At 72.9% G+C, this 56,294-nt stretch carries 51 protein-coding genes (2 of these 51 cut by a window edge); 15 read left to right on the top strand and 36 right to left on the bottom strand.

The genetic code is table 11. From position 1 onward, the window contains the following. Positions 1-64: the beginning of a 23S rRNA (guanosine(2251)-2'-O)-methyltransferase RlmB gene (gene rlmB / locus ACLQ2W_RS23945; protein WP_425788784.1), read on the bottom strand. 1,061 nt of this gene lie to the left of the window's left edge; only the first 64 of its 1,125 coding nucleotides appear in the window; the start codon lies at positions 62-64; its stop codon lies beyond the left edge, outside the window. Next, positions 64-1,479 carry a cysteine--tRNA ligase gene (gene cysS, locus ACLQ2W_RS23940; protein ID WP_425788782.1) on the bottom strand — a complete coding sequence of 472 codons (1,416 nt, stop codon included), beginning with the start codon at positions 1,477-1,479 and terminating at the stop codon, positions 64-66. The genes rlmB and cysS overlap by 1 nt, the downstream gene beginning before the upstream one ends. Positions 1,480-1,542: 63 nt before the next feature. Here cysS and ACLQ2W_RS23935 point away from each other — a divergent pair, with 63 nt between their 5' ends. Next, a complete protein-coding gene (locus ACLQ2W_RS23935; protein WP_425788780.1) occupies positions 1,543-2,190 on the top strand; it encodes an IclR family transcriptional regulator in 648 nt (215 codons plus the stop codon). Between the two features lie 192 nt (positions 2,191-2,382). On the opposite strand, the gene ACLQ2W_RS23930 is transcribed toward ACLQ2W_RS23935, so the two are convergent. Together ACLQ2W_RS23930 and ACLQ2W_RS23925 are read right to left on the bottom strand one after the other, a co-directional pair. Further along, positions 2,383-3,219: a transposase family protein gene (locus ACLQ2W_RS23930; RefSeq protein WP_425788778.1), complete on the bottom strand. Its 837-nt coding sequence runs from the start codon at positions 3,217-3,219 to the stop codon at positions 2,383-2,385. Beyond that, complete coding sequence (locus ACLQ2W_RS23925; protein ID WP_425788776.1) at positions 3,216-3,341, bottom strand: hypothetical protein; 126 nt, start codon at positions 3,339-3,341, stop codon at positions 3,216-3,218. Before ACLQ2W_RS23925 ends, ACLQ2W_RS23930 begins: the two co-directional genes overlap by 4 nt. A 300-nt stretch (positions 3,342-3,641) precedes the next feature. On the opposite strand from ACLQ2W_RS23925, the gene ACLQ2W_RS23920 reads away from it, so the two are divergent. Next, positions 3,642-4,910 carry a hypothetical protein gene (locus tag ACLQ2W_RS23920; protein WP_425788774.1) on the top strand — a complete coding sequence of 423 codons (1,269 nt, stop codon included), beginning with the start codon at positions 3,642-3,644 and terminating at the stop codon, positions 4,908-4,910. A 124-nt stretch (positions 4,911-5,034) separates the two neighbouring features. On the opposite strand, the gene ACLQ2W_RS23915 is transcribed toward ACLQ2W_RS23920, so the two are convergent. From ACLQ2W_RS23915 to ACLQ2W_RS23900, 4 genes are all read right to left on the bottom strand, one after another. Beyond that, positions 5,035-8,583 carry a hypothetical protein gene (locus ACLQ2W_RS23915; protein ID WP_425788772.1) on the bottom strand — a complete coding sequence of 1,183 codons (3,549 nt, stop codon included), beginning with the start codon at positions 8,581-8,583 and terminating at the stop codon, positions 5,035-5,037. 252 nt (positions 8,584-8,835) lie between these two features. Further along, a complete protein-coding gene (locus tag ACLQ2W_RS23910) occupies positions 8,836-10,527 on the bottom strand; it encodes a S8 family serine peptidase (protein WP_425788770.1) in 1,692 nt (563 codons plus the stop codon). A gap of 90 nt (positions 10,528-10,617) precedes the next feature. Further along, a complete protein-coding gene (locus ACLQ2W_RS23905; RefSeq protein WP_425788768.1) occupies positions 10,618-11,316 on the bottom strand; it encodes an HAD family hydrolase in 699 nt (232 codons plus the stop codon). Further along, on the bottom strand, positions 11,313-12,275 hold the full coding sequence (locus ACLQ2W_RS23900) for an EamA family transporter (protein ID WP_425788766.1): 963 nt from the start codon (positions 12,273-12,275) through the stop codon (positions 11,313-11,315). Before ACLQ2W_RS23900 ends, ACLQ2W_RS23905 begins: the two co-directional genes overlap by 4 nt. A 73-nt stretch (positions 12,276-12,348) precedes the next feature. Here ACLQ2W_RS23900 and ACLQ2W_RS23895 point away from each other — a divergent pair, with 73 nt between their 5' ends. Then, positions 12,349-12,894: a CGNR zinc finger domain-containing protein gene (locus ACLQ2W_RS23895; protein WP_425788764.1), complete on the top strand. Its 546-nt coding sequence runs from the start codon at positions 12,349-12,351 to the stop codon at positions 12,892-12,894. On the opposite strand, the gene ACLQ2W_RS23890 is transcribed toward ACLQ2W_RS23895, so the two are convergent. The 7 genes from ACLQ2W_RS23890 to ACLQ2W_RS23860 form a co-directional block, all read right to left on the bottom strand. Next, complete coding sequence (locus ACLQ2W_RS23890; protein WP_425788762.1) at positions 12,861-13,457, bottom strand: GNAT family N-acetyltransferase; 597 nt, start codon at positions 13,455-13,457, stop codon at positions 12,861-12,863. The genes ACLQ2W_RS23895 and ACLQ2W_RS23890 overlap by 34 nt on opposite strands. 169 nt (positions 13,458-13,626) lie before the next feature. Beyond that, positions 13,627-15,036 carry a class II fumarate hydratase gene (locus tag ACLQ2W_RS23885; RefSeq protein WP_425788760.1) on the bottom strand — a complete coding sequence of 470 codons (1,410 nt, stop codon included), beginning with the start codon at positions 15,034-15,036 and terminating at the stop codon, positions 13,627-13,629. Positions 15,037-15,080: 44 nt separating this feature from the next. Further along, on the bottom strand, positions 15,081-18,062 hold the full coding sequence (locus ACLQ2W_RS23880) for a BTAD domain-containing putative transcriptional regulator (RefSeq protein ID WP_425788758.1): 2,982 nt from the start codon (positions 18,060-18,062) through the stop codon (positions 15,081-15,083). A gap of 156 nt (positions 18,063-18,218) precedes the next feature. Continuing rightward, on the bottom strand, positions 18,219-19,016 hold the full coding sequence (locus ACLQ2W_RS23875) for a hypothetical protein (protein WP_425788756.1): 798 nt from the start codon (positions 19,014-19,016) through the stop codon (positions 18,219-18,221). 402 nt (positions 19,017-19,418) lie between these two features. Continuing rightward, complete coding sequence (locus ACLQ2W_RS23870) at positions 19,419-21,086, bottom strand: fumarate hydratase (RefSeq protein ID WP_425788754.1); 1,668 nt, start codon at positions 21,084-21,086, stop codon at positions 19,419-19,421. A 77-nt stretch (positions 21,087-21,163) separates the two neighbouring features. Then, the gene (locus ACLQ2W_RS23865) at positions 21,164-22,597 is read right to left on the bottom strand and encodes a PQQ-binding-like beta-propeller repeat protein (protein ID WP_425788752.1); all 1,434 of its coding nucleotides are present in this window, start codon (positions 22,595-22,597) and stop codon (positions 21,164-21,166) included. Positions 22,598-22,699: 102 nt separating this feature from the next. Further along, positions 22,700-23,206, bottom strand: coding sequence for an Lrp/AsnC family transcriptional regulator (locus ACLQ2W_RS23860; RefSeq protein ID WP_405091487.1), 507 nt, complete (start codon positions 23,204-23,206; stop codon positions 22,700-22,702). Between the two features lie 138 nt (positions 23,207-23,344). Here ACLQ2W_RS23860 and hppD point away from each other — a divergent pair, with 138 nt between their 5' ends. From hppD to hisC, 4 genes are read left to right on the top strand one after another with little or no spacing between them, the layout of a single operon-like run. Next, complete coding sequence (hppD, locus tag ACLQ2W_RS23855; protein ID WP_107161699.1) at positions 23,345-24,550, top strand: 4-hydroxyphenylpyruvate dioxygenase; 1,206 nt, start codon at positions 23,345-23,347, stop codon at positions 24,548-24,550. Positions 24,551-24,560: 10 nt separating this feature from the next. Beyond that, positions 24,561-25,274, top strand: coding sequence for an RDD family protein (locus tag ACLQ2W_RS23850; protein ID WP_425788749.1), 714 nt, complete (start codon positions 24,561-24,563; stop codon positions 25,272-25,274). Further along, a complete protein-coding gene (locus ACLQ2W_RS23845) occupies positions 25,271-26,326 on the top strand; it encodes an RDD family protein (RefSeq protein ID WP_425788747.1) in 1,056 nt (351 codons plus the stop codon). The genes ACLQ2W_RS23850 and ACLQ2W_RS23845 overlap by 4 nt, the downstream gene beginning before the upstream one ends. Further along, on the top strand, positions 26,323-27,426 hold the full coding sequence (gene hisC, locus ACLQ2W_RS23840) for a histidinol-phosphate transaminase (RefSeq protein WP_425788745.1): 1,104 nt from the start codon (positions 26,323-26,325) through the stop codon (positions 27,424-27,426). The genes ACLQ2W_RS23845 and hisC overlap by 4 nt, the downstream gene beginning before the upstream one ends. A gap of 64 nt (positions 27,427-27,490) precedes the next feature. On the opposite strand, the gene ACLQ2W_RS23835 is transcribed toward hisC, so the two are convergent. The 5 genes from ACLQ2W_RS23835 to ACLQ2W_RS23815 all read right to left on the bottom strand — a co-directional run bounded on the left by ACLQ2W_RS23835 (position 27,491) and on the right by ACLQ2W_RS23815 (position 32,021). Continuing rightward, a complete protein-coding gene (locus ACLQ2W_RS23835; protein WP_425788743.1) occupies positions 27,491-28,744 on the bottom strand; it encodes a PQQ-binding-like beta-propeller repeat protein in 1,254 nt (417 codons plus the stop codon). 134 nt (positions 28,745-28,878) lie between these two features. Next, the gene (locus ACLQ2W_RS23830; protein ID WP_281934465.1) at positions 28,879-29,361 is read right to left on the bottom strand and encodes an SRPBCC family protein; all 483 of its coding nucleotides are present in this window, start codon (positions 29,359-29,361) and stop codon (positions 28,879-28,881) included. 112 nt (positions 29,362-29,473) lie between these two features. Then, on the bottom strand, positions 29,474-29,683 hold the full coding sequence (locus tag ACLQ2W_RS23825) for a DUF397 domain-containing protein (protein ID WP_281934463.1): 210 nt from the start codon (positions 29,681-29,683) through the stop codon (positions 29,474-29,476). A gap of 161 nt (positions 29,684-29,844) precedes the next feature. Continuing rightward, the gene (fahA, locus tag ACLQ2W_RS23820) at positions 29,845-31,044 is read right to left on the bottom strand and encodes a fumarylacetoacetase (RefSeq protein WP_425789027.1); all 1,200 of its coding nucleotides are present in this window, start codon (positions 31,042-31,044) and stop codon (positions 29,845-29,847) included. 110 nt (positions 31,045-31,154) lie between these two features. Continuing rightward, positions 31,155-32,021 (bottom strand): hypothetical protein, encoded by an 867-nt coding sequence (locus ACLQ2W_RS23815; protein WP_425788740.1) that lies wholly within the window; start codon positions 32,019-32,021, stop codon positions 31,155-31,157. Positions 32,022-32,114: 93 nt separating this feature from the next. Between ACLQ2W_RS23815 and ACLQ2W_RS23810 the strand changes: the two genes are divergently transcribed. Then, on the top strand, positions 32,115-33,281 hold the full coding sequence (locus ACLQ2W_RS23810; protein ID WP_425788738.1) for a homogentisate 1,2-dioxygenase: 1,167 nt from the start codon (positions 32,115-32,117) through the stop codon (positions 33,279-33,281). Positions 33,282-33,333: 52 nt separating this feature from the next. Here ACLQ2W_RS23810 and ACLQ2W_RS23805 read toward each other — a convergent pair whose 3' ends face one another. Genes ACLQ2W_RS23805 through ACLQ2W_RS23795 form a run of 3 tightly spaced genes read right to left on the bottom strand, consistent with a single transcriptional unit; the run spans position 33,334 to position 36,805 of the window. Next, positions 33,334-34,374 carry an NAD(P)-dependent alcohol dehydrogenase gene (locus ACLQ2W_RS23805; RefSeq protein WP_281934457.1) on the bottom strand — a complete coding sequence of 347 codons (1,041 nt, stop codon included), beginning with the start codon at positions 34,372-34,374 and terminating at the stop codon, positions 33,334-33,336. 9 nt (positions 34,375-34,383) lie between these two features. Continuing rightward, entirely contained in the window at positions 34,384-35,403 is a 1,020-nt protein-coding gene (locus tag ACLQ2W_RS23800) for a tetratricopeptide repeat protein (RefSeq protein ID WP_425788736.1), read from the bottom strand. A 49-nt stretch (positions 35,404-35,452) separates the two neighbouring features. Continuing rightward, positions 35,453-36,805, bottom strand: a complete 1,353-nt coding sequence (locus tag ACLQ2W_RS23795; protein WP_425788734.1) for a BTAD domain-containing putative transcriptional regulator — start codon at positions 36,803-36,805, stop codon at positions 35,453-35,455. A gap of 186 nt (positions 36,806-36,991) precedes the next feature. Between ACLQ2W_RS23795 and ACLQ2W_RS23790 the strand changes: the two genes are divergently transcribed. After that, entirely contained in the window at positions 36,992-37,513 is a 522-nt protein-coding gene (locus ACLQ2W_RS23790) for a hypothetical protein (RefSeq protein WP_425788732.1), read from the top strand. Between the two features lie 36 nt (positions 37,514-37,549). Here the strand turns inward: ACLQ2W_RS23790 and ispF are convergent, their stop codons facing one another. The 3 genes from ispF to ACLQ2W_RS23775 all read right to left on the bottom strand — a co-directional run bounded on the left by ispF (position 37,550) and on the right by ACLQ2W_RS23775 (position 39,364). Next, positions 37,550-38,032, bottom strand: coding sequence for a 2-C-methyl-D-erythritol 2,4-cyclodiphosphate synthase (ispF, locus tag ACLQ2W_RS23785; RefSeq protein ID WP_425788730.1), 483 nt, complete (start codon positions 38,030-38,032; stop codon positions 37,550-37,552). A 97-nt stretch (positions 38,033-38,129) separates the two neighbouring features. After that, complete coding sequence (gene ispD / locus ACLQ2W_RS23780; RefSeq protein ID WP_425789025.1) at positions 38,130-38,825, bottom strand: 2-C-methyl-D-erythritol 4-phosphate cytidylyltransferase; 696 nt, start codon at positions 38,823-38,825, stop codon at positions 38,130-38,132. 53 nt (positions 38,826-38,878) lie between these two features. Next, positions 38,879-39,364 carry a CarD family transcriptional regulator gene (locus ACLQ2W_RS23775; protein ID WP_091610855.1) on the bottom strand — a complete coding sequence of 162 codons (486 nt, stop codon included), beginning with the start codon at positions 39,362-39,364 and terminating at the stop codon, positions 38,879-38,881. Positions 39,365-39,694: 330 nt separating this feature from the next. Between ACLQ2W_RS23775 and ACLQ2W_RS23770 the strand changes: the two genes are divergently transcribed. Next, complete coding sequence (locus tag ACLQ2W_RS23770; RefSeq protein WP_425788728.1) at positions 39,695-40,375, top strand: hypothetical protein; 681 nt, start codon at positions 39,695-39,697, stop codon at positions 40,373-40,375. A gap of 14 nt (positions 40,376-40,389) precedes the next feature. Here the strand turns inward: ACLQ2W_RS23770 and ACLQ2W_RS23765 are convergent, their stop codons facing one another. Genes ACLQ2W_RS23765 through ACLQ2W_RS23750 form a run of 4 tightly spaced genes read right to left on the bottom strand, consistent with a single transcriptional unit; the run spans position 40,390 to position 44,074 of the window. Next, entirely contained in the window at positions 40,390-40,983 is a 594-nt protein-coding gene (locus ACLQ2W_RS23765; RefSeq protein WP_425788726.1) for a hypothetical protein, read from the bottom strand. Between the two features lie 31 nt (positions 40,984-41,014). Then, positions 41,015-42,064 (bottom strand): type III polyketide synthase, encoded by a 1,050-nt coding sequence (locus ACLQ2W_RS23760; protein ID WP_425788724.1) that lies wholly within the window; start codon positions 42,062-42,064, stop codon positions 41,015-41,017. Positions 42,065-42,110: 46 nt separating this feature from the next. Next, positions 42,111-43,277: an acyl-CoA dehydrogenase family protein gene (locus ACLQ2W_RS23755; protein ID WP_425788722.1), complete on the bottom strand. Its 1,167-nt coding sequence runs from the start codon at positions 43,275-43,277 to the stop codon at positions 42,111-42,113. Positions 43,278-43,318: 41 nt separating this feature from the next. After that, entirely contained in the window at positions 43,319-44,074 is a 756-nt protein-coding gene (locus ACLQ2W_RS23750; protein WP_425788720.1) for a methyltransferase domain-containing protein, read from the bottom strand. A 45-nt stretch (positions 44,075-44,119) separates the two neighbouring features. Between ACLQ2W_RS23750 and ACLQ2W_RS23745 the strand changes: the two genes are divergently transcribed. From ACLQ2W_RS23745 to disA, 4 genes are all read left to right on the top strand, one after another. Continuing rightward, positions 44,120-44,959, top strand: coding sequence for a UbiA family prenyltransferase (locus ACLQ2W_RS23745; protein WP_425788718.1), 840 nt, complete (start codon positions 44,120-44,122; stop codon positions 44,957-44,959). 142 nt (positions 44,960-45,101) lie between these two features. Continuing rightward, on the top strand, positions 45,102-45,878 hold the full coding sequence (locus ACLQ2W_RS23740; RefSeq protein WP_425788716.1) for a hypothetical protein: 777 nt from the start codon (positions 45,102-45,104) through the stop codon (positions 45,876-45,878). A 107-nt stretch (positions 45,879-45,985) separates the two neighbouring features. Then, positions 45,986-47,434 (top strand): DNA repair protein RadA, encoded by a 1,449-nt coding sequence (gene radA / locus ACLQ2W_RS23735; protein ID WP_425788714.1) that lies wholly within the window; start codon positions 45,986-45,988, stop codon positions 47,432-47,434. Positions 47,435-47,576: 142 nt separating this feature from the next. Further along, on the top strand, positions 47,577-48,764 hold the full coding sequence (disA, locus tag ACLQ2W_RS23730; RefSeq protein ID WP_396773986.1) for a DNA integrity scanning diadenylate cyclase DisA: 1,188 nt from the start codon (positions 47,577-47,579) through the stop codon (positions 48,762-48,764). 6 nt (positions 48,765-48,770) lie between these two features. On the opposite strand, the gene ACLQ2W_RS23725 is transcribed toward disA, so the two are convergent. The 3 genes from ACLQ2W_RS23725 to ACLQ2W_RS23715 all read right to left on the bottom strand — a co-directional run bounded on the left by ACLQ2W_RS23725 (position 48,771) and on the right by ACLQ2W_RS23715 (position 50,719). Then, complete coding sequence (locus ACLQ2W_RS23725) at positions 48,771-49,541, bottom strand: hypothetical protein (protein WP_425788712.1); 771 nt, start codon at positions 49,539-49,541, stop codon at positions 48,771-48,773. Between the two features lie 105 nt (positions 49,542-49,646). Further along, positions 49,647-50,210, bottom strand: coding sequence for a peptide deformylase (locus ACLQ2W_RS23720; protein WP_425788710.1), 564 nt, complete (start codon positions 50,208-50,210; stop codon positions 49,647-49,649). Continuing rightward, positions 50,207-50,719, bottom strand: coding sequence for a glycine cleavage system protein R (locus tag ACLQ2W_RS23715; RefSeq protein WP_107161743.1), 513 nt, complete (start codon positions 50,717-50,719; stop codon positions 50,207-50,209). Before ACLQ2W_RS23715 ends, ACLQ2W_RS23720 begins: the two co-directional genes overlap by 4 nt. Positions 50,720-50,815: 96 nt before the next feature. Here ACLQ2W_RS23715 and ACLQ2W_RS23710 point away from each other — a divergent pair, with 96 nt between their 5' ends. After that, positions 50,816-51,715: an A/G-specific adenine glycosylase gene (locus ACLQ2W_RS23710; RefSeq protein WP_107161745.1), complete on the top strand. Its 900-nt coding sequence runs from the start codon at positions 50,816-50,818 to the stop codon at positions 51,713-51,715. A 93-nt stretch (positions 51,716-51,808) separates the two neighbouring features. Here the strand turns inward: ACLQ2W_RS23710 and ACLQ2W_RS23705 are convergent, their stop codons facing one another. The 3 genes from ACLQ2W_RS23705 to lysS all read right to left on the bottom strand — a co-directional run. Continuing rightward, positions 51,809-54,346, bottom strand: coding sequence for an ATP-dependent Clp protease ATP-binding subunit (locus ACLQ2W_RS23705; RefSeq protein WP_343444673.1), 2,538 nt, complete (start codon positions 54,344-54,346; stop codon positions 51,809-51,811). Between the two features lie 488 nt (positions 54,347-54,834). Beyond that, the gene (locus ACLQ2W_RS23700; protein WP_199199943.1) at positions 54,835-55,185 is read right to left on the bottom strand and encodes a histone-like nucleoid-structuring protein Lsr2; all 351 of its coding nucleotides are present in this window, start codon (positions 55,183-55,185) and stop codon (positions 54,835-54,837) included. Positions 55,186-55,300: 115 nt separating this feature from the next. Next, positions 55,301-56,294, bottom strand: partial view of a lysine--tRNA ligase gene (gene lysS, locus ACLQ2W_RS23695; protein ID WP_425788706.1) — the 3' portion only. Its footprint extends 515 nt past the window's final position; the window shows 994 of its 1,509 coding nt (coding positions 516-1,509); its start codon lies beyond the right edge, outside the window; it ends in the stop codon at positions 55,301-55,303.

The raw sequence follows: 56,294 nt of genomic DNA, 5'->3' as shown, positions 1-56,294 counted from the left end.
TGCCCTTGGGGGCGCCCGCCTTCGGCGTCAGTCGCCGGCCACGGCGCTGCGAGTTGCCGGCCATCAGTCCTGCTCTCCAATAGTCCAACGCGGGCCCTGGGGGGTGTCCTCGACGACCACCCCGGCCTGCTTGAGCTGGTCACGGACCGCGTCGGCGGCGGCCCAGTCCTTGCGGCCACGGGCCTGCGCGCGCTGCTCCAGGGCCAACGCGATGAGTGAGTCCACCACGCCGCGCAGGTCGTCCGTGCGGTCGCCACCGGTCCAGGCCGGATCCAGGGGGTCGACGCCGAGGATATCCAGCATCGCCCGCGTGGCGGCCAGCGTCGTGCGGACGGTCACATCGTCGCCGCCGCTCAGCGCGGTGTTGCCGTCCCGGACGACCTCGTGCAGCACGGCGAGCGCCGCCGAGGTGTTGAGGTCGTCGTCCATCGCCGCCACGAACCCGGCGGGCAGCTCACCGGGTCGGCCCACGCCGACCCGCTCGACCGCCCGCTGCACGAAGCCCTCGATCCTCCGGTACGCGACCGCGGCCTCGCGCAGCGCGTCCTCGGAGTAGTCGATGCGGGACCGGTAGTGCGCGGCGGCGTAGTAGTAGCGCAGCTCCACCGGGCGCACCCCGAGCGAGGCCACGTAGTCGAGGTCGAGCGTGTTGCCGAGCGACTTGCCCATCTTGGTGCCGCCGATGCCGAGCAGGCCGTGGTGCACCCAGTAGCGGGCGAACGGCAGGTCGGCGGCCTGCGACTGGGCGATCTCGTTCTCGTGGTGCGGGAACGTCAGGTCGAGCCCGCCGCCGTGGATGTCGAACTCGGCGCCCAGGTAACGCCAGCACATCGCCGAGCACTCGATGTGCCAGCCGGGCCGGCCGCGGCCCCACGGCGACGGCCAGGCGGCCTCGGTCGGCTCGCCCGGCTTGACGCCCTTCCAGAGCGCGAAGTCACGCGGGTCGCGCTTGCCCCGGTCGGGGGCGTCGCCGGCCGGCTGCATGTCGGCCGGGGCCTGCCCGGACAGTGCGCCGTACGCCGGCCAGGACGCCACGTCGAAGTAGACGTCGCCGGAGCCGTCGGTGGCCGGGTAGGCGTGCCCGGTCTCGATCAGTCGGGCGATCAGCTCGTGCATCTCCGGAATGTGACCGGTGGCCCGCGGCTCGTAGGTCGGCGGCAGCACGTTCAACGCCCGGTAGGAGGCGGTGAGGATCTGCTCGTTGGCGTACGCGATCGACCAGAACGGCCGACCCTGCTCGATGGCCTTGGCCAGCACCTTGTCGTCGATGTCGGTCAGGTTGCGGATGAACGTGACCTCGAACCCGTTGCCCAGCAGCCAGCGACGCAGCACGTCGTAGTTGACGCCGGAGCGAAGGTGGCCGATGTGCGGGGGCGCCTGGAGCGTGAGACCACACAGGTAGACCCCCACCTTGCCGGCTTCCCGCGGGACGAAGTCCCGCACCGATCGGGTGGCGGTGTCATACAGGCGTAGCGTCACCTCCCAAGGGTAGCCCTCCACACATTTCCGGGTTGGCCCGAGCCGGGTCGTACGCTGCGTGCTGTGGACACGGCGGCACGCCCGGGAGAGACCGCGCAGACCCTGGACCGGGGTCTGCGCCTGCTGCACCTCGTCGCGGACGCGCCGGGCGGGCTGACCGTCACCGAGGCCGCGCACCGGCTCGGCATCGGCCGGGCGGCCGTCTACCGGCTGGTCGGCGCGTTGACCGCGCACGGCATGCTGCGGCGCGACGGCGAGGGCCGGCTGCGGCTCGGTATGGGCGTGCTGCACCTGGCCCGCCGCGCGCAGCCGCTGCTCGCCGAGGGCGCGCTGCCGGCGCTGCGCCGGCTCGCCGAGCGGACCGGCGCGACCGCCCACCTGACCGTGGTGGAGGGCGGCGAGGGGGTCGCGCTGGCCGTGGTCGAGCCGAGCTGGACCGCGTTCCACGTGGCGTACCGGACCGGTTCCCGGCACCCGTTGGAGCGGGGCGCGGCCGGCCGGGCCGTGCTGGCCGGGCGGGCCGGCGAGTCCGGCCCGGTGAGCACCAGCGGGGAACTCCAGTCCGGGGCGTACGGGGTGGCGGCGCCGGTGCTGGGCGTGCCGGGCCTGGAGGGCAGCGTCGGCGTGGTCTCGCTGACCCCGCTCGACGTGACCGAGGTCGGCGCCCAGGTGACCGCCGCCGCCGAGGCGGTCGCCGCCGCGCTCTGCTGACCGCGCCCGCCCCGCCGGGCGGCCGGGCCTGTGGGGTGGGCTGGCTGGCGGGCTGGCGGGCTGGCGCAAGTTCGGGGAGCTTGTCTCATCCTGTTTGTGCTGGTCGGGAGGTGTTGCCGTGGTGGTGTGAGGTGTTTCCTGGCTGGTCGGTGGGTTGTTGATCTCATGGTTGATCGTTTGCCTGGTGCAGGCTCAGCGGGCGATCTGGGCGTGGGTGAGGACGAGCAGTGCTCGGACCAGGGTGGTGGCGTGGGCGCGCCAGTCGCGGCGGAGTCGGTGCAGGATGCGCCAGTTCTTCAGGTGGGCGTGGGCGTGTTCGTTGGCGACGCGTTCGCGGGCGATGATCGCGTTGGTGTTTTTCTCGGCGGGGGTGAGTTTGTGGTTGCGGCTGGCGCGGCGGCCGACGATGACGGTGGGGTCGGTGTCGGGTTGGTCGTCGAGGCGGGTGTGGAACCGGTCGCAGATGACCGCCAGGTGGTGTCGGCGTAGTCGTGGGGGCAGGCTTAGGCGTTTGGCGTGGGTGGCCTCGTGCAGTCGTGCTGGTTGCGCCGCGGAGGCCCACAGCAGCCGGCCGTGCTGGTCGGTCACGGTGATCACCCGCAGGTGGTGGGTCTTGTGTTTCGGGCACCAGAACCGTTTCTCGGCTCTGCCGGCCGGGCTGTGCACCGGGATGCAGGTCCCGTCGAGCAGTAACACCGGATCCTCGTTGGCGCGCCGGGCGGCCAGGACTCGGTCCAGGCGGGGCGCGCTACGTGCCAGGACACCGACGACCTGTCTGACCCAGCGGCGCACGCTGTGATGCGACACCCGGTACGCGGCGGCGAGATCAGCCGGTCGTTCTCCCTTGCGTAGCACCGCGAGAACAATCAGGACGCAGGTCAGGTCGGGCAGCTTGCGCCACCGTGACCTCACCTCGCGACGGTGGCGCCGCAGGGCCTGTCCGGCGATCGTGAGGGTCTGGGTCGACAACGGCAACCGGGCCTGATAGACCAATGCCGTGCCCTCGGCGGGCAGATCGATGTGTGTCACGACCAGCGATCCTCGCCGAGGGCTCCCTTCATGCCCGGATGCCACGCCCACACACCGACCAACACCCGGCAGATGATCACCGCGGAGATCAACACACCCCTGGTCAGCGACTCGACACCCACCACACCACCGTCAAGACCCCCTCACCAGCACAAACAAGATGAGACACGCTCGGGGAAGTGGCGGCATCCGCCCGGGTCGTATATGCCCACCTCGGCGAAATGACGGCGCCACCCGCCGCGGATACGCCCATCTCGCCGGAACGGCGTCGCTCCGCGCCGCGGCGCGTTTCGGGGAACGGGTGCAGGTCCCTAGCACATCGCGGGTGTCGGTGGGGGCTGTCCACAGGCGTGGTACGGACTCGGCCGTGGTGGTTGTCCACAGGGGTGTCGACAGCCGCCTCGGAGCCCCACGCTTGCCGTATGCCACCTCACCCTCATCGCCCGCCGCAGTTGGCCTGGCAGGTCTTTCGTGGCTCGGACGCGGTCCGGCGCGGCCTTCTCTCGCGCCACCACCTCCGGGGCGCGTCCTGGCTCCGACTCCGGCATGACGTCTACGCCGACGCCCGCCTCGACCGCGACCACGAGCTGGCCTGCCGCGCCGTGTTGCTCCGCATGCCGCCCGGCACGTTGATCGCCGGACCGTCGGCGGCCTGCCTGCACGGGGTCGAGCACGCCGCCGACTTCACCGACGACGTGCACGTCCTGCTACCGGCCACGGTCCGAGCCGACTCCCAACCCGGCGTCCGGGTGCACCACGCCCCGGTGTCCAGCACCCGCAGCGGCCTGCTGGTCCCCGCCGGCACCGCCACGGCACCGACGAGCACCGCCGCGCCGACCGGCTTCGGCCCGATGCCGGCACGCGCCGCCATGTCGACCGGCACGACCACTCGGCGCGGCGCGGGCAGACGACTCCCGGCCGTCCGGCCACCCGACGCGGTGGACCCGGGCCGGCCGCCGGTTCGGCACCGCCCGCCGCGTCCGGCCGGTCCGACGACTCCCCCCGGATCGCCGGCCGGACCGACCGGTCCCCCGGAACTGATGAGACCACCCGCCCCGGCCGGGCCACCGAACCTGAGAACGCCCCACCTGGCCGGGCCGCCGGACCCGAGAACACCCGCCCCGGCCGGGCCACCGGACCCGAGGCCGCCCGGTCCGGCCGGGCCGCCGCCCCGCACCGCACCCGTCGCCTGCGCCTGGGAGACGGCGGTCTGGGCCGATCCCGTTCGTGCCGTCGGCATCATCGACGGGCTGCTGCGCATCCGTGCGGTCAGCCCGGCCGGGCTCGCCACCGAGGCGGCGCGGAACGCCGGCCGTCCGGGCGGCCGGCGGGCGTCCTGGGTGTTCGGCCTGACCGACGGATGCGCCCAGTCACCGCCCGAGTCACATCTGCGGGTGCGGCTCGTGCTCGCCGGTCTGCCGCGCCCGGTGGCACAGCACCCGGTACGCGTGCCGGCCGGCCCTGTCCTGCATCCCGACCTGGCGTGGCCGGAGTTCCGCGTGGCGGTCGAGTACGACGGTCGGTGGCACGCGGATCCCGATCGGATGCACCTCGACCGGTGTCGGCTCAACCAGTTCGTGAGGGCTGGCTGGCTGGTGCTGCACGTGACCGGTCGACGCCTGCGCCAGGAGTTCCCCGCCCTGGTCCGCGAGATCCGCGCCGCGCTGGTGGCCCGCGGCTGGCGTCCGTGACCTCTCCACTCCGGCGCACCGGTCCGAACACGCGCACCCCGTCGCGCCACCTCGCCGGTGTCGCCTCACCACTCGGACAGGCGGCGACGCCCGGGAGATCCGGACGCCGCCGCACCGGTTCCGGTCAGGCCGGCGTGGTCACGGCGATGGTGCCGCTGAACGCCGAGCTGCCGAACGAGTTCACCGCCTGGATCCGGTAGTAGTAGGTGGTGGACCGGGCCCGGCCGGTGTCGCTGTAGCTCCGGGCGCTTCCGCCCAGGGTGAAGGTGGCCAGGTTGGCGGTGAACGCCACATTGGTCGCCCGCTGGAGCACGAAGCTGGTGACCACGCTGCTGGCGCTCTCCTGCCAGGTGAGGTTCACGGTCGCGGTGCCGCCGGCCACGGCGACGGCGGTGCCGGCGAGGTTCGTCGGGGCGGCCGGCGGCCCGCCGACGGCGATCGTGGCGGTGTTCGACCAGGGCGAGCCGACGCCGAGATAGACGGTGCGCACCCGGTAGTAGTAGGTGGTGCCGGCCACGACCGTGGTGTCGGTGTAGCTGGTCGCGTTGGCGGCCAGGGTGACGGTGGTCAGCCCGGTGGTGAAGGCGGGGTTGGTCGCGCGCTGGAGTTCGACCGAGGTCGAGTACGACCGGTTGATCCAGCTCAGGGTCACCCGCACCGGGCTGTTGCCGGGTTGGGTGGCGGTCAGGTTCGTCGGGGCGGTCAGGCTGGTCACCCCGGAGGCGGTGTTCGACCAGGCGGAATAGCTGGCGCTGTTCTCCCGCCGGACCCGGTAGAAGTAGGTGACACCGGGCACCGCGGTGGTGTCGGAATAGGTGGTGGCACCCGCCGCCAGGGTGACCGTGGTGAGCCCGGCGGTGAAGGAGGAGTTGGTCGAGCGCTGCACGACGACCTGGGTGGCGGCCGGCAGCCCGGTGGGGTTTGTCCAGTTCAGCACGATCGCGGGTGGGACGGTGGCCGAGCCGGCGTTGACGGTCGCGGTCAGGTTGGTGGGTGGCGCCGGGGACACCCGGATCACCATCGGCCGCATCATGTCGAAGTCCTCGTGGTCGACCATGTGGCAGTGCCAGACGTACTCCCAGCCGAAGTTGTAGGGCTCGTTGGTGACCACGGCCGGGTCGCCGGTCTGTGGGTCGATCTGCGTGAAGCCGTTGGTGGTGCCGGGGGGCTGCGTCGGGTCGAGCAGCCGGACGCTGTCGCCGACCTTGAACGGCAGGTTGACCGGCAGCGCGGGCCGCATGGCGACGATGCAGTCCTCCAACGGGTTCATCCGCACGGTTTCCTTCCAGCCGACCTCGTTGGCGTCCGGCGGCTTGTAGACGCCGTCCCAGCCGACCCGGTTGACCAGTTGGACGTTGAAGTAGTGGAAGTGGACGAAGTGGGTGTCCACCCCGTTGTGCGTGATCTTCCAGATCTGGGTGCCGTCACCGGCCGAGCCGACCGGGGTGGCCAGGTTGGACATGGAGAGGATCTCGGTCGGCGGGTCGATGTAGCCGAGCGGGATCGTGGTCTGGATGAACGCGCTGGTCTTGGGCAGCTCGACGCCGAGCGTCGGCAACATCCGCCCGTAGACCGGGTCGAACTCCTCGACGATCGCCTTCGGCTGAAGGTCGAGGGTGACCGGGGTGGTGCCGCCCAGCGGGACGTAGGTGATGGTGGTGTCCTGGATCGCCACGTAGTGGTTGGTGGAGTTGGTGCCGAACGCGGCGTTGTACGCCTCCTCCGGCACGATCGGCTTGGGCTGGCTCTGCCCGTACGCCTGGGGCAGTCGCGTCCGGAGCCGGGCCAGGTCGAACGGCGCGGCCGGCGTGCCCACGACGCGGATCTGCATGAGCGTGCGGGTGTTCGGGCCGTAGCCGGGCTGGGTGGTGGGTGCCCCGCCGGTGTCGGTCTGGTCCGGGTCCCCGGTGTAGTAGTCGTACCGGGTGTCGTAGGCCGGCATCGCCGCCGGGGCGTCGTTGTAGAGGATGAGCGTCGAACCGGGTGCGACGGTGGAGAAGTCGACGATCACGTCCGCGCGTTCGGCCGGCCCGATCAGCAGCGAGTGGTCGGAGACGTTGAGCACCGTGATCGAGCGGCGGTCGTACTCGTAGTTGATGGGCTGGGGCGGGATGATGGCGACCTCCGGCAGGAGCCCGCCCTCGTTGCCGATCTGGATCCAGTCCGGGCCGACGGCGGCCGGGTCGGGCACGCCGCCCTCGCGACCGTCCGTGGGCCAGGTGGGCGGGAAGGCCGGGTTCGGGCACGCCTCGACCATCGGCACCTCGCCGGCGGCGCCGTCGTTCAACGTGCCGTCCGGCTTCCACATCGTGCCGTTCGAGGCGGCGTGGTAGAGCTGGAGGTTGAGCGCCCGGTCGTTGCAGGCATTCAGGATCCGGAACCGGTACGCCTTCGGCTCGACCTGCAACGTCGGGTAGGCGCAGCCGTTCACGACCGGGGTGTCCATGAACGCCTCCTCCGTGATGGTGGGCAGCGGTGTGCCGGGCTGCACCGGCGGCTCCCAGGGCCGGGTGACCGGGTCGTAGTACGGGTTGGGCACCGGGCCCTGCTGGATGCCGGTGAACGGTGGCCAGAACCACGGCCCGTAGTCCCAGCGGCCCATCGGGTTGGCACCGGCGGCGTTGTACGGGTTCTGGTTGGGCATGTAGACGTGCGGCATCCACAGGCTGCTCTGCCCGCCCCAGTTGACGGTGTCCCACGTCGGGTCCTGCCGGGCGAGCTGGGCCGGTGGCGGCACGAACGTCTTGTCCTGGATGACCAGGGGGAGGTCGCCGGGCGGGATGACCCCGTCGGTCACCATCTGCTGTTCGACCGGGTCCTGGAGGATCAGGAGCGCGAACTGCCCGCTGTACGGGGTGAGGCGGGTGATGCCCTCGGTGTGGTCGTGATACCACATCATCCGGGCGCTCTGCTGCATCGGGAAGTAGAGCGTGACCGCGCCCGGTCCGGGGTCGGGCATGTCCGGCACGTTGGCGTAGCTGGCGCCGCGCGGGTAGGACGTCACCTCCCCGGCCGGAGTGAACCACTGGAGCGGGGTGCCGTCGCTGATCCACGGCGTCTCGGAACCGTGCATGTGCATCACGGCGCGGTTCTGCGTGTAGAGCTCGGTGTTGTTCAACGGGCCGGTGCCGGCGCCGGTGAGGGTGGTGTCGACGGGCAGGAACAGCTTGCCGGCCGCGCCGGTGGGCAGCAGGTTGAGGAACTTGATCCGCACCGGCCGATTCCGGCGGGCGTAGATGAGCGGCCCGCAGTAGTAGGGGCGGACCGGCGGCGCGATGGTGTTGTGCCCGCTGGGGTCGGTGCCGTTGTTGACCTGCCGATATCCGCGCAGGCGGGTGGGGGGCGCGAGGTCCCGGTTGAACATCTTGCCGTAGTCCTGGACGCAGATCTCGTAGTAGTCGCTTCCGGGGTAGGTGATGGTGTCGGGCACCGCCACCGGGATGTAGTGGTTGAGGTCGTTGGCGTTGTTCGGCCCGACGCCGGGCAGCGAGTCGACGAACTTGCGGACGCCGGTGCCCGGCTGCACCACGCCGCCGACGACGGTCGGGAGCGCGGTGTTGGCGTAGTTGGGCGTGAATCCGAAGTAGTCGGGCGGGTCGCCGGGGCCGAGCGCCGGCTCCTCGGCCGCGTTCTGCTTCGGGATGGCAGCCTTGCGGATGGTCTCCTCGGACATGGTTCTCCTCCTCGCCGAGGGCCGCCGCGGCACCACAGCCCGTCGACCCAATGATCACTCTCGGTGATAATTCGAGTCGAAGAGGTCGGTCAATGGAAGGGACCTTCGGCCCTCACCGGGGGTTTGAGCTGCACAAATGCCATTTCGCACCAACCGGACAGCGACCGGCGGGAAGACCACTGTGTGCAATCGCCGACACGGAGAAGCCCGGGCGACGTACGTCGCCCGGGCTTCTCGGAACCGCGAATGTCGTTACGGCCGCGCGTTGGGCTTCAGCGGCGTCTTCACCGCGGCGAAGGCGTCGACGATGCCGTAGCCGTAGAAGCCGTTGAAGTTCAACGAACCCGCGCAGTACGCGTTGTACGTCTCGTCCCGGCCCTCGTTGGTGTAGGTCTGGAGCCGCGGCTCCGGGCAGGCGTGCTCGGCCGCCGTCCGGTAGAGGTGCTGCTCGACCTGGTCCGGCGCCATGCCGTAGCCGTTGCGGCCCTGCTGCTTGCCGTACCGGCTGACGATCAGCGCGGCCACGCCGGAGACGTGCGGGGACGCCATCGACGTGCCCTGGAGGTAGGTGTAGTAGCCGCACTCACCCTTGGCCGTGCACTGCTTGAACACCGAGTCCTCGAAGCCGGCCACGATGTTGCCGTCCTCGTCGACCGACCCCTCCTCCTGGAGCACCTTCTTCGGGTACGTGGAGAGGATCATGTTGGCGTCGGTGCGGTAGGTGTCGGTGCCGAAGCCGTCCCGGAACCAACCACCCGGCGCCGCCACCGAGATCTGCTCGGTGCCGTAGTTCGAGTAGTCGGCCTTCTTGCCGGACGGGCCGACCGCCGAGACGCCGATCACGTGCGGGCCCTCGACCGGCAGGTCCCAGCAGCTCGCGTTGTCGATCGGGCGCGGGTACGGCGGGGTGTCACCGTAGTCCGGGCTGCTCTCGTCGGTCCGCGGGGCGCCCAGGTCCTCGTTGTTGTTGCCGAGCGAGCCGACCAGCGTGACGCCCTTGCGGTGGGCGAAGGTCAGCGCCCGCTTCATGGCCTCGATGATGGTCCGCTGCTCGGCCTGCTGCTCCGGGTTGTCGGCCGGGTTGGCGGTGCAGTTGTAGAGCCACGGGTCGACGTAGAAGGACATGTTGACCACGTCGAGCCCGGAACGGCCGGCGTGCACCAGCGCGTTGACCACCGGGTTGAGGAAGAAGTAGCCGCTGTCCTGGCCGCCCTTCAGCTCGACCAGGGAGACCTTCGGGGCCACGCCGGAGAGGCCGAAGCCGTTGGCGGCGGCGCCGATCGTGCCGGCCACGTGGGTGCCGTGACCGCCGTCGTCGGTGCCGACCGGGTCGAGGCAGCTCGCCACCTCGCACGGGCCGTCGACGTCGGGGATGTCCGGCGCGAAGTTGCGGGACAGCGCCCAGTTGAAGTTCGGGGCCAGGTCGGGCTGGCTGGCGTCGACGCCGGTGTCCAGGACGCCGACGGTGACCCGGCGGTCGCCCGGCTCGATCTTGCGCGCCTGGTCGGCCCGGATCATGTCCAGGCCCCAGAGCTTGTCGTCCAGCGGGTCCATCTTCTTGGCGTTGCCCTTGGCGACCTTGCCCTTGGCCGCGGCGGCGGCCACCAGGTGCTCCTGCTCGACCCGGTCGAGCTTGGGCTTGCGGCCGATCGCCTTCTCCTCGGCGGCGCCGAGGAGCGCGCCGGCCGCGGTGGCGCGGCTGGCGAAGTCCGCCCGGTCGCTGCGCACCTGGAACAGGCCGACGTCGTCGGTGCGGGAGACGACAGTGCCGCCGGCCGCCTTGATCGCGGCGATCGCGGCGTCGGTGGAGACGCCGCTCTCCGCCAGCACGGTGAAGGTCCGGGTGCTGGTCGGCGCGGCCGTCGCCGGAACCCCCAGACCGGTCACCGTGAGTGCCAGCGAGGCCGCGACCGCGACCGCACCGGCGGTGAAGCGCTTGCTCACCACATTCAGATCCTCTCGTTGAGGGACGTGGCAGTCATCCCACATCACGGGAGCGGGTTTCGCCAGGTGTGCGCCCGGAATACGCCACAATCAGGCATTCGCGCTCGTCAACGCGGCGATCACCCCGGGCAGCTCGGCCAGCGTGGACACCTCGGCGTCGGGTTCGAGGCCGGCCGGCCGGGGCAGTCCGGCCCGGTTGAGCCAGACGGCCCGCAGGCCGGCGCGCTGGGCGGCGACCACGTCATGTTCCGGCGAGTCGCCGACGTGGACGATCCGGGTGGCGGGCAGCCCGGCGGCAGCCACCACGGCGGCGAAGAACGCCGGTGCCGGCTTCTTCGGCAGGCCACCCTCGTGCGCGTACAGGGCGAAGGCGAACCGGCCGTCGAGGCCGCAGCGTTCCGCGCGGCTGTTGCCGTTGGTGGCGAAGCCCAGCAGGTGGTGCGGGCGCAACGCGGCCAGCGCCGGCAGCACGTCGGGGAACGGCCGGCTCAGGGCGTACCGGCGGGCGAAGAAGAGCGCCGCGAACTCGTCCAGGTGGGCGTCCAGCCCGGCCCGGGTCAGCGACCGGGCCAGCGCGGCGCGGCGGATCTCCCCGACCGGGGCCGCGCTGAGCGCGCCGAAGACCGCACCCCAGTCCCCCTCCAGGTCCGCGAGCGACACCTCGGCCGCCGCCGGGGTCCACCGCCGCATCTCCTCGAGTACGGCCACCAGCGCGCCGGTGACCGCCGGGCGCAGGTCGACAAGGGTCTCGTCGGCGTCGAAGACGACGGCGGTCCGGGGTGCGGTCACCGCTCACCGACCAGCGCCGCCCCGGCCGGGGCCGGTGACGCCTCCCCGGGGCCGGCCCGCAGCTCGTCCACCCGGACCAGCGCGACACCGCCGACGATGAGCACGCCGCCGACCAGTTGGATCGCGCTCGGCAGCTCGTTCAGCACCAACCAGGCGATCAGCACCGCGAACATCACCTCGGTCAACCCGACGAAGGAGGAGAGCCGGGCGCCGAGCAGCCGCGCCCCGGCGACCCCGGCCAGGTATGCGACCACGGCGGCGATCAGCGACAGCCCGACGATCGGCACCAGCCAGCTCACCCGGTGCCCGGCGAAGCTGACGTCGGCGGTGCCGGCAGCCAGTGGGAGCACCCCCAGCCCACCGAGCAGCAGCAGCGCCACGGCGCCGACGGCCATGCCACCGCTGGCCATCACCGCCGAGGGCAGTTCGGCGTCGACACGGCCGGCGATGACGTAGTAGCCGGCCAGCCCCACGCCGGCGCCGAGCCCCCAGAGCACGCCGGCCGGGTCGAGCCGACCGGCGCCGGTGAGGTCGAGGACGAACACCAACCCGGCCAGCGCGGTGAGCGAGCCCGCCACGGTCAGCACCCGGGGTCGCTGGCCGTGGACCAGCCACATCCAGCCGACCACCAGCACGATGCCGAGGTATTCCAGCAGCAGCGCCACGCCGACCGGGAGGTACCGGACCGCGTTGAAGAAGCATGCCTGGGCCAGGGCCACCCCGAGCAGCCCGAACAGCACCACGGTGAGCGCGTTGCGGCGCAGCACCGGCCAGCGACCGCGCAGCACCAGCAGGGCGGGCACGGCCAGCACCAGCGCGGCGATGCCGACCCGGGCGATCACCACGGCGACCGCCGACCACTCACCGGTGATCAGCGGTCGGGCGAACGTGCCCGAGGTGGCGAACGTGAGCGCGGAGAGCAGGGCCAGGCCGAGCCCGGTGCCGGACCGTTCGCGCATCGACATTCCCCTGGTCATGAGTGAAGAAGCGTTACGCTGATGACGTTAGGGGTGCCGTCCGACAGGAGTCAAGTTGCTTTTCGCTCATGACACCGAGTGCGGGCTGGTGGCCGCCGCCGCACTGGTGAACACCACCGGCCCGGGTCGGGAGGACCTGCCGGACGTCACCGCGCTCGACGAGTTCTTCACCGCGTACGGCTGGAGTGGCCGGCACGAGCACACCGAGGCGGAACTACGCCAGGTCCACACGCTGCGGCCCCGGCTGCGCCGGATCTGGTACGCCGACACCGACGAGGTGGTGGAGACCGTCAACGGGCTGCTCCGCGAGTCGCACGCCCTGCCGCAGCTCATCCGGCACGACGACGAGCCGTACCATCTGCACGCCGTGCCCCGCGACGCGCCGCTGGCCACCCGGATGGCGGTCGAGGCCGCGATGGCCGTGGCCGACCTGGTCCGCTCCGGCGAGCTGACCCGGCTGCGCCGCTGCGACCACCCCGACTGCGACAACGTGCTCGTCGACCTGTCGAAGAACCGGTCCCGCCGGTTCTGCGACGCCGGCTGCGGCAACCGGGCCGCGGTCAGCGCCTACCGGGCCCGCAGGGCGGCGTCCCACTCCTGACGGATCGCGGGCCAGTCCGCCCGGAGCAGCTCGTACTCCACCTCGCCGTGCTCCGTACCCGGAATCGGATCGTCGAAGACCAGGTGGAACGTGCGGGCGTAGCGCAACCCGGCACGGGCCATCACCGCGCGGGAGCGGTCGTTCACCGCCATCGTCTGCGCCCACACCCGCCGCACGCCGACCGTGTCGAACGCTTGCCGCACCAGCGCCCGCGCGCCCTCGGTGGCCAGCCCGTGCCCCCACACCGCGCGGCGCAACCGGTAACCCAACTCCGCCTCGCCGCCGTCGTCGGACGGATCGAGCGCCAGCCAGCCGAGGAACTCCCCGGTGAACCGGTCGAGCGCGGCCCACCGACCCAGCCCGGGATGCCGGCCGTACTGCGCGAGCAACCGGGGCAGCACCTCGTCTCGGATCGTCGCGGCCGGCGTGGGCACACCGTTGGTGAGGAACCGCATCACCTCCGGGTCGGCGTCCAGCGCGACCAGTCGGTCCACGTCGGCCATGGTGAACCGGCGCAGCGTCAGCCGGCCGGTCTCCCGCAACACCCCGTCGTCGTCAGGCACGGTCGGATCATCCCGCCGACCCGTCGCCCGGGGCGAGGCAATTACCGCCAGGGTGTGGCCGTTGCGGCTGGGTTGCGGTAGATCTTGGAAGAATCGCGCCCCTCCGAGGGCCGTTTCGTACCAAGATCTGCTTCCTCGGCTGGGCGCGACGACGGGCCATGCCCTGACCTCAGGGGTGCGTCATCCGGAGCAGGTCCAGCGCCTCGTCCAACTGGGTCTCGGTGAGCTTGCCCGAGTCGACGTGCCCGCGCGAGATCACCACCTCGCGGATGGAGATCTGCTTGGCCAGCGCCTCCTTGGCGATCGAGGCGGCCTCGTCGTACCCGAGATGGCGGTTGAGCGGGGTGACGATCGACGGCGAGCCCTCCGCGTACGCCAGGCAGACCTCGGCGTCCGCGACCAGGCCGGCCACCAGGCGCTCGGCGAAGAGCCGGCTGGACGCGGCGATCAGCTTGATCGACTCCAGCAGGTTGCGGCCCATGACCGGGAGCATCACGTTCAGCTCGAAGTCGCCCTGCGAGCCGGCGAAGGCCACCGCCGCATCGTTGCCGATCACCTGCGCGCAGACCTGCCGCATCGCCTCGGCCACCACCGGGTTGACCTTGCCCGGCATGATCGACGAGCCGGGCTGGAGGTCGGGGATGCGCAGCTCGCGCAGGCCCGCGCGGGGACCGGAACCCATCCAGCGTACGTCGTTGGCGATCTTGTAGAGGCCGACCGCGACGGTGCGGAGCTGCCCGGACGTCTCCACCAGCGCGTCCCGCGCGCCCTGCGCCTCGAAGTGGTTGCGTGCCTCGGACAGCGGCAGGCCGGTCGAGTCCCGCAGCCGCCCGATCACCTTGCCCGCGAACCCGAGCGGGGTGTTGATGCCGGTGCCCACCGCGGTGCCGCCGAGCGGCAGCTCGCCCAGCCGGGGCAGCGCCGACTCCAGCCGCTCGACGCCGTAGCGGACCTGGGCGGCGTACCCGCCGAACTCCTGCCCGAGCGTCACCGGCGTGGCGTCCATCAGGTGCGTCCGGCCCGCCTTGACCACGGTCTCGAACTCGGCCGCCTTCGCCTCCAACGCCATGGCGAGCTGCGTCAGGGACGGGAGCAGATCCTCCACCACGAACTGGGTGGCGGCCAGGTGGATCGAGGTCGGGAACACGTCGTTGCTGGACTGCGACGCGTTCACGTGGTCGTTCGGGTGCACGTCGCGGCCCAGCTCGCGGCTCGCCAGCGACGCGATCACCTCGTTGGTGTTCATGTTGGACGACGTGCCGGAGCCGGTCTGGAACACGTCCACCGGGAACTGGTCGTCGTAGCCCCCGGCGGCGACGTGCGCGGCGGCCGTGGCGATCGCCTCGGCCACGTCCGCGTCGATCACGCCCAACTCGCCGTTGACCTGGGCAGCCGCCCCCTTGATCTGGGCCAACGCCTTGATCTGGGCCGGTTCGAGCCCGCGCCCCGAGATCGGGAAGTTCTGCACCGCGCGCTGGGTCTGCGCCCGCCACAGCGCCTCGGCGGGCACCTCCACCTCGCCCATCGAGTCACGTTCGATCCGGTAACCGGTCGCCTCTGGAGTCGTCACGCGTACCATCCTGCCGCGCCGCCGGCCGGTACGCAGGGAAAGCGACGCGGGCCTCAGCCCAGCTCGGCCAACAGCTCCTCGGTCGCCCGCCGGCCCGGGGACTCGATCTGCCGGAACAACACCAGCGCCCGGCCGGCGTACCGGCGGGCCTGCCCGGCATCCGTGTCGCGCAGGCACCGGGCCAAGCCGTGCAGCGCACGGGCCTGCTCGTAGCGGGCCCCGAGCCGGGTCGCGTCAGCGAGCACCCGGCGGTGCAGGTCGAGCGCGCTGGCCACGTCACCCTGATCGAGCAGCGCCTGGGCGAGCAGGTTGCGCGAGGCGCACTGACCGATCCGATCGCCGGAATCGGTCACCACCACCAACGCCTCCCGGTGCAGGTCGGCCGCCCGCTCGGGCCGGCCGACCCGCCGCTGGAGGGCGCCCATCTCGTTGAGCACCTCCGCCTCGCTGTACCGGCCGACGTACTTCTTCTTGAGGCGCAGGGCGACCCGCAGCAGTCGTTGGGCCGGCTCCAGGTGACCCATCCGGTGCCGGATCATGCCGGTGTGCGCGACCGCGTTCGCCAACTGCCGGAAGTCCCCGTTCTGCCGCGCCAACACCAGGTGGGACCGGCTGAGACGCAGCGCCTCGGCGTGGCGGCCGGCCGACAGCAACGCGTAGGCCACGTTGTTGATCAGGTTGGCCAGCTCCGCCGTGTGGTCGGCGCCGCGAATCATCTGCATCGCGGTGTCGAGGCACTCCATCCCCTGCTGGTGATCCCCGTTCGCCGAGTAGGACACCCCGAGGTTCCACAACGACACCCGCATCTCGTCGCGGAGCCCGAGCCGCCGGCGGATCTCCAGGGCCCGCCGCATCAACCGGATGGCCTCGGGAAACCGGGCCTGCCGGTAGTAGACCGAGGACAGGTAGTTGTAGATGGTGCCCACCGCCGCCTCGTCACCGAGCGCCTCGGCCGCGCGCAGGCCGACGGTGTGCGTCTCCAGCAGGTCGTCCAGGTGTCCACTGTCGAAGTTGGCCCGCCAGCATGCCCGGGCGAGCTGCCAGCAGTGCCGCCGGAAGCCCTCCGCCTCGGCGAGCTGGACCAGCGCGGTCAACAGCGCCGCGTGCTCGTCGAACCAGGCCCGGCCCTGCGGCAGCGTGGCGGCCACCAGATCCGGCCGGCGCGGCGGGTTGGCGGGCAGGGACCGCAGGCTGCCCGCCGACTCGATCGTCCGGGAGATCGCCGAGGCCACGTCGAGATGATGGTCCAGCAGCCGTTCCAGGGCCGCCCGGCGCTCCCCGGCCCGGCCCGGCTCGACGAGCAGCGTCCGGGCGTACTCGCGGATCAGGTCGTGCAGCCGGTAACGGCCCGGGTCGGCCTCCTCCACCAGGTGCGCGTCCACCAGCTCGTCGAGGAGATCCTGCGCCTCGGCCAGGGGGATGTCGGCCAGCGCGGCGGCCACCCGGTTGTCGAACCCGCCACCCGGCGGCAGACCGATCAGCCGCAGCATCCGCTGCGCCGTGGGCGACACCTGGGCGTACGAGAGCGCGAACGCCTGCCCGACCGAACGCTCCCCGGCGGCCAGCTCGGCCAGCGGGTCCCGGCTGGTGGCCAGCCGTTCGGCCAGGTCCGCGACCCGCCAGCGGGGCCGGTGTGCCAGCCGGGCCGCCGCCAGCCGCAGCGCCAGCGGCAGGTGCCCGCAGCGCCGCGCCACCTCGGCAGCCGCCTCCGGTTCGGCGGCGACCCGGTCCCGGCCGACGATCCGGCCGAGCAGCTCCACCGCCTCCTCCGGGTCGAGCACGGGCAGGGACGACGGGCGCCCCTCGTCCAAGCCGACCAGTCGGCCGCGGCTCGTGATGAGGACGAGGCAGTCCGGGCCGTTCGGCAACAGCGGCGTGACCTGCGCGCTGTCGGCCGCGTTGTCGAGCACCACGAGCGCGCGGCGGCCGGCCAGCTCGGTACGCCACAGCGTCAACCGGTCGGCCAGATCCAGCGGCATCCGCTCCGGCGGCACCCCGAGCTGGCGCAGCAGGACCGCCACCGCCGCCGAGGGGGTCAACGGCATGCGCTCGCTGTGCCCGTGCAGGTCGACGAAGAGATGCGCGTCCGGGTAGCGGTCACCGAGGGCTGCGGCCAGGTGCACCGCCAGCGTGGTCTTGCCGCTGCCGGCCATGCCGTCGATGAGCTGGACCCGGACCCGGTCCTCCTCGATCTCCTTCACCAGCCGGACCACGGTCTGCTGCCGGCCGGTGAAGTCACGTATCGCCCGCGGCAGCGAACGGACCGGCACGGTGGACCGGTGCTCCGCGACCCCCAGGGCCAGATCGCCGGCGAGCACCCGCTGGTGCAGGTCCTGCAACTCCGGACCGGGCTCGATGCCCAGCTCCTCGGCGTACAGTCGGCGACCCTCGCGGTAGACGGCGAGTGCGTCGGCCTGCCGGCCCACCGCGGCGAGGGCCCGCATGAGCTGGCCGCGCAGCCGCTCCCGCAGCGGGTTCCGCTCGACGCTCTCGACCAACTCGTCGACCAGGTCGGTCGCCGGCCGCAGCCGCAGCTCGATCTCGACGCGCTCCTCCAACGCCGCCAGTCGCTGCTCGTCGAGGGCCAGCGCCCGCCGGCGTACGCTCCGGCTGGGAATGCCGCTGAGCGCCGGCCCCCGCCAGAGGGCCAGCGCGGCCCGGTAGTGGCGACGCGCCTCCTCGGACTGGCCGGCGGCGACCGCGGCCCGCGCGGCGTCCACCCCCCGGCCGAAGATGTCGGCGTCGAGGTCGTCCGGTGCGACCCGGATGCCGTAGCCGGCCGGATCGGTGACGATGACGTCCGGCGGCAACCCCAGCACCGCGAGGCGCTGTCGCAGTCGCGACACGCAGATCTGTAGTTGGGCCCGGGCGGTGGCCGGCGGCCGGTCCTCCCAGACGGCGTCGATCAGCTCGTCGAACGGCACCACACGACCGGCGCGCAGCAGCAGGAGGGCGAGCACGGTCCGATCCCGACCTGCGGTGACGGTGGCTTCGCCCCCGCCTACCCGCAGTGGTCCCAGGATCCCGAACCGCATGCGCCGCCCCCGTACGCCCTTTGTGCACTTACTGCAGCGTAACCCGCTGGTCACCGAACGGGCTCTGGCACACATTGACGCGTCGGCACGCCCGTCACACCGTCTTGGCGGCGGGCGACCTGGAAGCCGGTCGCGGTGGCGTGGGGCGGTCGAGCGCTACCAGCTGTGAGGCTCACTCAGGAACACGACGACCATGGATCCTTGCCCCTCACCGAACTCCCAGCCGGCGATCACCTCGCTGCCTGGCAGGTCGGCGATCGGCCGACAATCGCCTGGGCACTCACCGGGGCCGAGGTAGTACCCGCCCGCACTCCGTGCCCAGTGAGCGTCGAGGCACAGTCCGCGAAGGTGGCGTCGCAGCGCATCGTCGCCGACCTGGTCCAGGGCCGACTCCCAGCGAGGGTCGACCACACTCACACCGGGCTTGACGTACCCGTGCCGTACGAGGCTGTCACCGATGTCGCTCAGGCCGTCCGGAGCGCTCATCGTCCACGTCGCCGCCCGCATCGCGTCCAGCAGCGAGCCGTCCGTCCGCGGTCGCAGGAGCAGATGGGGATACCGTCGGTAGCCGTCGGGGCTGAGCTCGTCGAGACTCAGCGAGCCAGCCTGCAGCGCCCTACCGAGGTCCCTGCCCCACACCATGGCCCGGCCGTCATCAGTCGTGGCGGTGAGCAGCGGCTGAAGCGCGGCGGGCCGCACCTGCGTGGCGATGAACGCCGACCTGGCCAGGTCGGGCACCCAGCGGCCCGGGTAGAGCCACTCACCGCCGGTGTCGCCTGAGCTTCCGTTGACGTCGGCGACGAGTTCTCCGGGATCAAGGTCCTCGAGCACCTCGCCGGCGGTCTCGTCGTCGTAGTGGAAGACCGCGTACGTCCCCGCCACGTCGAACTCCGCCAGCGGCCGGCCGAGCATCAGCCCGAACGCGTGACCCAGCAGATCGTCCCAAGGGGACACACCGTCTCCTTCCGGTAGCTGCCGCCCAGCGTGACCGGTAACCCGTACTCGATTGCCTGACATGCCGCCAGGATGCCCCGAACGACGCGTCGAGGCGATAGTGATCTGATAGCGGATCGACAGCGCCGCCGGACAGACTCGTCGCGGTTGTCGGTGACGACATCCGACGGGGGCGGTGCGCCCGTCCGGTCGCGAGGCCGGGCGAGCGCACCGATGTCGGAAAGTGGAACCGGGCCGCGCGGAGCGGGTAGTATCGCAGTCGCCAGGAGCAGTAGCTTCTGGAAGTGGACCCGGCAGCCTTCCGGACGGTGGGTGGGCCGGGTCTCGCGTTTCAGTGGCCCAGTTTCAGTGGCCCACCGGTCGCACCTCGTTCACCATCCGATTCCTGAGAACTCAAATTTCTCAGCGACGGCCGACGGTGAGCACCGGCTTGGTGACCTCGGCGAAGAAGTCGTTGCCCTTGTCGTCGACCACGATGAAGGCCGGGAAGTCCTCCACCTCGATCCGCCAGACCGCCTCCATGCCCAGCTCCGGGTATTCGAGCACCTCGACGTGCTTGATGCAGTCCTGGGCCAGCCGGGCCGCCGGGCCGCCGATCGAGCCGAGGTAGAACCCGCCGTGGGTGTGGCAGGAGCGGGTGACCTGGGCGGACCGGTTGCCCTTGGCCAGCATCACCATCGAGCCGCCGGCCGCCTGGAACTTCTCCACGTAGGCGTCCATCCGGCCGGCCGTGGTGGGGCCGAACGAGCCGGAGGCGTAGCCCTCGGGGGTCTTGGCCGGGCCGGCGTAGTAGACCGCGTGGTCGCGCAGATATTGCGGCATCGGCTCGCCGGCGTCCAGCCGCTCGGCGATCTTGGCGTGCGCGATGTCCCGCGCGACGACCAGCGGGCCGGTCAGGGACAGCCGCGTCTTCACCGGGTACTTCGACAGCTCGGCGCGGATCTCGTCCATCGGCCGGTTCAGGTCCACGCGGACGACGGTCTCGGTGTCCAGCGTCTCGTCGGTGACGTCGGGAAGGTAGCGGGCCGGGTCGGTTTCGAGGCGCTCCAGCCACACGCCCGACGGAGTGATCTTGGCAACCGCCTGCCGGTCGGCGGAGCAGGAGACCGCGATGGCGACCGGGCAGGACGCGCCGTGCCGGGGCAGCCGGACCACCCGCACGTCGTGGCAGAAGTAGCGCCCACCGAACTGCGCGCCGATGCCGAAGTTGCGGGTCAGCTCCAGCACCTCCGCCTCCAGCTCCAGGTCGCGGAAACCGTGCGCGCTCATCGAGCCCTGCGTCGGCAGCGCGTCCAGGTACTTCGCGGAGGCGTACTTGGCGGTCTTCAACGCGTACTCCGCGGAGGTGCCGCCGATGACGATGGCCAGGTGGTAGGGCGGGCAGGCGGCGGTGCCGATCAGCCGCAGCTTCTCCTCCAGGAACTGCATCATCCGCGTCGGATTCAACAGCGCCTTGGTCTCCTGGTAGAGGTAGGACTTGTTGGCCGAGCCCCCGCCCTTGGCCATGAACAGGAACTTGTACGCGTCCGGGTGGCCGCCCGGGTCCTCGGCGTACAGCTCCACCTGGGCCGGCAGGTTGCTGCCGGTGTTCCGCTCGTCCCACATGGTCAGCGGCGCGAGCTGCGAGTAACGCAGGTTCAGCTTCGTGTACGCCTGGTAGACGCCGCGCGAGATCGCCTCCGCGTCGGTGCCGTCGGTGAGCACGTGCCGGCCGCGCTTGCCCATCACGATCGCGGTGCCGGTGTCCTGGCACATCGGCAGCACGCCACCGGCCGCGATGTTGGCGTTGCGCAGCAGGTCGAGCGCGACGAACCGGTCGTTCGGCGAGGCCGCCGGGTCGTCGATGATCGACCGGAGCTGGGCCAGGTGGGCCGGGCGCAGGTAGTGGGCGATGTCGTGCATGGCCTCGGCGGTCAACGCGGTCAACGCGGCCGGCTCCACGGTGAGGAAGCGGCGACCACCCGGGCCGTTGACGACGTCCACGCCCTCGTCGGTGACCAGGCGATATTCCGTCTGGTCGGGGCCGGTCGGCAGGAGGGGCGCGTACGAGAAGGCGGTGGCACTGCTCATGACCGAAAAGCCTAGGGCAGAGCGGTCGATCGGTGACACCCGCCGGTGGGGTCCTGGGACGCCGATCTCACCCGGCGTCACTTCCCGTCGGCGCAGAGTTCCTTCTTCGGCCCGCAGTCGCCCCGGCCGCCCGGGGGACGCCAGGTGTCGCCCGGGTCGGGCGCCGGCACGGCACCCTGGTCGGCCGGCGGCGCTCCGGTGCCACCGGTGCCCCAGCGGACGTACCCGATCTCCCGCCCCTCGCCGACGATCATGCCGTTCGGGCCGACCGCCAGCGCGTTCGCCGACGTGCGCAGCTCGGCCAGCACCCGACCGCCGCGCGGCTCGACCGCGACCAGCCGGGACGGTTTCTCCTCCGTGATCACCACCGCGTACGGGGTGAGCGCCGCGCCGCTCTTCTGGCCGGCCGGCCGCGTCCACCGGGTCCGGTCGGCGGACAGCTCGCGGCCGAGCAGCGAGTCCTTGTCGGCGCTGCGCACCACCGCGTACCGGTCGTCGACGGCGAGCAGCTTCTCGCCCTCCGCGCCCACCTGGAGCAGCCGGCCGTCGTAGCCGTCGAGCACCGCCTCCCGGCCGTCCGGGGCCACCCCGATGAGCACGTTGCGGGCGCCCTGTGGGTCCTCCCGCTGCACGCAACCGGCGGCGTCCGCGGTACGCAGGTTGATCCCGGCCCGTCGCCACACCTGCTGGCCGGTGGCCGGGTCGACGGCGGTGACGACGAAGTAGCAGCTCCCGTCGCGGGAGGTGGCCGCGACCCGGAGCAGCCGGCCGCCGACCACCGCGAGCCGCTCCTCCCGACCGGGCTGGACGTTCTGGAGCACCCGGCCGGTGGCGGTGTCCACCACGTGCACCCGGCCGTCGACCGGAAAGCCGAGCAGCGGCGGGACCGACTCCGGCCCGGCCACCCCGCCGTCGATGCGGGTCGCGCCCAGCCGGCGGGTGCCGAGCAGCTCCGGATTGTCGGCGAGCACTCCGCTGTGCACGCCGGGCAGGAACGCGCTCCACAGCGGAGCGGTGCCGCGCGGGTCCCAGGCCCGCAGCGTGCAGTCGGTGGCCTGCACGCAGTACGCGTCGAGCAGCAGGTTGCGGTACGTCCAGACGGCGATCGCGCGCTCGTCGCGTCGGCGGGTCACGCCGGTGGTCGGGTCGAGGACCTCGTACCCCTTGTCGAGCAGCTTGCCCACGGCGACGACCGACTCCCGGCCGCTGCCGGCCACCGCCGACCAGTCGGCCTTGCGCTCCCAGAGCTGGCTGCCGTCGGCGAGCTTGCGGGCCTCGATCCGGGTGCGCTGCTCGACGATCACGGTGTCACCGGCGATGGTGACGCTGCGCGGGGTGCCGCCGACGCGTTGCTGCCAGACCACGTCCGGCTCGGAGATCGGCTTGCTCCGGTCGACCCAGTCCCAGAGGCGGGGGAAGGGGTTCCAGACGCCGGTGGCGGCGAGCACGACCACGGTGATGAGCCCGAGCAGCAACCAGCCGCGTATGCCTAGGCCCTTCACACCGGACACGGTAGCGACGATCACCGTTCCCCGGGCTCCGTGCGGGGCGTGTCGCGCCGCTTCTTGCCCGGCCCGAGGTGTTAAGAGGGGGCCCCGCCTCTACCGGAGGCGTTAAGCGGGGGCCCTTCCTTCGCCGCGGGCGGCGGAGCGCACGAGGGGCAGCGTGCGGTAGGGGATCTGCTCGGCGAGCGCGATGATGGTGGAGGCGCGCCGGATCGCCTCCGAGGCGACGATCTGGTCGATGACCCGCTGGAGGTCGGTGTTCGACCGGGCCACGATGCGGCAGAGCAGGTCGCTGGAGCCGGTGATGGTGTGCGCCTCCAGCACCTCCGGGATGGCGGCCAGGTGCGCGGTGACCTGGTCGTGGCCGTGCCGCTGGCTGATCTCCAGGGTGACGAAGCTGGTCACCCCGAAGCCGATCGCGGCCGGTGAGATCTCCGGCCCGAAGCCGCCCACCACGCCCCGGCCGACCAGCTTGTCGAGCCGGGCCTGCACGGTGCCCCGGGCCACGCCGAGCCGCCGGGAGCACTCCAGCACCCCGATCCGGGGTTCCTCGGCGAGCAGTTCGATCAAGCGCGCGTCCAACTCGTCGAGCTGTACATCCTGACCAGTGTTCACGGTGGTTGACGATACCGAATGCGCAACCTGACCAGGAAAACTGCCAACTATTGCCCAACCGGAGGCGGTCCGGAGATGCTCGCCGGAAGCACATCCACGGCGGCCCACGAGGCCGGCCGGTACGCGAGGGAGGCCACCATGACCCAGGCGATCGACCGACCCCAGTTGACCGAGGAGGTCGACGCCGACGTGCTCGTCGGCGCCGTCAACCACGACATCAGCCGGGACCCGTTCCCGGTCAAGGGCCTCGACCACCTGCACTTCCTGGTCGGCAACGCCAAGCAGGCGGCGCACTACTACTCCACCGCCTACGGCATGACCTGCGTGGCGTACCGGGGGCCGGAGCAGGGCTACCGCGACCACGCGCAGTACGTGCTGACCAGCGGCTCGGCCCGGTTCGTGCTGACCGGCGTGGTACGTCCGGGCGCCGACGGCGAGGCGCACGTGGCGAAGCACAGCGACGGCATCTCCGACATCGCGCTGGAGGTGCCGGACGTGGACGCCGCGTACGCGCACGCCACCGCGCAGGGCGCGACCGGCCTGCTGGAGCCGCACGACGTCAGCGACGAGCACGGCACCGTCCGGATGGCGGCCATCGGCGCGTACGGCGACACCCGGCACACGCTCGTCGACCGGTCCCGCTACACCGGGCCGTTCCTGCCCGGCTTCGTGGCCCGCGCCCCGATCGTGGACCGCCAGCCGATGATCGACGCCGGCCTCCAGCCGAAGCGCTTCTTCCAGGCCGTCGACCACGTGGTCGGCAACGTGGAGCTGGGCCGGATGGACGAGTGGGTCGAGTTCTACAAGCGGGTCATGGGCTTCAGCAACATGGCCGAGTTCATCGGCGACGACATCGCCACCGACTACTCCGCGCTGATGAGCAAGGTGGTGGCCAGCGGCACCCGCAAGGTGAAGTTCCCGCTCAACGAGCCGGCGGTGGCCCGCAAGAAGTCGCAGATCGACGAGTACCTGGAGTTCTACCAGGGCCCCGGCGCCCAGCACGTCGCGGTGGCCACCAACGACATCCTGGCCAGCGTGGACGCCATGCGGGCGGCCGGTGTCGAGTTCCTGGACACCCCGGACTCCTACTACCAGGACCCGGAGCTGCGCGCCCGGATCGGCAACGTGCGGGTGCCGATCGAGGAGCTCCAGTCCCGCAAGATCCTGGTGGACCGGGACGAGGACGGCTACCTGCTCCAGATCTTCACCAAGCCGGTGCAGGACCGCCCCACCGTCTTCTTCGAGCTGATCGAGCGGCACGGCTCCCTCGGCTTCGGCAAGGGCAACTTCAAGGCCCTGTTCGAGGCGATCGAGCGGGAGCAGGAGAAGCGCGGCAATCTGTGACACTGTCCGCGTGACCCAGCCTCCCCCGAACACGACGCCGCCGCCCGCCGGGCCCCCGCCCGTGGGCGGCGGCTTCGCGCCGCCCAGCGGCCCGGCGGTGCCCGCACAGCCCATCCCGCAGACGTACCCGCCGCTCCCCGGCTACCCGCCGCCCCCACCCGGGTACGCCCCGCACGTCGCGCCCGTGCCACCGGCCCTGGCCCCGAACGGCCAGCCGCTGGCCGGGTTCGGCGAGCGGCTGGTGGCCTGGCTGATCGACACGGCGGTCGCCACCGCGGTGGCGATGGTGCTCTTCGCGCCCGTCTTCATCTGGCTCGTCCTCCGCATGATCGACCGGATGCCGGCGCCCGGCCCGGACGGCACCGTGGCCGAGCCCGACCCGTTGGTGATCTTCGGCGACTTCCTCCTGCCGGTGCTCCTGGCCGAGCTGGGGCTGTTCCTCCTGCTGCTGGTCTTCTACTGGCTCTACCACGTGGAGTACGCCCGCCGGACCGGGCAGACGCTCGGCAAGAAGGTGATGAACCTGCGGATCATTCCGGCCCGACCCGACGCCGCGCTGACCCGCGGGATGCTCGGCAAGCGCTACCTGGTCGAGTTCGTCGCCGCCTCGCTGGTGCCGTTCCTCAACTACCTCGACGGCCTCTGGCAGCTCTGGGACAAGCCCTGGCAGCAGTGCCTGCACGACAAGGCTGCCGGCACGGTCGTCGTTAAGGTGGCACCGTGAGTCTGGAACCTGGCTGGTACGTCGACCCCGCCGAACCGGAGACCCGCCGCTGGTGGGACGGGGAGGGCTGGATCGGTGCGCCGATCCCGGTCGACGTCACCCCGCCCGACGGTCCACCGCCCGCCGAGCCCGAACCGGCCGCCACGACGCCGGCCGCCGGCTCCGCCCCCGGCCGGCCGACCTCCGGCGCGCCGGGTGGCCCCACCGGTCAGCCGGCCGGGCCGGTCCCGTCGGGTCAACCCGGCCCCGGCTGGGGACAGCCCGGGCAGCCGGGCCAGGCGGGCCCGTGGCCGGGACAGCCGGGTCAACCCGGCCAACCCGGCCAGGCGCACCCCGGCCAGGCGCGCCCCGGCCAGGCGCACCCCGGCCAGGCGCACCCCGGCCACCCCGGACAGCAGGGGCCGCCGCCGGGGTGGCCGTACCCGCAGTGGCCGGGCCGGCCGCCGGTGCCGCGTCCGCACGGGCTGCCGCTCGCCTCGTACGGTGCCCGGCTGGTCGCCCGCCTCATCGACCTGGGCGTGGTGTTCCTGCTCAACGTGGTGGTGAACGGCTGGTTCGTCTACCGCTACTTCGAGGCGATCGAGCCCTACCTGCGGGAGACGATGCGTCGGGCGTTGAACGGCGACACCTCCACCGAGGGGCTGCCCCAGATCGACGACCAGGCCGGCGGGTTGCAGGTCGCCATCCTGCTGATCGCCACCGCGCTCTGGTTCGCGTACGAGGTGCCGTCGATGGCGGCGCGCGGGCAGACGTTCGGCAAGCGGGTGGCCCGCGTACGCGCGCTGCCGATCGACGCGGACCAGCCGCTCGGCTTCGGCCGGGCCACCCGGCGATGGAGCACGATGGGCCTGCCCACGCTGCTCTGGTACTGCTGCGGGCTGGGCCTGCTGCTCCAGTTCGTCGACGCCGTCTCGCCCCTGTTCGACCAGCCGCTGCGCCAGGCGCTGCACGACAAGCGGGCGCAGACCGTGGTGGTCCAACTCCCCCGCGACCGGCCCGACCCCCGTACCGCCCCGCGCGACCGCGCCGACCCCCCGGGAGACACCCCATGACCGAGACCGGACGTCACCAGCCTCCGCTGCGGCTCACCCGCGTCGACCTGGACGCGCTGCCCAACTACGTGCCCGGCCGCAGCCCCGCCGACCTGGCCCGGGAGCTGGGCCTGGCCGAGGCGATCAAGCTGGCCAGCAACGAGGTGCCGTACGGCCCGCTGCCCGGCGTGGTGGAGGCGGTCACCGAGGCGGTCACCGGTTCGCACCGCTACCCGGACATGGGCGTGGTCGCGCTGCGCCAGGCGCTCGCCGAGCGCTACGGCGTGGACGCCGACCGGATCGCCACCGGCTGCGGTTCGGTGGCGCTGGCCGAGCACCTGGTCCGGGCCACCTGCCTGCCCGGTGACGAGCTGCTCTACTCGTGGCGCTCGTTCGAGGCGTACCCGATCATCGCGGCGACCAGCGGCGCGACCAGCGTGCGGGTGCCGAACGACGCCGGCCACGGGCACGACCTCGCGGCGATGGCGGCGGCGGTGACCGACCGGACCCGGATGATCCTGGTCTGCAACCCGAACAACCCCACCGGTACGGCGGTGCGCAAGGCCGAACTGGACCGCTTCCTCGACACGGTGCCGGACGACGTGCTCGTGGTGATCGACGAGGCGTACCGGGAGTTCGTCACCGACGCCGAGGTGCCGGACGGCCTGAGCTACCTGGACCGGCCGAACGTGGCGGTGCTGCGCACGCTGTCCAAGGCGTGGGGCCTGGCCGGCCTGCGGATCGGCTGGCTGGTGGCCGCGCCGGCCGTGGCCGCCGCCGTCCGCAAGGTGGTCACCCCGTTCTCCACCAGCACGGCCGCCCAGGCCGGCGCGCTGGCCGCGCTCGCCCAGGCCGACGAGGTGCAGCGGCGCTGCGCGCTGGTGGTGGCCGAGCGGGACCGGGTCACCGAGGCGCTGCGCAAGTTCGTGCCGGACGTGCCGGACAGCCAGGCCAACTTCGTCTGGCTGCCGCTGGGCGACCGGGCGATCGAGTTCGGCAAGGCGTGCGAGGCGCGCGGCGTGATCGTGCGGCCGTTCCCGGGCGACGGCGTACGGGTCACCATCGGCACCCCGGCCGAGAACGACGCCTTCCTGGCCGCCGCCGAGGCCGCCCTCGCCTGACGTGCAAGGAGGGGCCCCTGCTTAACGCCTGGCGTCGAGAAGGGGCCCCTTCTCACCGGCCGGTTCAGGTGGCGGCGAGCAGCACCGGCTCGGCCATCAGGAACCAGCCCTGGTCGTCGTCGGCCTCGGTGGCGTGCTCCCGCACCCGTTCCACCGCCACGTAGCCGTCCACCGCGTACGCCCGGCCCGGCCGCCACCCGATCCCGTCCCGCCCGACGTCCAGCACGAACTCCGACCGGGACGCGCCGGTGAGCGGGTCCAGCGTGACCAGTTCCCGCCGGTCGGTCAGCAGATGCACCCGGCCCGGCTCCTGGGCGAGCACCCGGGCCGGGTGGACGTCGGCCCGGCGCCACAGCTCCTCGCCGGTGCGGGGGGACCGCCCGACCACCACGCCGCCGGACGTGTCCACCACCCGCTCGCCGTCCAGCACCGAGCCGGGAGCGTCCAGGCCCGGCGCGGCCACCGGCTCGCCGGGATCCGTCACCAGCCAGCCCCGACTGTGCTCGCCGCCCGGCCCGGCGGTACGCAGACCACGACAACCGGAGTGCCCGTCGCGACAGCCGACCGGGGTGACCACGAGTTGGCCCGGCGCGTCCGGTGGCCGCCAGCGGGTCCGTACCGCGCCGGTCCCCGCGTCCCGCAGCTCGACCGCGGCCGGTCCCGCGCAGTTGTCCACCCCGACCAGGTCACCGCTCGCGGTGCTGCCCACGTCGGTTCGGCAGCCCCGGCCGACGTCGGCACGCCAGAGCCGGCGGCCGTCGGCCAGCGCGTATCCGCCGACCGCGCCCGGACCGGCGGCGAGCAGCACGTCGCGACCGTCGGCGGTGCGGGCGACGTGCAGGCCGGCCGGGTCCCAGACCGTGGCCGCTAACGTGCGGCGCGGCTTCGGCACCGACCCCGGCTCCGGTCCGTCGGCCCGCCAGGCCACCCGCCCGGTACGCGCGTCCAGCGCCACCAGCTTCCCGTCGGACCAGCGGCTGACCACCGTGGTGCCCTCGGCGAGCACCCCGACCAGCGTCGCCGGCCACCGGCGGTAGGACCAGAACGGGGTCACCCGGTGCCGGCCGGTGACCGGCTGGTCCGCGTACACCTGGCGGGTGCCGGCGTAGACGCGGAGCCGGCCGTCCACGACCAGCGGCGCCACCGGCAGCCGCCCGATCACCCCGACGGTCGGTGCGGGCGCCTCCGGGTACGGGTCCCGGGCCACGGTCTCGACCTCGGCCGGCGCCAGCACCCGGGCGACCACGGCGACCGACGCCGCGACGGCCAGCACCGCCACCAGCGCCACCACGGCCCGCCGCCTGCCGGCCTTCGCCATCCGCCACCTCCGCCCCGGCACCCTACCGGCCGGGGCCGGGCCGCGATCCGGTCGCCCGGCTCACGACGGGGAAGGTCAGCCCGAGCCGTGGGCCGGGGTAACCACGAACGCGCCCGCGGCACGGTGTGGTGGGCTCAGGCGGCCTCGGTGGAGCGGGTGGGACCGGCGGCCAGCGCCAGGTCGGCCAGGTCACGGCGGAGCGCGCTGTCCACCGCCCGGGCGGCCAGGCCGCCGAGGATCAGCGCCAGCACCCGGCCGTACGGCCGGTTCGGCACCGCCTCCTGCTCGACGGTGACCTCGGTGCAGCCGCGCCGCCGCCGCTCGACGGTGCGCAACGTGAAGGTGATCCGGTAGTCGACGCCGGACCCGGGTGAGCCGAGCACCAGGCGGCGCGGGGCGACGGCCTCGACCACCTCGAACTCCTCCGGCTCGGCCCCGCCGTCCGGCCGGAGGCGGGTCTCCCGCCAGGTGGTGCCCGGCCCGAACGCGCCGGCGGTGAGCACCTCGACCGCGCCGACCGCGGAGAGCCAGTCGGCGCGCGCCGGGAGGTCGGTGAGCAGGCGCCAGAGGTCGGCGTCCTGCGCCTCGATGAAGGCGGAAACGGTCACCGTCGACATGGCACCTCCCGTGTCGTCCACGGTACGGCCCGTCACCGATGTGGGGGAGCCCCACCGTGACATTTCCGCCGCCGGTGCCCCCACGGCGGGACACCGGGGTCGCCGAAATCGATCAGTCGCGGAAGGCGTCGCGTCGCAACGCCGTGACGAACGCGCTCCACCCCGGCGGGCTCACCGCGAGCGCCGGACCGGTCGGGTCCTTGGAGTCGCGTACGCCCACCACGCCGTGCGCGGCCACCACGTTCGTGGCCACCTCGACGCAGAGGCCCTGATCGTTGGAACGGCTGCTGGTGCGCCACACGGCACCGATCAGCTCGGTCATGCTCGGTCCTTCCTGTGTTTCCTGCTGGATGCGCCCGGACCGGCACCGCCCAGGGCCGGCACCGCCCGGGGCGCACCCGATCCGCGTCGATCAACGCGCGAGGAAACGGCCCTGGTCGCACAGTGGGTGCGACCAGGGCCGTGGGCTCGGAAAGCCGGATCTCAGCGGGCCGGGAGGACCGTCCCGGTGACCTCGCCGAGCGCGATCGTGGTGCCGTCCGGTCCGGGCGCGGTGGCGGTGATCGTCACCGTGTCGCCGTCCTCCAGGAACGTCCGCTGGCTGCCGTCGGCGAATTTCACCGGCTCGGACCCGCCCCAGGTGAGTTCCAGGAACGAGCCGACCTGGCCGCGTTCCGGCCCGGACACGGTGCCGGAGGCGTAGAGGTCGCCGGTGCGCAGCGACGCCCCGTTGACGGTGAGGTGCGCGAGCTGCTGGGCCGGCGTCCAGTACATGGTGGCGAACGGCGGCTCGGCCACCCGCTCGCCGTTCCACTCCACCGACAGCGTCAGGTCCAGCCCGAGGTGCGGGGTGTCCCGGAGGTACTCCTGCACCGGCGGGTCCTGGTCGGGCGCGGGCACGAACGCGTCGGCGAGCGCGTCCAGCGGGGTGACCCAGCCGGCGACCGAGGTGGCGAACGACTTGCCCAGGAACGGGCCGAGGGGTTGGTACTCCCAGGCCTGGATGTCCCGGGCCGACCAGTCGTTGACAAGCACCACGCCGAAGACGTGGTCGGCGAAGTCGGCCACCGGGACCGGATCGCCGATCCGACTCGGCACGCCGACCACGAAGCCGACCTCGGCCTCGATGTCCAGGCGTACGGAGGCGCCGGTGGTGGGGCCCTGGGCGCTGGCGCGCTGCCCGGTGGGGCGGACCACGGGCGTGCCGGAGACGACCACCGTGCCGGCCCGGCCGTGGTAGCCGATCGGCACGTGCTTCCAGTTCGGCAGCAGCGGCGGCTGACCGGGCCGGAAGATCTGGCCGACGTTCGAGGCGTGGTGCTCCGAGGAGTAGAAGTCGACGTAGTCCGCCACCTCGAACGGCAGCACCAGCTCGATCTCACCCACCGGCACCAGCAGCGGCTCCACCGCCGGCCGGTGCGCCGGATCGGTGAGCAGTTCGATGACGCGCTCCCGGACGGCGGTCCACTGCGGCCGGCCGAGCGCCAGGAACGCGTTCAACGTCTGCCGGCCCAGCGCGCCGCCGGCCAGCACCAGACCGGCGGCCTCCGCGCCGGCCAGGTCCAGCACGAGGTCACCGATGCGGACGCCGACGCGCGGCTCGCGGTCGCCGTGCCGGAACACGCCGTACGGCAGGTTCGTCACCCCGTACGACGAACCCGCCGCCCCCTCAACCCACGTCATGCCGTGCCGGCCGGGCATGCCCTCACGGCCCTCGCTCCGCTCGGTGCGTTCGCTCATGCCGTGCTGGCCGGGCATGCCCTCACGGCCCTCGCTCCGCTCGGTGCGTTCGCTCATGCCTCGTAGCCTCCGTTCACCAGCCCCAGCCGGATCAGATCGGTAAGTGGTTCGGAGATGCTGCACGACCCGTACCCGACCCAGAGCGGGCGTTGCGCCTCGCGCCGGCCCCGGGCGGCCTCGACCACGCGCACCACGTCGGTGACGGCCAGCAGTTCGGCCACGCCGTCCACGTCGGCGCCGTCGACCGCGGCCAGCGTGGCGGCCAGCACGTTGACGAAACCGTGGTGGGTGAAGCCGGTCTCCGGGTCGCGGTGCCGGATCGCGTGGTGCAGCCCGGCGGTGAGCTTGAACGGCAGGTCGCGGTCCCGGCAGGCGCAGATGACGGCGGCCAGCTCGACCGGGGTGGGGAACAGCTCGGCGGCCAACCCGCCGGTGCGGAACTTGGCCGCCACCGGCAGCCCGCCGGCCCGGGCGTCGGCGAGCGCGTCCAGCGCCCCCATCAGCCCGAAGGTCAGCGGGATCTCCGCGTAGACGGCGGTGTCGTCGAGCCGCCCGGCGAGCGCGACCAGCTCCGCGAGGCCGGGCTGCGGGTCCTCGCCCCGCTTGGCGACCGGCGCCTCGACCTGCCGGGCGGTGACGCCGTCCGGCGTCAGGGCGGCGAGCGCGGCGGGCAGCCGGTCGAGGCCGGTGTCGCCGATCAGCCCGATGACGAAGCCTTCGGCCGGGTCCACCCGGCCGTGCAGCGCGCCGTCCTCGATCTCCGAGGCGGGCAGCAGCAGCGGGCCGACCAGGCCGGCGTACCAGGCGTCCCGGTGCCGGCGGTGCGCGGTCACCGCGTCGGGCAGCGCGGCGTTGCCGGGCGGAAAGACCGCGGCGTCGTCGACCAGGCCGGTGAGGAGGCGAGGCACCTGCGTTGACACGAGAGAAGAATGTACGGGACGCTACGAGGAACGGACAACCGCGTCCGATTATCGGACGCCACCGGCCGGCCAACGGGACATAACGGAGGCGAGATGCCGTACTACCGCAGCGTGGGCGAGGTGCCCCGCAAGCGCCACACCCAGTTCCGGCAGCCCGACGGCACGCTCTACGCCGAGGAGCTGGTCGGTCAGGAGGGCTTCTCCTCGGACTCGTCGCTGCTCTACCACCGGCACGCGCCGACCGCGATCCTCGCCGCCGAGGAGTTCGCCCCGCCCACCGTCACCCGGGTACCGAACCTGCCGCTCAAGCCGCGTCACCTGCGCACCCACAAGCTGGACGGCGGCGGGGCGGACCCGGTGCTCGGCCGGCACTACCTGCTCGCCAACGACGACGTCCGGATCGCGTACGTGCTGGCCGACCGGCCGTCGCCGCTGTTCCGCGACGCCACCGGCGACCACTGCCTCTACCTGGAGTCCGGCTCGATGCGGGTGGAGTCGCCGTTCGGCGTGCTCGACGCGGTGGCCGGCGACTACGTCGTCATCCCCACCTCGACCATCCACCGCCTGGTGCCGACCGGTGACGAGCCGACCCGGCTGCTCGCCGTCGAGGCGTCCGGCCACATCGGCCCGCCCAAGCGCTACCTCTCCGTACGCGGGCAGTTCCTGGAGCACTCGCCCTACTGCGAGCGCGACGTCCGAGGGCCGGACACCCCGCTGCTGGCCGACGGCGAGGAGGTGGAGGTGCTGGTCAAGCACCGGCGCGGCTGGACGAGATACGTCTACGCGAACCACCCGTTCGACGTGGTCGGCTGGGACGGGCACCTGTACCCGTGGGCGTTCTCCATCCACGACTTCGAGCCGATCACCGGGCGGATCCACCAGCCGCCGCCGGTGCACCAGACGTTCCAGGGCCCGAACTTCGTGATCTGCTCGTTCGTGCCACGCAAGGTCGACTACCACCCGGCCGCCATCCCGGTGCCGTACAACCACCACAACGTCGACTCCGACGAGATGCTGTTCTACACCGGCGGCAACTACGAGGCCCGGCGCGGCTCCGGCATCGAGCAGGGCTCGATCTCGCTGCACCCGTCCGGCTTCACCCACGGCCCGCAGCCGGGCGCCGCCGAGCGGTCGATCGGGGCGGACTTCTTCGACGAGCTGGCGGTCATGGTGGACACGTTCCGCCCGCTGGACCTCTGCGACGCGGGCACCGCCTGCGAGGACGACGGCTACGCCTGGACCTGGGCACGCAAGCCCTGACGTACGCGACGAGGGGCCGCCCGGAGGCGGCCCCTCGGCACCGGTCGGAGCGTCAGAACGTGGACGCGTCGATGACGAAGCGGTAGCGCACGTCGGACGCGAGCACCCGCTCGTACGCCTCGTTGATCTTCTCGGCCGGGATCACCTCGATCTCGGCGCCCAGCCCGTGCTCGGCGCAGAAGTCGAGCATCTCCTGGGTCTCCGCGATGCCGCCGATGCTCGACCCGGCGAACGACCGCCGGCCCGGGATCAGCGAGAACGCGTGCACCGACAGCGGCTCCTCCGGAGCGCCCACGTTGACCAGCGTCCCGTCCACCGCGAGCAGCCGCAGGAACGCGTTCATGTCGATGGTCGCGCTCACCGTGTTGATGATCAGGTCGAACGAGCCGGCCAGTTCCGTGAACGTGTCCTCGTCGGAGGTCGCGAAGTAGTGGTCGGCACCGAGCCGCAGCCCGTCCTCCCGCTTCTTCAGCGACTGGGACAGCACCGTCACCTCGGCGCCCATCGCGTGGGCCAGCTTCACGGCCATGTGGCCGAGACCGCCCATGCCGATCACGGCCACCTTCCGGCCCGGCCCGGCGTTCCAGTGCCGCAGCGGCGAGTACGTGGTGATGCCGGCGCAGAGCAGCGGCGCGGCGGCGTCCAGCTCGATGCCGTCCGGGATGCGCAGCACGAAGTCCTCGGTGACCACGATGGCCTGCGAGTAGCCGCCCTGGGTCGGCTTGCCGTCCCGGCCCACACCGGCGTACGTGCCGGTGCTGCCCTTCAGGCAGTACTGCTCCAGGCCCTTGCGGCAGCTGTCGCACTCCCGGCAGGAGTCGACCAGACAGCCGACGCCGACCCGGTCGCCGACGGCGAACTTCGTCACCGCGGAGCCGACCTCCCGCACCACGCCGGCGATCTCGTGGCCGACCACGATCGGGTAGCGGGTCGGGCCCCACTCGCTGCGCGCGGTGTGGATGTCGGAGTGGCAGATGCCGGCGAACTTGATGTCGATGAGGACGTCGTCCGGGCCGAGGTCCCGCCGCTCGATGGTGGTCGGCGTGAGCGGGTCGGTCGCGGACGTCGCCGCGTAGGCGTTGACAGTCAGCATCCCACCTTCCTACCCCCGGTTGAGCAGGGCGAATCCGGCGACCACCGAGGCCGTGACGGCGCCCACCAGCGGCCACGGGCCGCCGACCAGCGCGTAGACCACCAGCAGCACCGGCGCGGCGGCCCCCGCGTAGACGGCCGGCGCCAGACCTCGGGACATCGCGTCCCGCGCGCCGGGCAGCCGGCTCACCGGCCGCCAGGCCAGCAGCCCCACCCCGACCGCCGCCAGCACCGCGAGCAGCCGGGACGCGAACGGCGCGGTCGGTCCCAGCGCGGCGACCAGGACGGCGGCGGCCAGCGACCAACCGGCGGCGGCCAGCGACCAACCGGCGGCGGCCAGCACGAGCCGGCGTACGCCCGCGTCGACGGCACGCACCGGATCGGGGCCGGGCGGGGAGATGTCGGCCACCTCGGTGAGGTGCTCCAGCGTCTCCGCGTAACGCCGTCGCTCCAGCCGGGCCACGCCCGGGTCGCGTCCCGCGCCGGCCAGCTCCGGGTCCAGCCGTAACGCCTCCCGGTAGGCCCGCTCGGCCAGGTCGAACAGCTCCAGCCGAACCGCGACCAGGCCGAGCACGAGGTGTGCCTCCGGCTCGTCCGGCGTCAGCTCGACACCCCGCCAGGCCGCGTCCAGCGCCGGCTGCCCGTTGCGCGAGGCGGACAGGATGGCGGCGGCGCTGCGCTGCGCGTACGCGTCGGTCGGGCCCAGCGCCAGGAGTTCGTCCGCGGTGCCCGCGGCGGCCTTCCAACGCTCCAGGTCGAGCAGTGCGAACCCGCGTGCGACAAGCGCCGGCGCGGTCCCCGGCGCGGCGGCGACCGCCGCCTCGGCCACCGTCAGCGCCTCGGCGGGACGACCGGCGGCGAGCTGCATCCGGGCCAGCATGGTGAGCGCGACGAGGTGCGCGGGCTCCGCCGCGATCAGCGCGGTCAGCTCGCCGATCCCCTCGTCGTAGCGGCCCAGCTCGGCGAGGAGGTGGGCGCGTTGCAGGTAGCCGTCGGCGGCGGACTGGTCGGGGGCGGCGTCACTCGGCATCCCGGCGAGCGTAGCCGCCCCGGCTCGTCAGCTGCCCGTCAGCGCGCGGTCAGATGCTGCGGCAGGGCGCGCCCGCCCCGCCCCCGCAGGTCCCGAGGCTGCACCACCTGCGCAGGCCGCTCTCGTCCAGGAACAACCACCCGCAGCGTTCGTCCGGGCAGACCCGAACCGTGAGCCGGCCCGGATCGGCGAGCAGTTGCGCGGCGCTGAACGCGGCGGCGTGCACGGGCAGCCGAAGCCCGGCGGCGAGGTCGATCCACCAGCGACCGCGCCCGTCCGCCGCCCGCCGGAACACCGCCGTCCGGGCAGCCGCCCCGGCGGCGCGGGCGACCGCGTCGAAGGCCCGACGGTCCGCCGGATCGACCAGGCTGGCGTAGAGCGCGGCCCGCAGCGTACGGGCCTCGGCGAGCACCGCCTCCGCGGTGCCGGGGTCACGTCGGGCGAGGTGCAGCAGGCGGTTCACCGACACCTCGTCGGTCAGCCCGACGTGACCCGCCCAGACGGCGAGCGTCCGGTAGCCGCGCAGCCACTCCGCGCCGGGCAGGGGAGAGTCCCGACCCCACCCCGCGTACGTGTTGCAGAAGTCGAGCGCGGGATGGCCGCCGACGCTCCACGGCAGGCTCTCGTCGCGGACCCGGACCTCGTACACCGGCCGCCCGGACCGCTCCAGCCGGTCGTCACCGGCGAGCACCCGGCGGTGCACCTCCCGCAGCCGGGGCCCCGGCTCGACGCCGACGTCCGCCGCGAGCCGCTCCCGCGTGGTGCGGTAGAGCCGCAGCGCGTCGGCCCGCCGGGCCCCCCGGTACAGCGCGGTCATCAGGACGGCCACGAGCTGTTCCCGGGTGGGGTGCCGGGCCGCCAGCGGCAGCAGATCCGCGATCGCCGGCCCGTGCCGGCCCAACGCGAGCTGCGCCTCGGCGCGCAGCTCCACCGCGACCAGGCGAAGCTCCTCGACGGTTCCGTGCAGCCGGTCGCGCAGCTCGCCGTCCGCCACGTCGGCGAGCAGCGGCCCCCGCCAGAGGGCCAGCCCCCGGTCGAGCAGCCGTACCCGCGCGTCCGGCTCGGCGGTGACGCCGGCCGCCCGGACCAGGTCGCCGAACTCGTCGACGTCGACCCGATGCCCGACCCGGTCGACGACGTAGCCCCCGCCCCGGGTGCCGATCCGCACCCCGTACGGGTGCAACGCGGCCCGCAACCGCCCGACGTACGTCTGCACCGCGCCCCGGGCCGCGGCCGGTGGCCGGCCGTTCCACAGCAGGTCGGCGAGCCGGTCGGTCGACACCACCCGGCCCGTGTCGAGCAGCAGCAGCCCGAGCAGGCAGCGCTCCTGGCGCCGGACGCCCAGCTCGACGGTCCGGCCGTCGTGGCGGGCCTCGAACGGCCCGAGCAGGCGGAACTCCATACCGAACAGGACGGGGGGACCCGGGCCGGCGGTTGTCACCCGGCGGTGAGCGCGTGGTGGGCGGCCCGGTCGCCGGGCGGGGACGGCCGAACGATCGACCCGACTGCCGGCCGAAAGCGGTGAGCCGGTGGTGAGGCGGCGGCACGATCCTGGTCCGGCCCCGGTCAGCAACAGGATGGAGTGACCATGCGAGTCAGGATGAGCGCCGCGGTGACGGCGGTCGTGACGGCGGTCGTGGCGAGCCTTCCCGGCCCGGCATCCGCCGCCGACGGTTCTCCGGGCGCCTGGGTGCCGGCGCCGCAGGAGGCGTTCGAGTTACCCGCCGGCGCCCGGTGCACGTTCGCGGTTCGGGTGGAGCCGATCGTCGACGAGGTGCGGAAGCTGACGCTGGAGACCTACCCGGACGGCTCACCGAAGCGGGAGCTGTTCACCGGCGCCCTGCTCGACCGGGTGACCAACCTGGAAACCGGCGCCACCTCCACGGCCGACGCGAGCGGCACCTCGCTCGTCGTCCACGGCACGGACGGGTCGATGACCTGGTACGTCACGGGCCCGGTGTTGCTCGGCTTCCGGGAGAACGCCGGCACGCTGCCGAAGGGGCTGTGGATCGTCGACGGCCAGTTCCGGGTGGCGTTCACGCCCACCTTCGACAAGACCATCACGATGCTCCACGGCACGACCCACAACGTCTGCACCGACGTGGACTGAACCCCGGCCCGGCGACCGGCGTCCCCGGTCGCCGGGTCACGCCGTCGGCGGCTCGTACACCAGCGCCACCGCGATGCCGGCCAGTCCTTCGCCGCGACCGGTGAAGCCCAGGCCGTCGGTGGTCGCCGCGGACACGGTGACCGGCGCGCCGGCCGCCTCGGACAGCACCCGCTGCGCCTCGTCCCGACGCGAACCGATCCGGGGCCGGTTGCCGACCACCTGCACCGACACGTTGCCGATCACGAAGCCCGCCGCCCGCACCCGGCGCGCGCTCTCGGTCAGCAGCGCCACCCCGGAGGCGCCGGCCCACTCCGGCTGGTCGACGCCGAAGTTGGCGCCCAGGTCGCCGAGGCCGGCGGCGGAGAGCAACGCGTTGCAGGCGGCGTGCGCCACCACGTCGGCGTCCGAGTGGCCGGCCAGGCCGTCCTGGTCGGGCCAGTGCAGGCCGGCGACCCAGCAGGGCCGACCGGCCGCGAACGCGTGCACGTCGGTGCCGACGGCCACCCGAGGAACGATCATGACGCCGAGCGTACGCGTACGCCGTGATCAAGGAGTTCGGGTCACCGTCGGGCCGGACGGCGACGCGAACCCCTCGGTCAACTCCGGAGGTCGCCGGTCAGGCGCCGGTGGACAGGAGGTGTTCGGCCAGGGTCAGGTCGAACGGGCGGGTGATCTTCAGGGCCAGCTCGGAGCCGGGCACGCAGAACACCGCGACGCCCTGCTTCTCCACCAGGCCGGCGTCGTCGGTGAGCGGATCACCTGCCGCCCGGTGCGCGGCGGTCAGCACCGGCCGGCGGAAGCCCTGCGGCGTCTGCACCGCGCGCAGGACAGCCCGGTCGACGGTGCCGAGCACCCGCTCGACGGCGTCGACCTCCTTGATCGTGTCGACCACCGGCAGCACCGGGATCACCGCGTCGTGCCCGCCACGGACCGCCGCGGCCACCGACTCGACCAACTCGGGCGGGGTGAGCGCCCGGGCCGCGTCATGGACCAGGACGATCTCCGGCCCGGCCGGCACGGCGGCGAGCGCCGCCGCGACGGAAGCCTGGCGTTCGGCGCCACCAGGCACCACGGTCACCGGCGCCACCGGGGCCAGCAGCGCCCGCACCGATTCGACGTCGGTGGCCGGGGCGGCCACCACGATCGTGTGTACCGACGGCGCGGCGGCGATCCGGCGGACGGCGTGCACCAGCAGCGGCTCGCCGCCGAGCGCCCGGAGCGCCTTGGGAGCGCCGGGACCGAGGCGTACGCCGGCACCGGCCGCAGGAACGAGGACCGCGACGTCACCGCGCGGATTGAGCTGCGCGGTCACGTCGCGGTCCTCGGTTTCGTTCATGGTGCTGCGGGTAGAGGCAGCGGTGCGGATCAGGCTTCGGTCAGCACCTTGTCGAGCAGCGACTCCGCCTCGTCCTTCGTGCTCTTCTCGGCCAGCGCGACCTCGCCCACGAGGATGTCACGGGCCTTGGCGAGCATGCGCTTCTCGCCCGCCGACAGGCCCCGCTCCCGCTCCCGGCGCCACAGGTCGCGAACGACCTCGGCCACCTTCAGCGGGTTGCCGGAGGCCAGCTTCTCCAGATTTGCCTTGTAACGCCGCGACCAGTTGGTGGGCTCCTCGGTGTGCGGAGCACGGAGCACGTCGAAGACCTTGCCCAGGCCCTCTTCGCCGACCACCTCGCGCACACCCACGATCTCGGCGTTCTCGGCAGGCACCCGGACCGTCAGGTCACCCTGCGCGACCCTCAGGACGAGGTACTCCCTGGGCTCGCCCTTGATGACCCGAGTCTCGATTGCCTCGATGAGTGCGGCCCCGTGGTGGGGGTAAACAACGGTCTCGCCGACACTGAAAACCATAGGTTCGAAACCCCTTTCGCTGTGTCTAGGGTAACACGCTCAGGCACCGATGTCTCACCGCTGTCCTGATCGTTGGCGCAGCTCAGGGGCCCTGTGAGAGGTATTTCTTCGGCTTGACAGGAGGCCAAGACGATGGTTTAACCACGCTCCGTGACGAACAAATAACTACCCGGTACGGGTGATGGCCGGAGCGATCAGATCTAGGGCAATGCGCTCCTTCCATGGTAGCTCCGCAACTCCACCCGCGCCCAGGTGTGGCGGTACGGCCCCCGGTGCGGGACGCTGGTGGTGGACGTGACGTCCGCTCGCCGAGACGTTCCTGGGGGTCCGATGGGCGTGCCTGACGCTGACGGCCAGGGGCCGGCGGACGGACTGCCGGGCCTGCCACCGGAGTGGGGTCGCGTCGTCGTGCCCGACGACGCCTCGGCGCTCGCCGACGAGGCCCGGCAGATCCGCCGCGAGCTGCGCCGCGGTCCGCGTTCCGCCGGGCGTCCGGCCCGGTTCACGCCTCCCCTGCTGGCGCTGCTGGCCGCGGTGTTGATCACGCTCGCCGGGCTGGCCGCCGTCACCTGGCCACGCCCCCACCGCTCTCCCGGCGCGCCGACCGTGCTGCCCCGGTCCACCCCCGCGGCGATCGGCCCGCTGCCCGCGCTCGACCTGGTCGGCGCCGACAACACGCCGGTGCCACTACGCAGCCTGCTCCCCGCCATGATCATCCTGGTCGACGCGTGCGCCTGCGCCGAGCAGGTCGGCACGGCGGCGGCCACCGCGCCCGCCGGGGTCACCGTGGTCACCGTGACCGAGGGCCGCAGCGCCGGGCCCGCCACCGCGACCGGCGTACGCCCGCTCGGCGACCCGGCCGGCGGCCTGCGCTCCTACCTGCATCTCTCGGCCCGGCCGGGCACCGCCGCCGCGCTGCTCGTGGACCGGCGGGGCACGCTGGTCCGAATGGTGCCGGAGCTGGGGCCGGCGGCGGACTACCAGGCCGACCTGGCCCGGTTGGCCGGCTGAACCCGCTCAGCGGCTCAGTAGAGCGCCTCCAGCCGGGCGTTCAGCTCGACCTCGCCCCGCAGCGCGGCGAACCGCACGTACACCGGCGCGCCCGTGCCGTCCAGGAACCCGACGGTCACCTGCCCGCCGCAGCTCAGCACCCGCTCGACGCCGTCGGCGCCGGCACCGACCACCCGCATCGACACGGCACCGTCACCGGCGCAGCCCACCGACAGCCGGTACTCGTCACCCGGCGACGGGTTCGCCTGCCGCACGACCGGCGGGTCACCCGGCATCAGCCGCGACGTCTCCCGCCACACCACGTGCGACACGTTCTCCTGGCGCGTCCCGCCGTCGGGCTCCACGTCGACCACCACCGGCGAACGGACCTCACCGGTGCGGGGATCGACCTCGGCCACCATCCGGGAGCGGGGCGACGGCCGCTCGGGCGGTGTCGACCCGACCCCCGCGCCGAGATCCACCCGGGACCGGGCGAGGTCGTCGGTGGAGGAGCCGACCGTCGTGCCCAACCACGGCGCCGCCGACCGCCACCACCACGCGCCGACCGCCAACGCCAACACGGTCAGGCCCACCAGCACTGCCCGCCGGATCCGCTCCTCCGAGGCCATGCCGGCAGCGTATCGACGCCACGGCGAACCGTCAGCCCGCGCGCTCCAGCAGGGCCGCGTAGAGCGTCAGCCCCGGCCCGAACGCGAGCATCACCACCCGGCGCGGCGGCGACGGCGTACGGCTCAGCCGGTCCAGGATCAGCAGCACCGTCGGGGACGAACAGTTGCCGTGCTCGGCAAGCGTCTCCCGGGACGCCGCCAGCGCCGTCGGCGGCAGCTCCAGCTCACGCTCCACCACGTTGAGGATCCGGGGGCCACCCGGGTGCACCGCCCAGCCGTCCACCCCGGACCGGTCGCACCCGTGCCGGGCCAACAGGTCGTCCACCAGGTCACGGACGAACCGGGACAGCACCTTCGGCACCTTCGGCGACAGCCCCATCCGGAAGCCGGTGTCGGTGACGTCCCAGGTCATGTGATCGGCGGTGGAGGTGTCGGTGACGGAGGTGACCTCACGCAACGCGTACCCCCGGCCACCGGGGACGACCACGGCGGCGACCGCGGCGTCCGAGAACAGCGCGTGCGAGACGATCTGCTGGGTGTCCACCCGGGCACCCGGTGGCTGGATGTGCAGGCTGGTCAGCTCCGCGCAGAGCAGCAGCGCCGGCCGCCCCCGGGCGGTGACGAAGTCGCTCGCCGCGCCGAGCCCGGGCAGCGCCGCGTAACAACCCATGTGGCCGACGAACATGCGCTGGGTGTTCGGGGCCATGCCGAGGTCACGGGCCAGCAGGATGTCCAGGCCGGGCGTCGCGTAACCGGTGCAGGAGCAGACCACGAACAGCCCGACGTCGCCGGCGTCCAGGCCGGCGGCGGTGAGCGCGCGGCTGACCGCCTCCTTCCCGAGCGGCAACGCCTCGACCTGGTAGCGGCGCATCCGACGCTCGGTCGGCCACTCCGAGACGTCCTCCAGCAGCGGATTCACCGCCGCCTGCCGCCGGGTCACCCCGGAGTTGGCGAAGATCTTCTCGGCCAGCACCCGCGTGGTGCCCGAGAAGTGCTTCTCGAAGAAACCCGTCCACAGCTCGTCCTGCGTGGCGCCCGGCGGCAGCGCCATGCCCAGACCCGCGATCACCGGTACGCCCACGTCCCCACCTCAGCTTCGCTCAGTCCTGCGGCCGTCGAACTCCGGCTTACCAACGAGGGACCGCGCTGTCCCGGTCCGGGTCGCCGCCGAGTGCGGCGATGCCGAGCCAGTCGGCGCACACGTCGGAGGTGGCCGGGTGCAGCGAGCCGCACCGGGCGTCCCGGTAGAGGCGCTCCAACGGATGACCACGGCGGGTCGCCGACGTGCCGGCCGCCTCCAGCATGGACGCCGCCACCTCCGCGGCGGTGGTGCCGGCCAGCAGCTTGGCCCGCCACACCCAGCGGTTCGTCTCGGCCGAGCCGGGTTCCTCGTCGACCCGGCGGGCCGCCTCGGCGACGACCAGCTCGGCGGCGGCGGTGGCCGCGTCCGCCCGGCCCAGCCGGGCCCGGACCGCCGGCAGCCCGGCCAGACCGCGGGTGTTCAGGTGCTCGGCGGCGGCGTCGATCGCGGCCCGGGCCACCCCGACGTAGACGGCGGCGTAGCTGGCCACCAGCCAGTGCGGCATGAGCTGGGCCACCACCAGCGCCAACCCCTCCACGCCGCCGAGCAGCCGGCCGGCCGGGACGGTCACGTCCAGGTGCAGGTCGTGCGAGGAGGTGGCGCGCATGCCGAGCGAGTCCCAGGTCGGCTCGACCGTGATCCCCTCCCCGGCCGGCACCAGGAACTGGGAGACCACCGACTGGTCGGTGGCGCTGCGGGCGGCCACCAGGTAGCCGTCCGGGTGGCCGGCGCCGGAGCAGAACGTCTTGCTGCCCTTGACGTGCCAGCCACCGTCGACCGGTTCGTAGACGGTGCTGAGCTGGGACAGCCGCGCGCCCGCGCCGCGCTCGCTCATCGCCACCGCGTACCACGCGCCGTCGGCCGCCGCGCGCAACAGCCGGTCGCGGGCGGCCAGCGCCTCCTCCGGTACGCCGAGCGCCTCGGCCAGTTCCTCGGTCACCGCGCCCAACGCCCCGGTGACCGAGGCGTGCATGTTGAACACCAGCGCGGTGGCGCCGTTGCCCCGGGCCAGCTCGGTGGCGACGGCGGCGTACTCGGCGAAGGTCGCGCCCTGCCCGCCCAGCTCACGCGGGACCATCAGGCCGAACAGGCCGGCCCGGCGAAGGTCGGCGAAGTCGTCCACCGGGAACGAGCCGTCCCGGTCGTGCCCGGCCGCCCGGGCGGCCAGTCGCGGCGCCAACCGGCGGGCCGCCTCCAGCGCGTACACGGTCATGTCGCCCCCTTCTCGGCGTCCCTTACCCCCGGTGACCTCCGCTATCCGCCCCGGCGCCCACTGCCCTGGTAGAGCACCGCCGTCGACCGCGTCGGCACGATGCGCGGCTCCGTCCGCACCGGACGGTCACCGCCCCGCCACCGGCGCAGCAACCAGGCCAGCGTGCCGCCCAGCTCCGGCCGGACCCCGCGCAGACGCAACGACACGCCGTGCCGGGCACACTCGGCGACCAGCGCGCGGGCGTCCACGAACAGCCGGTGGTCGTGGATGCCGCGCGGCACGGTGGGCAGCCGTTCACCCAGCTCCACGGCGACCAGCCGGGCCAGCAGCGTGTCGTTGAGCGTGTCCAGCACCAGCAGGCCGCCGGGCCGCAGCAACCGGCACGCCTCGGCCACCGCCCGCCGCCAGTCCGGCACGTGCTCCAGCAGCTCACCGGCGGAGACCACGGCGGCGCAGCCGTCGGCCAGCGGCACGGCGGTGGCGTCGCCCTGGAGCACTGTCACGCCGTGCGTGGCGGCCTGGTCGAGCGCGGAGCGGGTCAGGTCCACCCCGACGTGCCGGTAGCCCTTGCCGGCCAGGTGCGGCGCCAGCAGCCCGGCCCCGCAGCCGAGGTCGACCAGCAGGTCGTCCCGGGTGGACGCCGGGGGCACCAGGGCGGCACGGGCGCGGGCCAGCCAGTGCAGCATGGCGAAGGCGCCGTCGGGCCGCCACCACTCGCCGGCCAGGTCGTCGTACTGTCGGGGGTCGTTCGGGGACAGCGCCCGGTGCGGGCTGGACACCGGCGACGCGTCGGGCATGGACCGAGCGTGGCACGACTACCCGGTAACGACCAGACTTCCCTTATGTCGACGCGGGTGTTAGGGCTGGTCAGAGCGAGCCATCCGGAGCCGGCCGCGGCGGTCGTCGTGGTCGCCGCGCTGCTCGCCGCCGGCGTCGGGCACTCCGCCGCCGGCGTGGCCACGGTGGCGCTGACGGTGCTGGCCAGCCAGCTCGCCGTCGGCTGGAGCAACGACCTGATCGACGCCGACCGGGACGCCGCGGTGGGGCGTACCGACAAGCCGGTGACCACCGGCGCGGTCGCCCGGCCGACGCTGGCCCGGGCCACCGCGGTGGCCGCCGTCGCCACCCCGCTGCTGGCGCTGACCGGCGGCCCGGCCGCGGCGGCCTGCGCCACGCTGGGGCTGGTCTCCGCGCTGCTCTACAACAAGCCGCTGAAGTCGACAGCGGTGTCGGTGCTGCCCTACGCGGTCTCGTTCGGCGCGCTGCCCGCGTTCGTGGTGCTGGCCCGGCCCGACTCGCCCGCGCCGCCGGCCTGGCTGGTGGCCGCCGCCGCGCTGCTGGGCGCCGGGGCGCACTTCGCGAACGTGCTGCCCGACCTGGCCGACGACGCCCGTACCGGGGTGCGCGGGCTGCCCCACCGGCTGGGCCCCGCGGGCAGCCGGCTGGCCGCCACCGGCCTGCTCCTCGCCGCCACCGTCGCGCTGGTGTTCGGTCCGCCCGGACCGCCGTCGTGGACCGGCCTGTCGGCGGTGGCCGCCGCCGTCGCGGTGCCGGCCCTCGGTTGGTACGCCGGACGCGCCGCGACCGCCACCGGTGGCCGGCCGGTGGCCGCCTTCCGGTCGGTGCTGGTGGTGGCGCTCATCGATGTGGTGCTGCTGGTGGCGAACGGCCGGGTGGTCTGAGCCGTCGCCACCGAGGATGGCATTGCCGGGTCCGCGTGCGGGCCTCGATCAGCTCCAACTACCCTGGAGCGCGGTCTGCGCGGGTATGGCCACCCCGTGTCCGGGGGTCGACCGGGCGGGGATCGTGACGAGGAGGACCGACGTGACGCGCTCGATCAGGGGTTCCCGGCGACCGGCCCTGCTGTTGGCCGGCTCGGCGGCGGCGAGCCTGCTGCTGTCCGGGTGCGGCGCCGGTCAGATCGCCGAGACCGCCAACAAGATCCCGTCGGTCCAGGGCGTCAACGTCCAGACCTCCGACAACCTCTACAAGGTGCGCGGGCTCTACGTGCAGTTCCCCGGCCCGGAGGGCTACCAGGCCGGCGCGACCGCCCCGCTGAACGTCGTGATCTACAACGACAGCGAGTCCCCGGTGACGGTGACCGTCACCACCGACAGCGCCCGGGAGATCCTGCTGACCGGCGCGGCCGGCTCCAGCGGCGCGGCCACCCCGACCGGCTCGCCGACCGAGCCGGCGTCGGCGTCGCCCACCGCCACCGACCCGAGCGCCTCCCCCAGCCAGTCGCTTGAGGCTCCCGCCTCGCCGTCCGCCTCGCCCAGCGGGTCGCCGTCGGGGAGCGCGTCGCCGTCGGAGAGCGCGTCGGCGCCCGCCGGCCAGCCGGCCCGGATCGAGATCCCGGCGCTCGGCTACGCGCAGCTCAACAGCGGCAACCCGCAGTTCCTCCAGCTCGTCGGCCTGAACCAGAAGCTCCTCGTCGGCCAGCAGGTCAACCTGACCTTCAACTTCGGCGGCGGCAAGGTGATCAAGACCCCGGCGCCGATCGGTGTCCCGCTGACCCCGCCGGCGCAGCCGTCCCAGATCGTCAACCCGCGCGAGCACTCCGCCGAAGAGGGTGGCACCGAGGGCGGCAGCCACGGCTGACGCCGTACCCCCGATCCGTCCGACACCGCCGCGGTGGCCAGCGCCACGCGGCGGTGTCGTCGTCTCGGCGGTGGGCGTTCGTCGTACCGGCCGGATAGCGTCCGGTGGTGACCACGCCCCGATCGACCCCGTCCCGCGCCGGCGCCGGCCGCGGTCGCGCCGCCGCCCGCGAACCCCGCCCGGCCTACGAGTGCGACGCCTGCGGCCACCAGCCGCCCAAGTGGATGGGCCGGTGCCCCGAGTGCGGCGAGTGGGGCTCGGTGGTCGAGTCCACGGTCACCGGCCCGCTGGTCTCCGGCCGGGTGGTCAGCTCCCGGATGCCGGCCGAGCCGGCCCGGCCGATCGCCACCATCAGCGCCGCGCCGGCCCGGGCCCGGCCCACCGGCGTCAGCGAGCTCGACCGGGTGCTCGGCGGCGGGCTGGTGCCCGGCGCGGTGGTGCTGCTGGCCGGTGAGCCCGGCGTCGGCAAGTCGACGCTGCTGCTCGACGTGGCCCAGCAGTGGGCCGTCGGCGCGGGCAGCCCGTCGCTGGTGGTCAGCGGCGAGGAGTCGGTCAGCCAGGTGCGGTTGCGGGCCGAGCGGATGGGCACCCTGCACGACCAGCTCTACCTGGCCGCCGAGAGCGACCTGGCGGCGGTGCTCGGCCACCTCGACGCGGTCAAGCCGGGCCTGCTGGTGCTCGACTCGGTGCAGACCATCTCCACCACCGGCACCGAGGGCGTGCCCGGTGGCGTGACGCAGGTGCGCGCGGTCACCGCGGCGGTGGTCGCGGTGGCCAAGGAACGCGGCATCGCCACCGTCCTGGTCGGGCACGTCACCAAGGACGGCCAGGTGGCCGGCCCCCGGGTGCTGGAGCACCTGGTGGACGTGGTGCTCCACTTCGAGGGCGACAAGCACTCCTCGCTGCGCATGGTGCGCGGCGTGAAGAACCGCTTCGGGGCCGCCGACGAGGTGGGCTGCTTCGAGATGCACGAGGGCGGCATCAGCAGCCTGGCCGATCCGTCCGGCCTGTTCCTGACCCGCTATTCCGAGCCGGTGCCGGGCACCTGCGTCACGGTGGCCATGGAGGGCCGGCGGGCGCTGGTCACCGAGGTGCAGGCGCTGATCGGGGCCACGGTCGCCGGTTCGCCACGGCGTACCGTCTCCGGTCTCGACGGCGCCCGACTGGCCATGGTCCTGGCGGTGCTCCAGCGACGCACCGAGCGGCTGACGCTGCACGACCGCGAGGTCTTCGCCGCCACCGTCGGCGGCATCCGGGTGGTCGAGCCGGCCGCCGACCTGGCGGTGGCGCTCGCGGTGGCCTCCGGCGGGCTCAATCTCGCGCTCAACCCGCACCTGGTCGCCATCGGCGAGGTCGGGCTCACCGGTGAGGTGCGCCGGGTCGGCGCGGTGTCCCGGCGGCTGGCCGAGGCCGCCCGGCTGGGCTTCCGGCTGGCCCTGGTGCCGCCCGGTGCCGGCCCCGGCAGCGGCGGCCTCGCCCCCGAGCAGATGCGGGTGATCGAGGTCACGGACGTGCGCGCGGCGCTCCAGGCCGCCGCCCGAGCATCCGCGGAGTGACAGTGGGTAGTCACGTGCCGGGCGCGGCCGGACGATTCCGGACAGGTCGCGCCGCCCCGGGGCGGCCCGTCGCGCCCGACATCACGACACATCACAGTAACCACGAGAGCACCCACCGCACCGCAGTCCGTAGACTGTGCCCGTGCCGATCGACCGCGATGCCACCAAGCCCGCAACGGCGACGCCGCAGGCCCGCACCGGCGCCGTGAGCGGCAACCCCACCCGCGCCATCAGCGTGAGCGTCGCCGGCAGCGTCGGCGGGGCCGGCGCCGACCCGCTGCGGGCCAATCTCGCCCTGATGGCACCGGGCACCGCGCTCCGCGACGGCCTGGAGCGGATCCTGCGCGGTCGCACCGGCGCGCTGATCGTCCTCGGCTACGACAAGGTGGTCGAGCAGATCTGCACCGGCGGCTTCCCGATGGACGTCGAGTTCTCCGCCACCCGGGTCCGCGAGCTGTGCAAGATGGACGGCGCCGTGGTGCTCTCCAGCGACGGCACCCGCATCGTCCAGGCCGGCGCGCACCTGATGCCCGACCCGTCCATCCCCACCGAGGAGTCCGGCACCCGGCACCGCACCGCCGAGCGGGTGGCCCGACAGACCGGCTACCCGGTCATCTCGGTCAGCCAGTCGATGCGGATCATCAGCCTCTACGTCAACGGCCAGCGGCACGTGCTCGACGACTCCGCGGCGATCCTGTCCCGGGCCAACCAGGCCCTGGCCACGCTGGAGCGCTACAAGCTCCGGCTGGACGAGGTCTCCGGCACGCTCTCCGCGCTGGAGATCGAGGACCTGGTCACCGTCCGCGACGCGGTCGCCGTGGTGCAGCGGCTGGAGATGGTCCGGCGGATCGCCGACGAGATCGCCGGCTACGTGGTGGAGCTGGGCACCGACGGCCGACTGCTGGCGCTCCAGCTCGACGAGCTGATGGCCGGCGTGGACGCCGACCGCACCCTGGTCATCCGCGACTACCTGCCGGTCGGCCGCAAGTCGCGCACGCTCGACGAGGCGCTCGTCGAGCTGGACCTGCTCAGCGCCACCGAGCTGATCGACCTGGTGGCGGTGGCCAAGGCGATCGGCTATCCGTCCGCCTCGGACGCGCTCGACGCGGCGGTCAGCCCGCGCGGGTTCCGCCTGCTGGCCAAGGTGCCCCGGCTGCCCGTGGCCGTGGTCGACCGGCTGGTGGTGCACTTCGGCAGCCTCCAGCGGCTGCTCGGTGCGACAGTGGAGGATCTTCAGGCGGTCGACGGGGTGGGCGACGCCCGCGCCCGGGGCGTCCGCGAGGGCCTGTCCCGGCTCGCCGAGGCGTCCATCCTGGAGCGGTACGTCTGACCCGGCTCAGCCGGTGACGGTCAGCTTCACCGGCTGGCTGATCTTGGTGCCGACCCGGGCGAAGACCTGGTACGTGCCGATCGGGGCGTACGGGCCGGCGGCCAGCCCGTCGGCGCAGCGGGTGGTGTCCCGCCCGTTCCAGCCCAACTCGTAGGCGCGCTCGAAGTTCGGCGTGAACGACTGCACGTCCGAGCCCTTGCCGGTGCCGCAGGTGTCCGACGACCAGATCTTCTCCGCGCCCGCCTTGACGTAGAGCTCCTGGAGATCGGCGCCGACGTCCCGGCTGCACGTACGGTTCGAGACGTTCTTGACCTTGAGGCGCAGCGTGACCACCGTGCCCCGCTGGGCGGCGGCCGGCACCGCGACCGGCGTCACCTGAAGCTCGGCGTCGGTGCAGGCGCCGTCGGCGGAGACCGGCTCGCCGGACGCGCCGCCGTCGCCCGGGCCCGAGCCGCCGCCGGTGTTCGTACCGCCCCCGGTGTTCGTGCCACCGCTGCTGCTCGTGTCGCCACCGTCGGCGCCGGCGTCACCACCGGAGACGTCGGGCGCCGGCGACGGACTGGCCGTCTGCGGGGTCAGCACCGAGCCGGAGGGGCCCGGAGCCGCCCCGGCGGAGCCGCCCGGCGACGGGTCACCCCCGCCCGGCCCGCCGGCGTTACGGTCCGAGCCGGTGCAGGAGTAAAGCAGGACAATCAGGAAGAGCAGGCCCGCGCCGAGCACGACGGCACGACGCCGCCAGTACACGGTGGGGGGCAGAGGGCCGACCGTCAGACGCATGATGCGCCTACCGTAGCCGCGCGACGCTCGGTGTGCCGGTCCGACGCGCCGGTGACCGCGCGTCACCCCGATCCGGGCATCCACTGTGGAACACCACGCGGTCGGTCAGAGATAGACCTGCCGCTGGTAGACGGCGTGCGCCCCGGCCACCCGGTCGAGGAAGAGCAACCCGGCGCAGTGGTCGATCTCGTGCTGGAGCGCACGCGCCTCGAAACCGTCGGTCACCAGCCGTACCGGCTCCCCGCTGCCCGGCAGCGCCCCCTCCACCACCAGACGACTGGCCCGCTTCACGTCGCCGGTCAGGTCGGGCACCGACATGCAGCCCTCGCGGCCGGCCTTCCACCGGCTCGCCTCCACCACCCGGGCGTTGCACAGCACGAACGTGCCGTGCACGGTGACCGCCTTCGGATGCCCCGTCACGTCCACCGCGAACACCTGGGCGTTCACCCCGATCTGCGGCGCCGCCAGACCCACACAGCCCGGCGAGACGCGCATGGTGGCCACCAGGTCGGCGGCCAGCCGCACCACCTCGTCCGAAGTCGGGTCGACCTCCGGACCGGGCCGGCTCAGCACCGGCTCCGGGGCGGCGACCACCGGCCGGACCTCGCCCGGGACGCCCAGCTTTTCCGGTGTCCAGCCACCCAGGCCGGCGTACCCCTCGGCGGTCACAGCAGGTCCGAGTCCGCCGGGCGGAGGCTGACGCCGACACCCAGTTCGGCCGCCGCCCGGGTGAGCCGGCCGGCCACCTCGTCCGAGCTGCCCGGCGGCAACTCCACCTCGGCGACCACCACGTAGAGCGAGCCGGTCAGCCGGGTGCTCAGGTCGGTCACGTTGCCGCCGGCGTCGGCCAGCACCCGGGTCATCGCCGCGACGATGCCCATCCGGTCCGCGCCGTGCACCGCCAGCACGTACGGCTCGCCGACCGGCACACTGGCGCTGTCCGGGGCGACCGCGCGTACGGTGGCCAGCAGGTACCCGTCGGCGGCGAGCGGGGCCAGCGCGGCCTCGACGTCGGCGGCGGCCGGGCCCACGCAGATCAACGTCATCGCGAAGTGGCCGCGCAACCGGGTCATCGTCGAGTCGGTGAGGTTCGCGCCGAGCCGGGCGAGGGCCTCCGCGACGTCGGCGACGATGCCCGGCCGGTCCCGGCCGATGACGGTGATCGCGAGCTCGTTCATTCGGACATTCTGCCGCGCCGCCGAAGTGCCGCCGCGTCGGCCCACCCGGCCCGCCCAATCAGCGGGATCTCCGCCCGTGACATCATCGGCACCGCCATGACTGAGCCCACCTTCGCCACCCAGGTCAGCCGGTGGTACGAGCGCAACGCCCGCGACCTGCCCTGGCGCAAGCCCGGCATCGGCGCCTGGGCGATCCTGGTCAGCGAGGTCATGCTCCAGCAGACGCCGGTGGTCCGCGTGGTGCCCGCGTGGGAGGCGTGGCTGGCCCGCTGGCCGGAACCGCGCGCGCTGGCCGAGGACACCCCGGCCGAGGCGATCCGGATGTGGGGCCGGCTCGGCTACCCCCGCCGGGCGGTACGCCTGCGCGAGTGCGCGGTGGCCGTCGTGGAGCGGCACGGCGGCGTGGTGCCCGATCGGCTGGACCAGTTGCTGGCGCTGCCCGGCGTCGGCACGTACACGGCCCGGGCGGTGGCCGCGTTCGCGTACGGGCAGCGGCACCCGGTGGTCGACACCAACGTCCGGCGGGTGGTGTGCCGGGCGGTCGCCGGTGAGCCGGACGCCGGCCCGACCACCCGACCCGCCGACCTGGTCGCCACCGAGGAGCTGCTGCCGATCGAGCCGGCTGCGGCGGCCCTGGCCAGCGCCGCCTTCATGGAACTCGGGGCGGTCGTCTGCACCGCCCGGTCGCCCCGTTGCGCGGTGTGTCCGGTCGAGTCCAGTTGCGCCTGGCGGGCCTCCGGGCAGGCCGCCCCGGACGGGCCGACCCGCCGTCCGCAGCGCTACGCCGGCACCGACCGGCAGGTACGCGGCCTGCTCCTGGCGGTGCTCCGGGAGACCACCGGGCCGGTGCCGCACCAGCGGCTGGACCAGGTCTGGCACGACGACGTGCAGCGGGCCCGGGCGCTGGCCGGGCTGGTCACCGACGGACTGGTGGAGCCGGTGGGCCCGGAGTCCTTCCGACTGGCCGGCGACGGCCCTCCGATCCCGCTGCCCTGACGCACCGCGCCCCACCCGTCCCGGGGCGGAGAAAGGCGACGGCCCCGGTGGCTCTCGCCGACCGGGGCCGTCGCCCTGGAACAGTTGCCCGCCTTACGCGGCGGCGTCGTCCGCGCCGGTGGCGGCGGCGCCGAGATCCGCCGGGACCGCGTCCGGCACGGCGTCCGGCCGGTCCGCGCCCCGGAAGACGAGCTTGGACTTGTCGATGTTCTCCGGGTCGCCCTCGCAGTCCACCACCACGATCTGACCCGGGGTCAGCTCGTTGAAGAGGATCCGCTCGGACAGGTTGTCCTCGATGTCGCGCTGGATCGTGCGACGCAGCGGCCGTGCGCCCAGCACCGGGTCGAAGCCCTTCTTCGCCAGGTACTTCTTGGCGTTGTCGGTCAGCTCAAGACCCATGTCCTTGTTGCGCAGCTGGCCCTCGATCCGCTGGATCATGATGTCCACGATCGAGAGGATCTCGATCTCGCGCAGCTGGTGGAAGACGATGGTGTCGTCGATCCGGTTCAGGAACTCGGGCCGGAAGTGCTGCTTGAGCTCGTCGTTGACCTTCTGCTTCATCCGGTCGTAGTTCGACTCGGAGTCCTCCGAGGCCTGGAAGCCCAGGGAGACCGCCTTGGCGACGTCCCGCGTGCCGAGGTTGGTGGTCAGGATGATGACCGTGTTCTTGAAGTCCACGATCCGGCCCTGGCCGTCGGTGAGACGCCCGTCCTCCAGGATCTGGAGGAGCGTGTTGAACACATCCGGGTGGGCCTTCTCGATCTCGTCGAAGAGGACCACCGAGAACGGCCGACGGCGCACCTTCTCGGTGAGCTGGCCGCCCTCGTCGTAGCCGACGTAGCCGGGAGGGGCACCCACCAGCCGGGAGACCGTGTAGCGGTCGTGGAACTCGGACATGTCCAGCTGGATGAGGGCGTCCTCGCTGCCGAAGAGGAACTCGGCGAGCGCCTTGGACAGCTCGGTCTTACCGACACCGGACGGGCCGGCGAAGATGAACGAGCCGGACGGGCGCTTCGGGTCCTTCAGGCCGGCCCGGGTCCGCCGGATCGCCTTCGAGACCGCCTTGACCGCGTCCTCCTGGCCGATGACGCGCTTGTGCAGCTCGTCCTCCATGCGCAGCAGGCGCGAGGTCTCCTCCTCGGTCAGCTTGTAGACCGGGATGCCGGTCCAGTTGCCGAGCACCTCGGCGATCTGCTCGTCGTCGACCTCGCTGACGACGTCCAGGTCACCGGCCTTCCACTCCTTCTCCCGCTGGGCCTTCTGGCCGAGGAGCTGCTTCTCCTTGTCGCGGAGCTGAGCGGCCCGCTCGAAGTCCTGCGCGTCGATCGCGGACTCCTTGTCGCGGCGCACCTGGGCGATGCGCTCGTCGAAGTCACGCAGGTCCGGCGGCGCGGTCATCCGGCGGATGCGCATCCGGGCACCGGCCTCGTCGATCAGGTCGATCGCCTTGTCCGGCAGGAAGCGGTCGGAAATGTACCTGTCGGCCAGCGTCGCGGCGGCCACGAGCGCGGCGTCGGTGATGCTCACCCGGTGGTGCGCCTCGTAGCGGTCCCGCAGGCCCTTGAGGATCTCGATGGTGTGGGCCAGCGACGGCTCACCCACCTGGATCGGCTGGAAACGGCGCTCGAGCGCGGCGTCCTTCTCCAGGTGCTTGCGGTACTCGTCGAGCGTGGTGGCGCCGATGGTCTGCAGCTCGCCGCGGGCCAGCATCGGCTTGAGGATGCTGGCGGCGTCGATCGCGCCCTCGGCGGCGCCGGCGCCGACCAGGGTGTGGATCTCGTCGATGAACAGGATGATGTCGCCGCGGGTGCGGATCTCCTTGAGCACCTTCTTGAGGCGCTCCTCGAAGTCACCGCGGTAACGCGAACCGGCCACCAGGGCACCGAGGTCGAGCGTGTAGAGCTGCTTGTCCTTGAGCGTCTCGGGCACCTCGCCCTTGATGATCTTCTGGGACAGGCCCTCCACCACGGCGGTCTTGCCGACGCCGGGCTCGCCGATCAGCACCGGGTTGTTCTTGGTGCGGCGGGACAGCACCTGCATGACCCGCTCGATCTCCTTCTCGCGCCCGATGACCGGGTCGAGCTTGCCCTCGCGGGCGGCCTGGGTCAGGTTGCGGCCGAACTGGTCCAGCACGAGGCTGGTCGACGGCGCGGCCTCGCCCGGCGCGGCGCCCGCCGCGGCCGGCTCCTTGCCCTGGTAGCCGGAGAGCAGCTGGATCACCTGCTGGCGGACCCGGTTGAGGTCGGCGCCGAGCTTGACCAGCACCTGGGCGGCCACGCCCTCGCCCTCGCGGATCAGGCCGAGCAGGATGTGCTCGGTGCCGATGTAGTTGTGGCCGAGCTGCAGCGCCTCGCGCAGCGACAGCTCCAGCACCTTCTTGGCCCGCGGCGTGAACGGGATGTGCCCGCTCGGCGCCTGCTGGCCCTGGCCGATGATCTCCTCGACCTGCTGGCGGACGCCCTCGAGAGAGATGCCGAGGCTCTCCAGGGCCTTTGCCGCGACACCCTCACCCTCGTGGATCAGGCCCAGCAGGATGTGCTCCGTACCGATGTAGTTGTGGTTGAGCATCCGGGCCTCTTCTTGGGCCAGGACGACAACCCGTCGCGCTCGGTCGGTGAACCGCTCGAACATGCCCTCGTGCTCCTCACATGCCGTGCGCCTTGATGGTCAGATCTCGGCGGGGCCGGTGCGCGGACGTCCGGGACGGGCGTCCGTGCCTCCTTACTCTATCGCCGCGGACCGTCTCCGCTGAGGTCGTGTGACCCCGCCGATGACCGTTCCGACGTCGTTTCTGCCAACCGTCCACGCTCAGGAGGTGTTCCGGGACCCCTGCCTGTACGCGCAGAGCGAAATTCGACCGTCGGCGGAAGGCCCGGTCGAGAGGGCTCCGGCGGCGTCGAGGCGCCTGCCGCGGTTGTCCACAGCCTGTGGACGGAATCTCCACCGCCTGTGGACAACTCTTCCGGACGCCGGATTCTTCCCGCGTCGGGGGCCCGTACCGACCCGCCCACCGACCCCTGGTCGGGAAAGAGACATCGGCGACGAAAAGGACGAAACGCCGACGCCGGCCCGGAGTCGTCCTCCCGGCCGGCGTCGGTCGCCGTCGCGTGCGGTCGGCGTCAGCGCCCCGCCTTGGCGTGGAACTCGTCCACGATCTCCTGCGGGATGCGGCCCCGGTCGGAGATGTCCTTGCCGTTGCTCTTGGCCCACTCCCGGATTGCCTTGTTCTGCTCGCGGTCCGCGGTCGCGCCGCCCCGGCCACGTGCGGCCCGGCCACCCACGACCACTCCCCCGCGACCCACCTTCGTTCCGTGCGCGATGTACTGCGCGAATGCATCGCGCAATTTTTCAGCGTTGGAAGCCGAGAGGTCGATCTCGTACTGCACGCCGTCCAGCGCGAACTTGACAGTCTCGTCAGCGTCCCCGCCGTCCAGGTCATCGACCAGCTTGTGAATGATCTGCTTGGCCACGTCCCACATTCCTTTCGAGCAGGGTTGCGCTCCTGCATTACTCAGAGCACGATAACCTGCCCGATGCTTGCTCCGTCAATAGGATGGCGTAACAAGCCGGAGAAGCTTTGCGGCCCTACTCCGGCCGGACCAAGGGGAACAGGATGGTTTCCCGAATTCCCAGGCCGGTCAGCGCCATCAGGAGCCGGTCGATTCCCATTCCCATACCGCCGGCCGGCGGCATTCCGTACTCCATCGCCCGGAGAAAGTCCTCGTCGAGTCGCATGGCCTCGTCGTCGCCACGCGCCGCGAGCTGCGCCTGGGCCACCAGCCGCTCCCGCTGCACGACCGGGTCCACCAGCTCGGAGTACGCGGTGCCCAGCTCGAAGCCGAGCACGTAGAGGTCCCACTTCTCGGCCAGGCCGGGCTCGCTCCGGTGCGCCCGGGTCAGCGGGCTGGTCTCCTCCGGGTAGTCGCGGACGAACGTCGGCGCCTGCAGGGACGGCACCACCAGTTCCTCGAACAACTCCTCGGCCAGCTTGCCGGGACCCCACTTCGGGTCGACCGAGAGACCGATCTTGTCCGCGTACTCGACCAGGCGTGACCTTTCGGTGCGGACAGTGACTTCCTCACCGAGCGCTTCGGAAAGAACACCGAACAGCGACACCGACCGCCACTCGCCGCCCAGGTCGAACTCGCTGCCGTCGGCGTGGGTCACCACGGTCGAGCCGGCGACCGCGACGGCGGCCTGCTGCACCAGATTCCGGGTCAGCGCGGCCATGGTGTCGTAGTCGCCGTAGGCCTGGTACGCCTCCAGCATCGCGAACTCGGGCGAGTGCGAGGAGTCGATGCCCTCATTACGGAAGTTGCGGTTGATCTCGAAGACGCGGTCGACGCCACCCACGACCGCCCGCTTGAGAAACAGTTCCGGTGCGATTCGCAGATACAGATCGGTGTCGAGCGCATTGCTGTGGGTCACGAATGGCCGGGCGGTCGCGCCACCGTGCAGCAGTTGCAGCATCGGCGTCTCGACCTCGATGAAGTCCTGCCCGTGCAGGGTGTCCCGCAGGCTGCGGACCGCGGCGGCCCGGGTCCGCACCATCTGCCGGGCCTGCGGACGGACCACCAGG

This window comes from Micromonospora sp. DT227 (assembly GCF_049841835.1).
Classification (GTDB): domain Bacteria; phylum Actinomycetota; class Actinomycetes; order Mycobacteriales; family Micromonosporaceae; genus Micromonospora.
Note: the sequence above shows the minus strand (reverse complement) of the source record. Positions and strands in the feature narration are given on the sequence as shown.

Coding starts and splice junctions, on each gene's coding strand:
- ACLQ2W_RS23920 (WP_425788774.1), top strand. CDS start 3,642: ATGCCACCTCACCCTCATCGCCCGCCGCAGTTGGCCTGGCAGGTCTTT.
- ACLQ2W_RS23915 (WP_425788772.1), bottom strand. CDS start 8,583: ATGTCCGAGGAGACCATCCGCAAGGCTGCCATCCCGAAGCAGAACGCG.
- ACLQ2W_RS23900 (WP_425788766.1), bottom strand. CDS start 12,275: ATGCGCGAACGGTCCGGCACCGGGCTCGGCCTGGCCCTGCTCTCCGCG.
- ACLQ2W_RS23885 (WP_425788760.1), bottom strand. CDS start 15,036: ATGGTACGCGTGACGACTCCAGAGGCGACCGGTTACCGGATCGAACGT.
- ACLQ2W_RS23880 (WP_425788758.1), bottom strand. CDS start 18,062: ATGCGGTTCGGGATCCTGGGACCACTGCGGGTAGGCGGGGGCGAAGCC.
- ACLQ2W_RS23870 (WP_425788754.1), bottom strand. CDS start 21,086: ATGAGCAGTGCCACCGCCTTCTCGTACGCGCCCCTCCTGCCGACCGGC.
- hppD (WP_107161699.1), top strand. CDS start 23,345: ATGACCCAGGCGATCGACCGACCCCAGTTGACCGAGGAGGTCGACGCC.
- hisC (WP_425788745.1), top strand. CDS start 26,323: ATGACCGAGACCGGACGTCACCAGCCTCCGCTGCGGCTCACCCGCGTC.
- ACLQ2W_RS23835 (WP_425788743.1), bottom strand. CDS start 28,744: ATGGCGAAGGCCGGCAGGCGGCGGGCCGTGGTGGCGCTGGTGGCGGTG.
- ACLQ2W_RS23830 (WP_281934465.1), bottom strand. CDS start 29,361: ATGTCGACGGTGACCGTTTCCGCCTTCATCGAGGCGCAGGACGCCGAC.
- ACLQ2W_RS23825 (WP_281934463.1), bottom strand. CDS start 29,683: ATGACCGAGCTGATCGGTGCCGTGTGGCGCACCAGCAGCCGTTCCAAC.
- fahA (WP_425789027.1), bottom strand. CDS start 31,044: ATGACGTGGGTTGAGGGGGCGGCGGGTTCGTCGTACGGGGTGACGAAC.
- ACLQ2W_RS23810 (WP_425788738.1), top strand. CDS start 32,115: ATGCCGTACTACCGCAGCGTGGGCGAGGTGCCCCGCAAGCGCCACACC.
- ACLQ2W_RS23805 (WP_281934457.1), bottom strand. CDS start 34,374: ATGCTGACTGTCAACGCCTACGCGGCGACGTCCGCGACCGACCCGCTC.
- ACLQ2W_RS23800 (WP_425788736.1), bottom strand. CDS start 35,403: ATGCCGAGTGACGCCGCCCCCGACCAGTCCGCCGCCGACGGCTACCTG.
- ACLQ2W_RS23795 (WP_425788734.1), bottom strand. CDS start 36,805: ATGGAGTTCCGCCTGCTCGGGCCGTTCGAGGCCCGCCACGACGGCCGG.
- ACLQ2W_RS23790 (WP_425788732.1), top strand. CDS start 36,992: ATGCGAGTCAGGATGAGCGCCGCGGTGACGGCGGTCGTGACGGCGGTC.
- ispF (WP_425788730.1), bottom strand. CDS start 38,032: ATGATCGTTCCTCGGGTGGCCGTCGGCACCGACGTGCACGCGTTCGCG.
- ACLQ2W_RS23775 (WP_091610855.1), bottom strand. CDS start 39,364: ATGGTTTTCAGTGTCGGCGAGACCGTTGTTTACCCCCACCACGGGGCC.
- ACLQ2W_RS23770 (WP_425788728.1), top strand. CDS start 39,695: ATGGGCGTGCCTGACGCTGACGGCCAGGGGCCGGCGGACGGACTGCCG.
- ACLQ2W_RS23765 (WP_425788726.1), bottom strand. CDS start 40,983: ATGGCCTCGGAGGAGCGGATCCGGCGGGCAGTGCTGGTGGGCCTGACC.
- ACLQ2W_RS23755 (WP_425788722.1), bottom strand. CDS start 43,277: ATGACCGTGTACGCGCTGGAGGCGGCCCGCCGGTTGGCGCCGCGACTG.
- ACLQ2W_RS23750 (WP_425788720.1), bottom strand. CDS start 44,074: ATGCCCGACGCGTCGCCGGTGTCCAGCCCGCACCGGGCGCTGTCCCCG.
- ACLQ2W_RS23745 (WP_425788718.1), top strand. CDS start 44,120: ATGTCGACGCGGGTGTTAGGGCTGGTCAGAGCGAGCCATCCGGAGCCG.
- ACLQ2W_RS23725 (WP_425788712.1), bottom strand. CDS start 49,541: ATGCGTCTGACGGTCGGCCCTCTGCCCCCCACCGTGTACTGGCGGCGT.
- ACLQ2W_RS23715 (WP_107161743.1), bottom strand. CDS start 50,719: ATGAACGAGCTCGCGATCACCGTCATCGGCCGGGACCGGCCGGGCATC.
- ACLQ2W_RS23710 (WP_107161745.1), top strand. CDS start 50,816: ATGACTGAGCCCACCTTCGCCACCCAGGTCAGCCGGTGGTACGAGCGC.
- ACLQ2W_RS23705 (WP_343444673.1), bottom strand. CDS start 54,346: ATGTTCGAGCGGTTCACCGACCGAGCGCGACGGGTTGTCGTCCTGGCC.